General features: G+C 48.7%; 49 protein-coding genes and 1 pseudogene (2 of these 50 running past the window's edge). 21 read left to right on the top strand and 29 right to left on the bottom strand.

What is annotated here, in order from left to right; translation table 11 throughout:
• On the top strand, positions 1-106 hold the 3' end of the coding sequence (locus tag QGP82_RS23865) for a hypothetical protein (RefSeq protein ID WP_499061248.1). The gene continues 1,550 nt to the left of window position 1, outside the view; the window shows 106 of its 1,656 coding nt (coding positions 1,551-1,656); its start codon lies off the left edge, out of view; the stop codon is at positions 104-106.
• Between the two features lie 393 nt (positions 107-499).
• The gene (locus tag QGP82_RS23870; RefSeq protein WP_499061250.1) at positions 500-919 is read left to right on the top strand and encodes a hypothetical protein; all 420 of its coding nucleotides are present in this window, start codon (positions 500-502) and stop codon (positions 917-919) included.
• A 66-nt stretch (positions 920-985) separates the two neighbouring features.
• On the opposite strand, the gene QGP82_RS23875 is transcribed toward QGP82_RS23870, so the two are convergent.
• From QGP82_RS23875 to QGP82_RS23890, 4 genes are all read right to left on the bottom strand, one after another.
• On the bottom strand, positions 986-1,360 hold the full coding sequence (locus QGP82_RS23875; protein ID WP_499061251.1) for a hypothetical protein: 375 nt from the start codon (positions 1,358-1,360) through the stop codon (positions 986-988).
• Between the two features lie 208 nt (positions 1,361-1,568).
• On the bottom strand, positions 1,569-2,381 hold the full coding sequence (locus QGP82_RS23880) for a ParB N-terminal domain-containing protein (protein WP_499061252.1): 813 nt from the start codon (positions 2,379-2,381) through the stop codon (positions 1,569-1,571).
• A 77-nt stretch (positions 2,382-2,458) separates the two neighbouring features.
• Positions 2,459-2,926 (bottom strand): hypothetical protein, encoded by a 468-nt coding sequence (locus QGP82_RS23885; RefSeq protein ID WP_499061253.1) that lies wholly within the window; start codon positions 2,924-2,926, stop codon positions 2,459-2,461.
• Entirely contained in the window at positions 2,895-3,215 is a 321-nt protein-coding gene (locus QGP82_RS23890; RefSeq protein WP_499061254.1) for a hypothetical protein, read from the bottom strand. Before QGP82_RS23890 ends, QGP82_RS23885 begins: the two co-directional genes overlap by 32 nt.
• Positions 3,216-3,549: 334 nt before the next feature.
• Between QGP82_RS23890 and QGP82_RS23895 the strand changes: the two genes are divergently transcribed.
• On the top strand, positions 3,550-5,217 hold the full coding sequence (locus tag QGP82_RS23895; RefSeq protein ID WP_499061255.1) for a hypothetical protein: 1,668 nt from the start codon (positions 3,550-3,552) through the stop codon (positions 5,215-5,217).
• A 30-nt stretch (positions 5,218-5,247) separates the two neighbouring features.
• On the opposite strand, the gene QGP82_RS23900 is transcribed toward QGP82_RS23895, so the two are convergent.
• Positions 5,248-8,880 carry a M23 family metallopeptidase gene (locus QGP82_RS23900; protein ID WP_499061256.1) on the bottom strand — a complete coding sequence of 1,211 codons (3,633 nt, stop codon included), beginning with the start codon at positions 8,878-8,880 and terminating at the stop codon, positions 5,248-5,250.
• A 57-nt stretch (positions 8,881-8,937) separates the two neighbouring features.
• A complete protein-coding gene (locus tag QGP82_RS23905) occupies positions 8,938-9,525 on the bottom strand; it encodes a tyrosine-type recombinase/integrase (protein ID WP_499061257.1) in 588 nt (195 codons plus the stop codon).
• A gap of 292 nt (positions 9,526-9,817) precedes the next feature.
• On the opposite strand from QGP82_RS23905, the gene QGP82_RS23910 reads away from it, so the two are divergent.
• Positions 9,818-10,129 (top strand): hypothetical protein, encoded by a 312-nt coding sequence (locus QGP82_RS23910; protein ID WP_499061258.1) that lies wholly within the window; start codon positions 9,818-9,820, stop codon positions 10,127-10,129.
• On the opposite strand, the gene QGP82_RS23915 is transcribed toward QGP82_RS23910, so the two are convergent.
• The 3 genes from QGP82_RS23915 to QGP82_RS23925 all read right to left on the bottom strand — a co-directional run bounded on the left by QGP82_RS23915 (position 10,126) and on the right by QGP82_RS23925 (position 11,859).
• Positions 10,126-10,509 carry a helix-turn-helix domain-containing protein gene (locus QGP82_RS23915; RefSeq protein ID WP_499061259.1) on the bottom strand — a complete coding sequence of 128 codons (384 nt, stop codon included), beginning with the start codon at positions 10,507-10,509 and terminating at the stop codon, positions 10,126-10,128. The two genes, QGP82_RS23910 and QGP82_RS23915, sit on opposite strands and share 4 nt — an antisense overlap.
• A 216-nt stretch (positions 10,510-10,725) precedes the next feature.
• Complete coding sequence (locus tag QGP82_RS23920) at positions 10,726-11,547, bottom strand: formylglycine-generating enzyme family protein (protein WP_499061260.1); 822 nt, start codon at positions 11,545-11,547, stop codon at positions 10,726-10,728.
• Between the two features lie 42 nt (positions 11,548-11,589).
• Positions 11,590-11,859, bottom strand: a complete 270-nt coding sequence (locus QGP82_RS23925; protein ID WP_499061261.1) for an SUMF1/EgtB/PvdO family nonheme iron enzyme — start codon at positions 11,857-11,859, stop codon at positions 11,590-11,592.
• An 89-nt stretch (positions 11,860-11,948) separates the two neighbouring features.
• On the opposite strand from QGP82_RS23925, the gene avd reads away from it, so the two are divergent.
• Both avd and QGP82_RS23935 read left to right on the top strand, forming a co-directional pair.
• Entirely contained in the window at positions 11,949-12,338 is a 390-nt protein-coding gene (gene avd / locus QGP82_RS23930; protein WP_499061262.1) for a diversity-generating retroelement protein Avd, read from the top strand.
• A 29-nt stretch (positions 12,339-12,367) separates the two neighbouring features.
• A complete protein-coding gene (locus QGP82_RS23935; protein ID WP_499061263.1) occupies positions 12,368-13,438 on the top strand; it encodes an RNA-directed DNA polymerase in 1,071 nt (356 codons plus the stop codon).
• A 77-nt stretch (positions 13,439-13,515) separates the two neighbouring features.
• Here QGP82_RS23935 and QGP82_RS23940 read toward each other — a convergent pair whose 3' ends face one another.
• From QGP82_RS23940 to QGP82_RS23975, 8 genes are all read right to left on the bottom strand, one after another.
• The gene (locus QGP82_RS23940) at positions 13,516-14,364 is read right to left on the bottom strand and encodes a formylglycine-generating enzyme family protein (protein ID WP_499061310.1); all 849 of its coding nucleotides are present in this window, start codon (positions 14,362-14,364) and stop codon (positions 13,516-13,518) included.
• A 61-nt stretch (positions 14,365-14,425) separates the two neighbouring features.
• Positions 14,426-17,134: an SAV_2336 N-terminal domain-related protein gene (locus QGP82_RS23945; protein WP_499061311.1), complete on the bottom strand. Its 2,709-nt coding sequence runs from the start codon at positions 17,132-17,134 to the stop codon at positions 14,426-14,428.
• Positions 17,135-17,148: 14 nt separating this feature from the next.
• Positions 17,149-18,159 carry an AAA family ATPase gene (locus QGP82_RS23950; protein ID WP_499061264.1) on the bottom strand — a complete coding sequence of 337 codons (1,011 nt, stop codon included), beginning with the start codon at positions 18,157-18,159 and terminating at the stop codon, positions 17,149-17,151.
• Complete coding sequence (locus QGP82_RS23955) at positions 18,156-19,976, bottom strand: VMAP-C domain-containing protein (protein WP_499061265.1); 1,821 nt, start codon at positions 19,974-19,976, stop codon at positions 18,156-18,158. The genes QGP82_RS23950 and QGP82_RS23955 overlap by 4 nt, the downstream gene beginning before the upstream one ends.
• Before the next feature lie 8 nt (positions 19,977-19,984).
• The gene (locus QGP82_RS23960; RefSeq protein ID WP_499061266.1) at positions 19,985-20,320 is read right to left on the bottom strand and encodes a CU044_2847 family protein; all 336 of its coding nucleotides are present in this window, start codon (positions 20,318-20,320) and stop codon (positions 19,985-19,987) included.
• A 275-nt stretch (positions 20,321-20,595) separates the two neighbouring features.
• On the bottom strand, positions 20,596-20,871 hold the full coding sequence (locus QGP82_RS23965; RefSeq protein WP_499061267.1) for a GIY-YIG nuclease family protein: 276 nt from the start codon (positions 20,869-20,871) through the stop codon (positions 20,596-20,598).
• Positions 20,861-21,208, bottom strand: a complete 348-nt coding sequence (locus tag QGP82_RS23970; protein ID WP_499061268.1) for a hypothetical protein — start codon at positions 21,206-21,208, stop codon at positions 20,861-20,863. The genes QGP82_RS23965 and QGP82_RS23970 overlap by 11 nt, the downstream gene beginning before the upstream one ends.
• Entirely contained in the window at positions 21,201-21,749 is a 549-nt protein-coding gene (locus tag QGP82_RS23975; protein WP_499061269.1) for a hypothetical protein, read from the bottom strand. Before QGP82_RS23975 ends, QGP82_RS23970 begins: the two co-directional genes overlap by 8 nt.
• 464 nt (positions 21,750-22,213) lie before the next feature.
• On the opposite strand from QGP82_RS23975, the gene QGP82_RS23980 reads away from it, so the two are divergent.
• The 4 genes from QGP82_RS23980 (at position 22,214) to QGP82_RS23995 (ending at position 26,114) form a co-directional block, all read left to right on the top strand.
• On the top strand, positions 22,214-22,369 hold the full coding sequence (locus QGP82_RS23980) for a hypothetical protein (RefSeq protein ID WP_499061271.1): 156 nt from the start codon (positions 22,214-22,216) through the stop codon (positions 22,367-22,369).
• A gap of 162 nt (positions 22,370-22,531) precedes the next feature.
• Complete coding sequence (locus QGP82_RS23985) at positions 22,532-23,653, top strand: Fic family protein (RefSeq protein ID WP_499061272.1); 1,122 nt, start codon at positions 22,532-22,534, stop codon at positions 23,651-23,653.
• 1,281 nt (positions 23,654-24,934) lie between these two features.
• A complete protein-coding gene (locus QGP82_RS23990; protein ID WP_499061273.1) occupies positions 24,935-25,180 on the top strand; it encodes a hypothetical protein in 246 nt (81 codons plus the stop codon).
• 118 nt (positions 25,181-25,298) lie between these two features.
• Positions 25,299-26,114: a site-specific integrase gene (locus QGP82_RS23995; RefSeq protein ID WP_499061274.1), complete on the top strand. Its 816-nt coding sequence runs from the start codon at positions 25,299-25,301 to the stop codon at positions 26,112-26,114.
• A 472-nt stretch (positions 26,115-26,586) separates the two neighbouring features.
• On the opposite strand, the gene QGP82_RS24000 is transcribed toward QGP82_RS23995, so the two are convergent.
• On the bottom strand, positions 26,587-26,985 hold the full coding sequence (locus tag QGP82_RS24000; RefSeq protein ID WP_163702527.1) for a hypothetical protein: 399 nt from the start codon (positions 26,983-26,985) through the stop codon (positions 26,587-26,589).
• A gap of 52 nt (positions 26,986-27,037) precedes the next feature.
• Between QGP82_RS24000 and QGP82_RS24005 the strand changes: the two genes are divergently transcribed.
• Both QGP82_RS24005 and QGP82_RS24010 read left to right on the top strand, forming a co-directional pair.
• The gene (locus QGP82_RS24005) at positions 27,038-28,462 is read left to right on the top strand and encodes an L-lactate MFS transporter (RefSeq protein ID WP_499061275.1); all 1,425 of its coding nucleotides are present in this window, start codon (positions 27,038-27,040) and stop codon (positions 28,460-28,462) included.
• Entirely contained in the window at positions 28,452-30,467 is a 2,016-nt protein-coding gene (locus tag QGP82_RS24010) for an AMP-binding protein (RefSeq protein WP_250565964.1), read from the top strand. Before QGP82_RS24005 ends, QGP82_RS24010 begins: the two co-directional genes overlap by 11 nt.
• Positions 30,468-30,644: 177 nt before the next feature.
• Here the strand turns inward: QGP82_RS24010 and QGP82_RS24015 are convergent, their stop codons facing one another.
• Positions 30,645-31,145, bottom strand: coding sequence for a hypothetical protein (locus QGP82_RS24015; RefSeq protein ID WP_499061276.1), 501 nt, complete (start codon positions 31,143-31,145; stop codon positions 30,645-30,647).
• A gap of 110 nt (positions 31,146-31,255) precedes the next feature.
• On the bottom strand, positions 31,256-32,776 hold the full coding sequence (locus QGP82_RS24020; RefSeq protein WP_499061277.1) for a serine/threonine protein kinase: 1,521 nt from the start codon (positions 32,774-32,776) through the stop codon (positions 31,256-31,258).
• A gap of 142 nt (positions 32,777-32,918) precedes the next feature.
• On the opposite strand from QGP82_RS24020, the gene argC reads away from it, so the two are divergent.
• The 5 genes from argC (at position 32,919) to QGP82_RS24045 (ending at position 45,873) form a co-directional block, all read left to right on the top strand.
• On the top strand, positions 32,919-33,890 hold the full coding sequence (gene argC, locus QGP82_RS24025) for an N-acetyl-gamma-glutamyl-phosphate reductase (RefSeq protein WP_499061278.1): 972 nt from the start codon (positions 32,919-32,921) through the stop codon (positions 33,888-33,890).
• Positions 33,891-34,458: 568 nt separating this feature from the next.
• Positions 34,459-35,484, top strand: coding sequence for a DUF1350 family protein (locus tag QGP82_RS24030; RefSeq protein ID WP_163662030.1), 1,026 nt, complete (start codon positions 34,459-34,461; stop codon positions 35,482-35,484).
• A gap of 121 nt (positions 35,485-35,605) precedes the next feature.
• A complete protein-coding gene (locus tag QGP82_RS24035) occupies positions 35,606-39,805 on the top strand; it encodes a DEAD/DEAH box helicase (RefSeq protein ID WP_499061279.1) in 4,200 nt (1,399 codons plus the stop codon).
• A 483-nt stretch (positions 39,806-40,288) separates the two neighbouring features.
• A complete protein-coding gene (locus QGP82_RS24040) occupies positions 40,289-43,723 on the top strand; it encodes an EAL domain-containing protein (protein ID WP_499061280.1) in 3,435 nt (1,144 codons plus the stop codon).
• Between the two features lie 401 nt (positions 43,724-44,124).
• A complete protein-coding gene (locus QGP82_RS24045; RefSeq protein WP_499061281.1) occupies positions 44,125-45,873 on the top strand; it encodes a DUF3747 domain-containing protein in 1,749 nt (582 codons plus the stop codon).
• Positions 45,874-45,903: 30 nt separating this feature from the next.
• Here the strand turns inward: QGP82_RS24045 and QGP82_RS24050 are convergent, their stop codons facing one another.
• The 6 genes from QGP82_RS24050 to def form a co-directional block, all read right to left on the bottom strand.
• Positions 45,904-46,386 carry a hypothetical protein gene (locus tag QGP82_RS24050; protein WP_163662022.1) on the bottom strand — a complete coding sequence of 161 codons (483 nt, stop codon included), beginning with the start codon at positions 46,384-46,386 and terminating at the stop codon, positions 45,904-45,906.
• A 216-nt stretch (positions 46,387-46,602) separates the two neighbouring features.
• Complete coding sequence (locus tag QGP82_RS24055) at positions 46,603-47,835, bottom strand: FAD-dependent monooxygenase (protein ID WP_499061282.1); 1,233 nt, start codon at positions 47,833-47,835, stop codon at positions 46,603-46,605.
• A gap of 48 nt (positions 47,836-47,883) precedes the next feature.
• Positions 47,884-48,327 carry a DUF29 domain-containing protein gene (locus QGP82_RS24060; RefSeq protein WP_163662018.1) on the bottom strand — a complete coding sequence of 148 codons (444 nt, stop codon included), beginning with the start codon at positions 48,325-48,327 and terminating at the stop codon, positions 47,884-47,886.
• Positions 48,328-48,380: 53 nt separating this feature from the next.
• Positions 48,381-49,370: a methyltransferase domain-containing protein gene (locus QGP82_RS24065; protein WP_163662017.1), complete on the bottom strand. Its 990-nt coding sequence runs from the start codon at positions 49,368-49,370 to the stop codon at positions 48,381-48,383.
• 146 nt (positions 49,371-49,516) lie between these two features.
• Positions 49,517-49,717 carry a hypothetical protein gene (locus QGP82_RS24070; RefSeq protein WP_006515953.1) on the bottom strand — a complete coding sequence of 67 codons (201 nt, stop codon included), beginning with the start codon at positions 49,715-49,717 and terminating at the stop codon, positions 49,517-49,519.
• A gap of 80 nt (positions 49,718-49,797) precedes the next feature.
• Positions 49,798-50,355: a peptide deformylase gene (def, locus tag QGP82_RS24075; protein ID WP_348917902.1), complete on the bottom strand. Its 558-nt coding sequence runs from the start codon at positions 50,353-50,355 to the stop codon at positions 49,798-49,800.
• Positions 50,356-50,545: 190 nt separating this feature from the next.
• Here def and QGP82_RS24080 point away from each other — a divergent pair, with 190 nt between their 5' ends.
• The gene (locus QGP82_RS24080) at positions 50,546-51,451 is read left to right on the top strand and encodes a cell division protein FtsX (RefSeq protein WP_163662015.1); all 906 of its coding nucleotides are present in this window, start codon (positions 50,546-50,548) and stop codon (positions 51,449-51,451) included.
• A gap of 92 nt (positions 51,452-51,543) precedes the next feature.
• Here QGP82_RS24080 and psaC read toward each other — a convergent pair whose 3' ends face one another.
• A complete protein-coding gene (gene psaC / locus QGP82_RS24085) occupies positions 51,544-51,789 on the bottom strand; it encodes a photosystem I iron-sulfur center protein PsaC (RefSeq protein WP_006515950.1) in 246 nt (81 codons plus the stop codon).
• Positions 51,790-52,212: 423 nt separating this feature from the next.
• Between psaC and acpP the strand changes: the two genes are divergently transcribed.
• From acpP to tkt, 3 genes are all read left to right on the top strand, one after another.
• Positions 52,213-52,455: an acyl carrier protein gene (acpP, locus tag QGP82_RS24090; protein WP_006515949.1), complete on the top strand. Its 243-nt coding sequence runs from the start codon at positions 52,213-52,215 to the stop codon at positions 52,453-52,455.
• 66 nt (positions 52,456-52,521) lie between these two features.
• Positions 52,522-53,775 carry a beta-ketoacyl-ACP synthase II gene (gene fabF, locus QGP82_RS24095; RefSeq protein ID WP_163662013.1) on the top strand — a complete coding sequence of 418 codons (1,254 nt, stop codon included), beginning with the start codon at positions 52,522-52,524 and terminating at the stop codon, positions 53,773-53,775.
• A gap of 507 nt (positions 53,776-54,282) precedes the next feature.
• Complete coding sequence (gene tkt, locus QGP82_RS24100) at positions 54,283-56,280, top strand: transketolase (protein WP_163662011.1); 1,998 nt, start codon at positions 54,283-54,285, stop codon at positions 56,278-56,280.
• 359 nt (positions 56,281-56,639) lie between these two features.
• Here tkt and secG read toward each other — a convergent pair.
• Both secG and gpmI read right to left on the bottom strand, forming a co-directional pair.
• A pseudogene (secG, locus tag QGP82_RS24105) lies at positions 56,640-56,861 on the bottom strand (preprotein translocase subunit SecG); the annotation flags it as partial.
• A 167-nt stretch (positions 56,862-57,028) separates the two neighbouring features.
• Positions 57,029-57,671 carry the 3' end of a 2,3-bisphosphoglycerate-independent phosphoglycerate mutase gene (gene gpmI, locus QGP82_RS24110; RefSeq protein ID WP_499061283.1) on the bottom strand. Its footprint extends 956 nt past the window's final position, so only the last 643 of its 1,599 coding nucleotides appear in the window; its start codon lies beyond the right edge, outside the window; its stop codon occupies positions 57,029-57,031.

A 57,671-nucleotide genomic window follows, 5' to 3' on the forward strand; every position in this document is an offset into this window, starting at 1 on the left:
TGGACTTGATGGAGATAGTCCTAGGGCAAAGATTGAATGGGCAATTCAAGTGCTGCTTAAACGTGAGCTACTTATCTATTCTGATAGCCGCTATAAACAGATTTAAGGATGTCTTGGGTCAGTGGGTTGGGTCTGGGTTGGGTCAAAAATAGTTGCCTGGGTCAACGCTGGGTCAAGCGACCCAGTGACCCAACCCAGAAACCCAGCGACCCAACCCAGCGATCGACCCAGCGTTGACCCAGCAAAATAAAATGCTATAAAACCGTTTGATTCTTAATAGGGAATACTGGAAAAATCTGGACAATTAAAAGTTCAAAATCTGCCAAAAATACTCACCAATTAAGATGAGATCGATCTAGCCGCTAGTACCTAACCTTTCGTGGCTCTGGGCACGCTTCCAATACTGCCCGGTGCATCACTCAGGAACAGCAAAGCCTCAGGGTTGCCGTCGAACTCACCCCTGAGGCCTCTATCCAAAAAGGAATAACCAACTATAACAATGAATACATCACCAGACGAAGCTAAACCACCTGTCGTTATCGAGTATCACCCTAATGTGCCTGGCTGGACATGGGAAGTTCAGACTCCAGATGGCCCGGCAAAATCAATGGACTATTTTCCATCTAGCAGCGAAGCCATGATAGATGGACTAGACGCCTATCGACTAGCCCAACATCAGCATCAGGCAATGTTAATTCTCTCTAGTGCTGTCTCGATCGCAAGGCAGCAAGGGATAAGCAACTATGACTTGATTCAAGGATTCGCTTCACTTACGTTTGCCAGTGACGATAAAGATTTTAAGAAAGCGACTGGCCACCTAGAACGCGCAGCTTATGCAACTATTGGTGAAACATCATTTCTGGATGATCCAGAAGCTCTGTATAGCCTGATGGAGAGGATAAACGAACAGAGGAGCTAGTTAAAAAGACAGAGTGCTATATCACAGCACTCGTTGTCGCGGGCAAGTTGCGTTTGCCCGCGACAACTAACTATTAGGTAGCTGGTTTGTTGCTTTCAACCATCGGTGAATGTAGTCCTGATGGGTTTTATGATCATGACGATAAGTAAACCAATGATCCACAATGGCATGGTTATAGCCAACTCTGGATTTCCAATGGACGCCTTTAAGCCAGCAATATGAGCCATCCGTCCATTCCTTATATCTATACTTTCTTAAAGTGCTCTCACTAAGATTCCACTCGATTGCAGCATCCTTGGGCTTCAGCCACTGTATAAGCATTGGACCGTCTGATTGATGTCCGGCTAAGAGCTGTGTCTGTAGCTGATGTATTGCATCTAATTTTTTCTCCATTCGCTGCTGCACCTGCAAAATGTGCTGCAGTAAGTGTTTGTCAATCATGGGAATTTGAGAAAGACCATCTCTTCTCAGACTCTCATGACATTAGTTTCCAGTATTTGAAGATAATGCTGTTTAGTCACATGCAAGCTGGACGTACACACGACAATTAACTCAACTGTAGTGTAGAAGTCCTTACGCACCAGCCTAGAAACGACAGATGCCGCACAATCTGCTTCATCCTTATGACTATCCACCAAAGCATTACCACTCACCTTTGTGGTGGGTCAGTCAGCAGTAAATCATACGGTTTCTGTTCCTTAAGCCATGCGATCGCATCACAGCATTCCACAACTGGTCGTGTCTCAGCTGTCGTTACCTGGGCTGAGATCGCATGCTCACGCTGTTCTTGCTTAATCTGTTTGACAGCTTTATTGACGGTCATCTTGCCATCGCGAATCGCGTCAATTAGCTCAGGCTTTTCTTGCTGAACCTTTTTTACCTTTTGCACTATTTCTTGACCAACACCGACAACGGATGCAGCTTGCTTTCGCGAAATCGCGGGCGTTTTCTGACCTATAGCAGCCTTGCTAGTGCGTGGTTTGGTTGCTACTGCAATTGGCTTTTCTGACACATTTTCGCGATCGTTTGTGTCGGGCGTAACCTGTATAGCTGGCGAAGTCTCTGGGCGCTGCGTGGCTAGATTATGTCGGGCGTAATCCGTTTCTTCTTGTTGTGACGAATTCGTCACAACAAGGCTTTTAGCCTTAGCCCTGTTTTCCGCTGTTCTTAACTGCCGCTCCTTCGCCAGCTTTTCAAACTCTGGCATGACCTCCAAGGCCAGCACCGCCCGCTGACTCGTTGTTAGATGACGTCGCTCCAGGTTCCAAGACATGACTGCCTGCAACGCTTGCTCAGGAGTGCCCCTGAACTCACGAAACTGAGGCATAACATCCGCCTCTTGACAGGCTAGATAGCGATTGCGGCCATCAAGGATCTGTTCCTCATAAAGCCAGATCTTGTCTCGTAATCCATGTTCTGAAATGTCTGTTACCAATGAGGCAAACTCTTCTTTTTGCATCATTGGACAAAAGTTTGCATATCGATGAAAACTGTATTTCACGATTGACTACCAAAGATGTCAATGAAGAGCATTAAAAGCTATCTCCTCCGACCTTTATTCCGCTTTTGCAGGTGTGCTGGTAGCTCATTACTAGCTTTGAGCCACTGGTGAATGTAGTCCTGATGCGTTTGGTGATCGTATCGATAGGTAAACCAGTGGTCAATAATCGCAAGATTGTAACCGCTACGTTTTTTCCAATGAACACCTTCAATCCATTGAAATGATCCATCGTCCCATCGCTTAACTCGATACTTCCTGAGAGTGCTAGTGCTTACATTCCACCGCTTGGCAGCATCTTTAGATCGTAACCATTGGCTAGGGATGGGGCATTCTGGCTGTCTTTGAGAAAGGATTTGTTGCTGTTGGAGTTCAATGCGTATGAACTGTCGCTCCATCCGTTCCAGCAATTCCAGAATTTGCTGCAATACCTGCGTTTTAACCATGAGGACCTGGGGAATGACTTTCCTAAGGGTCTCATGGTTGTAGCTGCCAGATTGGAGGTGCATCTATCAGCTGTTGCATTACTGCGGTCCGTCGCCTTAACTCTTGCAAAGCATTGCGTCGTTGAATACGTTTCTGCCAATCCCTATGGTTGTGGCTGCCGGTTCTTCCCAGACTCATGGTTCTTTTCCCATTGGCTAGGACCCGATCGCAACGTAACCGGGCATAGACAGTAGCTCTACTATTGGGACTGTAAGTATCTATCCAACAATTTGCTGGGGCCACGGGGCCATCGTCACGGATCGTTTGTTCCAGATTGCTCAATTCGGAAAGCACAGCGTATAAAGATTTCATGGTGGCGTGAGGTCTTCAGGTTTACCTCCATTCTCTCTAATGTCGTGAGGTAATACCAAATATCTCACGACATATATACGTACTATTCACATATGCCAAAAGCCTGCGATCGTTTGGATCGTGTACATTTCTGATTTGTACACGATCATCAGCTGCAACTCTACTCACCAGGAGGTTTCAACTGATTTCAGTTAGAGCCAGACTCCATTTTTATTCAAACTTATCAACCGCTGTAGCGACTTCTTCGTAAGCTTCTTATCGAAATTAAGAGACTTAGCTTTCAACAGATCGTGCATTAAGATTGTTTATTGCTTTTTTCACTGCCTTGGAACCAATGGTCAAAACAGTCCCTCGCTACAATCCACCGACTGAACTTAACCGTGAACAGCGCTCAGCCTCGATCCGATTTGACATCCGGGTCATGACTCGGACTGGTGAGGTGCTAATCGATTTTGGTGAATTCGGGGATCTTATCTCCTACAACGATGCTCTTAGCGTGGAATCGCCTGCAGGTTCTTTCAACCTTAAGATGCGGGCAACGCTGGCTAATGAGGCGTTGTTGAAAAAACTTCATCCTGGAATGTTGATTGAGGTTTACTGCGCCCGTAACGCAGACCCACTAACCAATGTAGAAGCGTTTGTGCCATCTCTTGGAACACCGCGTGTATTTCAGATACAAGAGGATGGTTCAGGGCTGGCTGATGAATTTAAGCCGGTAGAAGGCGCAGTGCAACCTCCACCAGAACCAGAGGAAGCTGATTATCTCGACAATGCACCATACCTGCTGATGCGTGGGGTGACTACAGCCTATGGCCGATCTACGACCGTGGCATCTGGATCGGGTGCAGAAACACTGCTTACGTTGTCCGGCGAGAGCTATGGCAAGGTATATAGAGATGCCCAAATCTTGGTGGATGAGAAAGCACCAACGGCATTGGGCAAAGCTCTGGAGGTGCGCAACAGCACTCAAGCACCCTGGACTGTAGTACCCCTTTATTACGGGATTTTGCGCCATTGGATAGAAGACTTTTGGGAAGAACCAACCGGATGGGAAGCACGCACCAGACCTATCCCAGTTCCACCAGACATCATGGCAAGAATTTCGGAAGGGTCTGCCTGGTCTGCACTGAAATATCTCAGTGTCCAGGGTTTGTTCCATATGTTTGTGGATCACACTGGTGCAATCTGTTGGGAAAAGCTACCGTATTCGGCTAAATGTGATGCGCTGATTGATGAACCGCTAAAAGCTTTGGGTTCCGGTGAATTGCGTAACTGGGAAGATTTACCTCTGATCGAAGTGCCCAGCTGGATGATTACGACCTGGGCTGATCGCATTAGCGCAGATAGATTAGCTAATTACATTCGCGTCAAACTAAATGAGTATGGCGGTGCAGCGGTCGGTGGGTCTACCTTGCACGCTGGCCAGGTTCATAACATGGGCTCTATTCGGCAGTATGGCGGCCCTCGCAAAATGGAGATTCTCTATCCTGCCAGTCGAGGCACTATCCCCCTGGAACAAGTCACCGGTCTAACTGATAGAGATGTTCGCATGCGGTCATTTATGGACCGCTGCGCCCTAGAGGTTGTTCGATGGTATGACCGGCCCGTTCAACGGTGCATCCTGGGATTGAGAGGAGATGCGGTCTGGCGGATTAATACAAAAATCTCACTAAAAGAAGATTGGGCCAGTCGTGATGCCCGCCCTGGCGAGTATTACATCATTTCTCGTGCTCACAACATCAACCTGAAATCCGGTCAGTGGACCACCCAGTTGGAATGCTTACGAGATCGCAGGACTCGATATTTAGGAATTGGCCTAAAGCCAGTCGAGCCAGATGAGATGGGGACTGCGGCAGATGGATTGGAATTACCAACAGAATCAGATGAGTACTGGTGGTTTGATGTCAATGCCCAGGGTGGCAGCAATATTGTGAAAATTGAAGACTGGCAAGCTTTGGTAGGACCGCTCAGACCCGTGTGCGAAGTCATGGAAACAGCGTGATCGTGTACCTTTCCGACTTGTACACGATCATCAGCTGTAACTATAGTCATCAGACGAATCTGGCTGACTGCGATCGGTGCCAAAACGCCATTGCCGTTCAAACTCATCAACAGCTGCTACGGTTCCTTCATACGCCTCTTGTCGCGCATTTCCGCTAGCCCCATTCACATTAACCGTGATATTGAGAGTCAAGGGACCACCAGTGGCAGATGAGCCCCTTCTGCCAGAGCTAGCACCGTCGCTTCTTTCCCAGGGTGGAACATAGGGGGTTACGTTGTTACGAGCTGCACTGCTAGTGGCGTAAGGTGTTCCAAGATATCCGGTGTTGATCCCAGAAAACGCCTGCATCAAGTTTTGCGCTTCTTGGACCCATCTTCTTGGGGCATCAGGATGAGCGCTGCGTTGGGTGAGATGGGACTGAATATAGACATCGCCCGCAGCCCGTGATCGATTGTCCAGCATGCCAGGGTTTGAGCCACGTCCATGGAAGAACGATTCGATCGCAAAGTCTAAATCCTGGATCTGCCCTCTTGAGCCCCATTCCATCGATGGCCGTTGCTGGAAAATCCCTAAACTATCTCGATCTCCACCACTCAGGTTAGTTAAAACACTTTCCTGAATAGCGGTAGCGATCGCAGCCTGAATCTCATCGTCGGTGGCTCCAAATTCATTGCCACGCTGATAGATACGTTGAGCGATCGCGAATTGCTCTGGGGTGATGGCCTGCCCTTTAACCGTTAAGCCCTCTGGCATTACACCATTTGGCATGGGTCTTGGTGCAGTGCCACCAGCCGGTAAACCGCTCAGCATGGTTGTGGGATTCACCCATTCACCATCCACCCGCACTCGATAGTCTAAGTGGTCTCCAGTGGATATCTCAGCAGCTTTGGCCCTGGCGCTAGTATGGGCAACCTCAGCAATCTTCTGACCTGCCGTTACCCGGTCCCCTACTTCGACCAACGCATCAGACGTGTGGATGTACCATTCTTCAATCTGTTGGCCTCTTTCATTAACCGACTGAATAGCAATCTGTAACTGATCCGCCAGTGGCTTAATCTGAGATACCGTTCCACTTCTGGCAGCAAGGACGTCAGTTCCCCCGCGAACTCCAATATCAATACCCTCGTGAAAGTCACGTCCCCAGGGAAGAGTGCGCCACCCAAATCCGGATGTGATGCTGGCATCGTCCAGGGTTAGACCGCGAATCGGGAACTGGGCCACCCCTGATCCACCGCCCATGGCACTGCCCCCCATGGTCCCACCGCCCAAGTTCTGTAGTGTATTCACCATCGTGGCAATATCTACCGTTACTCCGATCAAATCCCGAAGCGATTGATCAACGGCTGGCATTAAACTGGCTGCATCTGCGATCGCACCGAGATGGGCTTCCATGAGTGGAAATATCTTTTCAGTTTGTTCGGCTTGATATTCGGTTATTTGAGCGTGATATTCAGCCGATAGGGCGAGTACATCAAACTGTTCTGTGGCCAGGGTTTGTTTTTCTTCGTGAAGTTCTTTGGTGAGTTCTGTGTACTCGGCGCTAAACCCGATGAGATTTTCTAACGCTTGGAGTAAATCGCCTAGAGTGTTGCCACCTCCCTGGATAGCAAAGACCTGATCACCTTCGGCAAACTGAAATGTGTTGTATCCCGGTTGGGCGGTGACCCCATCACCAGGGGTATCGTTAAATCGACCATGGATAGCCCTACCTAATTTCCGAGTGACATTGAAAGCACCGATTGGGCCACCAATAAAATCGAGGGGACCCAGATTAGCATCCTGAAGAACTTGGCCAACAGCACTATTTCGTATGCCGTCAATCATGCCACCGGCAGCACCCCCAATTGCGCCAAGCCGTTCAGCAAAGTTGTTGTCCTTCGCCCATTGCGCGAGAGACTTCGCCGTTTCTAGTCCTTGTTCTACAAACGGAATCGCCTGATCCGTGATGAATGGAATGGCTGTTTCATTAATGAACGTGCCAAATCGGTTCATCACAGACAGGATGGTCTCTTCTATTGCCGCCAAGTCTAAATTCTCAGATATCCATCCATAGATATCGGCCATCCATTCATCCGTCTTGGTCATTAAGTTCTGGAAGTTGGCCATGACTTCCATTTGCTTATTGTGTCGGTCTGCCTCAGCCTGTCGCGCCTGGTCCGCAGGCGACATATTCAATTGCCCCAATAACTCTGCAACTCGCCCAGAGCCATCCGCTGTTCCCGTCGGTAATTGCCCACCGTTTGCGATCTCAAGGTTAGATAGTTGTTCGAATGCCCGCATATCCTGAGCAGTGGCATCTCGACCGATGAGACCGGGTAGGAGCTGGGTACCCATCAACCGCTGAAGGTTGACATTGCCAGCCATCTGAGAGCGAACAAAATTCGGATCGGCAGCTGCCGCCGCTTGAAACTGCTCGCGACTCATGCCGGAATACTGCATCATCTGATCACCCAAGAAATCCATGGCCAAACCAGCGTTTGCCATTTGGGTTTCTTGGTTAGTAAACCGTCGGTCAATTTGATGTTCGGCTACGCCAGCTAGCCGTAAATATCCCGCTTGAGTGGAGTATGGATCACCCGCCCCACCCATCGACAAATACGTATTCATCCCAGCCTGAGCAAACTGGGGATTCTCTCTAAAAAACCGGGATGCTCGTGCATCGGTTCCGGTCAGATTCGCCAAAATGCCTTGGAGCTGACCAAAGGCGCGATCGCTCATCAGTGAGCCAGACTGAGCCACTGACTGTGTACGAGCCGAGTTCATCAACTCGCCATACATCTGGATATTGCTCTCAAATCCAGCTGAGATAGCACCGCCCACCACCTGCGCCATGTAGTCGCGGAATTCTGAGCCACCGCGATCGCCACCGGTTTGGACATAGCCCTGGTACAGGTCGATGGTCGCTTCAGCATTCAGACCTAGTGCCCGAGTCAGTTGTTGGATCGAAGGGACCAGTTCAGCCGCTTCACCTGCACTCCCTGCAATGCGAGATGCCTGTAATCGGCCCATCTGCGATAGGGTTTCTTCTGCTTTAAATCCTTGCTCAGTACCTAGGCCATAGTCTAATAGTGGCGATAGTTGGTCTATCCCACCAAAGCGCCTGGCCAGATCTGTTGCATCGGCTGTGTAAGCACGGGCACCACCGGCACCAGTCGATAACCCCTGCAAGAAATTACCAGCCATCCCGCCAATGCTGGCACCGGCAGCCATCCCACCAAGGCCAAACGGCAAGCCGAGTACCCCACCGATCGCACCACCGGCAGCCCCAAAAAAGTTACCCTGAGCAACTTGATTGACAGTTTGATTGCCTAGATTTAGTAGTGCATTGGCTTGTTGCCAGGCAAGATTACGCTGAGCCGTTTCATTTGCCTTGCGAGAGGTTTCAGCACTCTGTGAGGTAATCTCTGTGAGCGATCTCACTGCGGTGATCAATTCTTGCCACGGCACATTGTCACCCGGAGTCCCCAAAGCACCCTGCAATGCATCATGACTGGCTGATGGTGATGGCATCGGTGGAAAAACACCGCTCATGCTAGTGCCGACATCGATGCCAGCCTGCATTCTTTGCAGAGTATCTTGATGCCGTCTTTCTAATTCCTGGCGATCCGCATCATAGGAATCGAGATCGATACCAAAAATTAATTCGACTTTACGTTTATCCATGGGGTAGTACACAAGACCTATCCCATTATGAAGCCGATACAAATGTATTGATAAAAATTAGGCAGCGTCTTTCTTAAACGGGTCCTCAATGCCACTAAAGCGATTTGCGTCTAACTCTGTATATGTAACGGTGTTTTGAATATTCTTATGGCCCAGGTATCCTTGAATCACTCGGATATCATGCCCCTCATTCACCAACCAAAACCCGCAGCTGTGCCGCAACATATGGGCATGGATGCCACCTGGTAACCCACGAGAGAACGCTTCATCCCTCAGCCGCTCTACCATCCTGCTAAAGGTAACCGGAGTCATGCGTTTTCCTGATTCAGTAACAAACACATACACATTGGTCCGTAGCATCAGGTTCAATAGCTCTAGCTCACCTTGGTACAACATGTGAGTTGCGCTAACGCTTCCTTTAGATCGTCGTACATAAATAGAACCCTGAACCAGATCTAAGTCATCCCAACGCATACTGACCAGCTCATTGGCTCGCAAGCCATGATAAAAGGTCATCAAAATAGCGAGCTTATTTCTAATTTTGTTCTGACCGCGAGAACAGTGTTCAGCGATCTCGGCTAAGGTAATCACCTCATCCAACTTTAAATACTCTCGACTGCGGTAATAGCTGTTCTCTTTTCTCATGGCGTGAGACTGCCTTAAACTGTGCCGACATCTCTAGTGTGCATAAAATAATTGAAAAATGCACACTAACCCAAGCAAGTTTAACGAGATTTCAGGGGTTTCAGCGAACAGCCTTCAATTCTGTCCGTAGGATGCTACTTCTTGGGCAACTGTCACACTCAAAAGATGCTGTTTACACGTTATTTTAAGTATTTTTAGTCTTACTTCAAGACTGGGTGAGACAAGCCATGTCTACTTGTAAACCAGTTGGTTTCGTCATAATGGAGCAGGTAATAGCACATCGGTACTATCCATGGCCTATACGAAGCATCTATTTAAATCTGAGCAGCCCAGGGGAAATCCGATATCGTTTCGATTGCCGGTCAGCATCGATGCCCAGATCAGAAGCGCTGCTGCTGGCGATTTATCTGGCTGGCTGTGCCAAGCTGCGATCGCATACTTGCATCGCTCCATAGAACTCGATGCTGTGGCAGCTGAACTGGAACGCCCATGGACCAGTAACGAATTTCGTTTAGAGTTGCGACGTTTTCTGATTGCCAACGGTACCCAGATGGATCATGGGACAGCTCTATGGCAAATTTGTCAGGAAGAAGCTCAGCCTTAAGAATTTTGAGTACCACCCCACTCTTCTATTAAGAGCTGAGCAAACTTCTCAGGCTGAAAACCTGGTAACGTTACCACCCATCGTGCTGCCTCACGCATTGTCTGTGGATATAGCGCTCGTAACGCTTTCAGTGCAGCTATTCCTGTGTTAGCAGCTTCACCAGCAGACCGAAATGGCTGTTTTCGCGCCTCTATTAAGGCTATATAGGCTGTCTGTTGCAGCATATGGCTATAATCGCGTGCCAGTCCTTTTGTGTAGCGTCGGACTGTCGGTTCTGAAACACCATATTCCTTTGCTAATGCTGCCTGAGTTTCTCCACCAATGTAACGTTGACGCAACTCGGCTAGTTGTTCATCATCCAGCTTTCGGGATGGAGCCATGACCTATTTGATCCATATGACACAGTAATCAGATCGATCATATCGGCTAAACCCCTATGTAGCAAGGTTTTTAACCGTTCTGCACCGCCGTTTATAGAGAAAGTGAGATCGCATCACGACGCTCACAGTTCCTAAAATTCGGTCTATTATCGCTGCCGTTTTAGGGTGATAGGGTAAAGTTCCCAGGCAAAGCCTGAGAACCAGAAGGGTAAGAGGCTACGGAAGAGAGCCTGGGGGTGCGCTTACAACTCGAAAACCGACATCGTAGTTGCGGTAGCCGGGTCGATCGTCGTCGCGACAGGCAGAGCGGCAATTCTCTGGATTGAGGAACCAGGAGCCGCCGCGCAAGATACGTCCGGCCTCATTCCCCTCAATCATCCAGGCCCTGCCATCCGCGGGTGCGCCTGCATAATGGTCATGCCAAATATCCTGACACCATTCCCAAACATTGCCATGCATATCAGATAGACCAAAGTCATTAGCAATATCAAAATGAGCCACAGGTGTCGTTTCTTGTTGGTATTCTCCTTCGGGACCATTGCCATAGGTGCGCGTTCCACGATAGTTGGCCACTTCAGTAGTCAGAGTTTTGCCAAAGTGAAACTGCGTCGTTGTGCCTGCACGACAGGCATATTCCCACTCCGCCTCACTGGGCAGTCGATAGGGTCGTTCTGTATGAGCCGATAGCCTCGCACAGAACTCCACAACGTCATACCAGGTCACACGCTCTACAGGTCGATCAGTCCCTTTGAACTTGGATGGATCAGCCTCTAACTCTCGTTCCACTATGGGCATCTCCGCTACCGCTTTCCACTGAGCCTGAGTTACTGGATAACGGCCCATGAAAAACTTAGATACCGTCACCTCATGCTGGGGACCTTCACTGTCTTGTCGCTCCGGTTCATCTTCTGGAGAACCCATCGTAAACGTACCACCAGGGATTAGTAGCATCTGCAATGGTATGGCATCACCCAGGCCCTCTAGAGGCTCAGTGTAATAACTCGTCGTCGCCGTTGTCCGCCGCAGGGTAAGGGCCATTGCATAGAATTCTGGGTAGGGCCAGTTAAGTCGTCGGTTTCCCTACCAAAGTAACTGACCCAGGTTGATTTTTGGATACCTCAATGGGTATCGCCGGAGTAGGCTCTGGACTCTTCTGGGGCACACCCGACAGATTCCCATCTGCCAGTTCTGGCCAGCCTTTCGGCAATAGAAGAGTGCTGGGGGCGCACTCACAACTCGAAAACCGATATTGTTGTTGCGGTTGCCGGGCTGATTGTTGTTGCGACGGGCGGAGCGGCAAAACTCTGGATTGTTGATCCAGGAGCCGCCGCTACGCGGCCTACCCCACATTCAGCATACACAGAACCCTGGTGTGGCACACAAACCTACAAAGCTAGCTGGGCATTCTGCAATGGGGTATCACTGCAATCTAGACCGCCATGGCCATTGAGCTGCCTATCATTCAAAAAACCTACGATCTGATCAAGTGGTACATACCAATACTCAATAAGCTACCTCGTGATCATCGGTTTTTATTGGGCGATCGCATTATCACCACCCTCTACGAAATCCTGGAAGAGCTGATACTCGCTCGCTATCAGCGCCATAAGCTTCCCCAACTCCAGCAACTTAACAGCAAGCTAGAAATCCTGCGCTATCAAACCCGACTGCTGCTGGATTTTGACCTGCTTTCCCACCGACGCTATCAATACGCTAGCCAACTCATCAATGCCATTGGCACAGACCTCGGTGGCTGGATACGTCAGCAAGAGCAGAAACCAAGGCCAAGGGGCAGAAACTCAGACACCAGAAGCCCTCATCACGCCTAACGTCTGACTCCCGTACCTGACCCCTGATTATGAAACGTCACGGCAATCTTTGGCCCCAGGTCATCGCCTTTGACAACCTGCTGCTGGCCTCACGACTGGCCCAGAAAGGCAAACGATACCGGCCCAATGTACTCGCCTTTAATGACCGGCTAGAGGCAGAACTGTTAAAGCTCCAGACTGAACTCACCCACTTCACCTATCGACCAGGTAACTACCGCACCTTTAGAATCCGCGATCCAAAACCGCGCATGATTTCGGCAGCTCCCTACCGGGACCGGGTTGTCCACCATGTCCTCTGCAATGTGATTGTGCCATTGCTGGACCGCACATTGATTCACCATACCTATGCCAATCGCCTGGGCTATGGCACCCATCGGGCGCTAAAACTATGTACCGACTGGGCACGACGCTATAGCTACTGCCTTCAATGCGATATCCAGACGTACTTTCCATCAATCGATCATGAAATTCTCAAGTCCATTATTCGGCAACGGATCAAGTGCCCATCCACCCTATGGCTGATTGACACCATCATCGATGCTAGTAATGAGCAGATACCCGTCATTGAATACTTTCCAGGGGATGATCTGCTCACCCCGATAGAGCGACGGCGGGGGCTGCCCATCGGCAACCTGACCAGCCAATTCTTTGCAAATCTGTACCTTAGCCCCTTCGATCACTTTGTTAAACGCCAGCTCAAGCTTAAACACTACCTGCGTTATGTAGACGACTTTGCCGCCTTCTCAGATGACTGTCAGGAGCTGGCTGATGCTCGATTAGCTATGGAAGAGTACCTGACCACCCTACGGCTAAAAATGCACCCTATTAAAAGCCAGTTGTTTGAACCTCGCTATGGTGCCAATTTTGTCGGCTTTAGGATTCTGCCTGATCGCATCCGGGTTCGTAATGATAATGTGCGCCGTGCCCGGCGACGGTTGAAATACTTGCAAAAGCAGTATGCCGCTGGGGCAATTGAACTAGAGCCACTGGTACAGCGCCTGCAGAGCTGGGAAGCCCACCTTAAGCATGGCAATACCTATCGCCTGCGGCAAAAGGTATTTGAACGCCACACATTTATTAGACATGCAGAAGAAACGTGATGCTCTAATACCCAGTCTCCGGCTAGGTAAGAGGGTAATGGTTCCAGGCAAAGCCTAGGAACCAGAAGGGTAAAGGGCTATGGAAGAGAGCCTGGGGGCGCACTAACTACTCGAAAACCGAGATTGTCGTTGCGGGCGTCGGGCTGATTGAGGTCGCGACGGGCGGAGCGGCAATACTCTGGATCGAAGGCCCAGGAGCCGCCGCGCAGGATGCGATATTCGTCATTACCATTAGTCATCCAGGCACTGCCATCTGTGGGTGCATTGTTGTAATTGTCATGCCAAATATCCTGACACCACTCCCACACATTGCCATGCATATCACATAGGCCAAAGGCGTTGGCTATACCAAAGTGATCGACCGGAGTGGTTTCTTTTCGATATTCACCTTTGGGACCAGCATCGTAAGAACCTGACCAGCCAACCTCTTCGTTGTCAGTACCCCGGTAGTTTGCAAAATCAGTCGTAATCGTTTCACCAAAGTGAAAAGGCGTCATTGTCCCAGCACGGCAGGCGTACTCCCACTCTGCCTCACTGGGGAGTCGATAAGGGCGGTCTGTATGGGCTGAGAGTCTTGCACAAAACTCCACAGCATCTTCCCAAGACACCTGCTCCACAGGCCGATCAGTTCCCTTGACCTTGGATGGGTCAGCCTCTAATTCCCTTTCCACCGGGGTCATCTCCGCCACAGCTCGCCACTGGGCCTGGGTCACCGGATACCTGGCCATAAAAAACTGGGATACCCTCACCTCATGCTGAGGGCCTTCCCTATCCATACGCTTTAGCTCATTCTCCGGAGACCCCATTAAAAACTTCCCCGCCGGGATGCGCATCATCTCCAAGGGACGCACACCAGCAGCAATCGGCTCTTCGTAATACTGATTTTGCCCCTGACGTTTGTTAACGGTGACAGCTTGAGCCTGCATAGTTGCAAAGGGTAAGAGGGCAATGGTTCCAGGCAAAGCCTGGGACCAGAAGGGTAAAGGGTTACGGAAGAGAACCTGGGGGCGCACTCACAACTCGAAAACCGATAAAGTAGTTGCGGTAGCCGGGCTGATTGAGGTCGCGACGGGCGGAGCGGCAATACTCTGGACCGTTGATCCAGGAGCCGCCGCGCAGGATGCGATATTCGTCATTACCATTAGTCATCCAGGCACTGCCATCTGTGGGTGCATTGTTGTAATTGTCATGCCAAATATCCTGACACCACTCCCACACATTGCCATGCATGTCACATAGGCCAAATGCATTGGCAATCTTGAATTCCGTTACTGAAGTCGTTTGATTCCGGTCTTTTCCCTTAGGACCATTGCCATAGGTGTTGCCATTGTAGTTAGCAACTTCAGTCGTTAGGGTTTCGCCAAAGTGAAAAGGCGTTGTTGTCCCTGCCCGACAGACATATTCCCACTCAGCTTCGCTAGGCAAACGATACAGACGGCCCGTCTGGCTCGATAACCGTTTACAGAACTCCAAAGCGTCTTCCCAAGACACCTGCTCCACAGGCCGATCAGCCCCTTTAAAGTTAGATGGATCAGCGTTTAGCTCACGGTCCACCTGGGACATCGCCGCGACTGCCCGCCACTGGGCCTGGGTTACCGGATAGCGCCCCATCAAAAAGCCTGCAACCGTTACTTCACGTTGTGGACCTTCAATATTAAGGCGTTTAAGCTCATGCTCTGGAGACCCCATCAAAAAACTACCACTGGGAATCGCCACCATCTCCAGTGAGATATCTGCTCCCAATTCCTCCACAAACCGATAGGCCTGGCCACGGGTCTTGGTCACCACCCAGCGCTGCCGCCGTAGAAAACCTGTACGTTTACGCTCTAACGTCGCCACCTGAAACTCAAACAGCTCCAGCCCATCATCAGGCAAACTAACTGTGACAATCTCAAAGTTAGCAGTCTGCAACGGTGGGTACTCCACACCCAGCTCATCGTCAGAATCCACCAGTTTACCCTTAGTAAACTCCAACACCTCCAAGGGCGGATACTCCACTGCATCCACCTGAGTGGCAGGCCGCACCTCCTCCTCTTCTGTCTCTACCGCCTCCACCAGCTCTGCATATTGCCCTCCCAAACGGCGCAGGGCCTGCTTTGTCACATTGGCAAATTCCACAAACTCGCTGCCTGCAGTCTCCAACTCATCCTTCAACCGCAGCAGCGCCATAAAGCTGTAGATCGACCTACCTAACTTGTTGCCAATGTAGGCTGATACTTCATTCAGCACCTCTTCAGCCGAGTCCGTCCTCACCGTATCCACCAACAGCTCTCGCACACCAGCCACAAACTGATAATGCCGCTGCTGGTCAAACAAACTCCCCTGAGATGGTTGTCTTGCCCTTTCGCCGCCATCACCATCAGGCTTTACCCGCTCAATCAGACCACTTAAAAACACCTCCGCCACATGCAACGGTGACGACTCTGGCAGCAGCTTCGCCTGGATGATATACACCAGTGACAGCTCCACTGGCACCAACGCCATTAACGAGGCCAACTCTCTGGCCGTTTGCGATGCCGTTTGACTAAATTGGTTAACTAATTGCTCTGCATAGTCTGGTTCAGTCTGGTTAGCCACGGGGGCATCGGCTATCGATTCTGGCTCGTCTAACTCATCCAACAGCTCATCTAACGGATACCAAATGCCCGCCGTTTGAGTATCACCAAACCCAGCTAAAACCCTGGCCCACTGAGCCATTGATGATGGGTCTAACGTGATTACCGGCAGCTTTAGCCCAGATCCATACTCCCCATGAAAGTCCTGCGGCAGTGGGTCCACTAGCTGGGCGTTGGTCCTCCCTGGCCCACGAGCTGAAAATGTGGTTTGTAATCCAGCCTCCAGAGCCGTACGTGACCACATGCGCGACGGCAGCATTTGCAAAATCGCCAGTGGGCCATGTTTAGCCCACTGATTCAGATAGTCAGTCTGTAACCGCCCCTGCCGCCATGCCGGAGAAATGCAATCGCTGATTACCAATATCAGCCGTCTCCCAGAAGCATCGATCAGTCCCTTTGGATTTCGGGGTCGAGGCATGGCCTCTGGAACAGGACGCTTGGCATACAACGCCATAGAGCCACCAGCAGAGGTTTGCAAGTACCACACCGTCACGGTACGAAACGCCCCTTGCCGTTCTAATACCTGCTGAAAATCTCGAATCGTATCGCGCCACAAAAAACTAGAGGCAGAATCTTCAATAACCAGGGCCAGCTCCAGCCATCTTTCTCGGGCAGGCTGCACCATGGTCATACAAAACTGACGCTCGGCAGTTTGTTCCGCCGTCGCCTCTTCGTCCAACTCCGTTTGGGTGTAAGAGTCCACTCGCCGCATCAAGGGTCGTAGTGAACGCCCCAACGCTAACGTTCTACGCAGGGCCGGAGACGTTGGTGTTGGAAATGGGATGCCCTTATTGGGGGCTTTAGTTTTCTTAGTCTGAGTCTGCTGGGTTGTTTGACTGTAGAGAGAAAACTCAGCAGCTGAGGAGGGCGGAGCTGGCGGCGCATTATCGATCTCAATTTCCACAGTATCGCCAGGCTCTGGCTCTGGCTCTGATTCCTGACTTTCACCCGACTCTGGTGCATCAATGTAGCTCGTCAACCACAATAAATCGGCAATATTCTCCCCATCCCAATCAATACCCGCATTTTTCACACAGGCAATCAACGTGGCTAAGTTATTAGAAGAGAATTTCTGCTGCACCAATGGTTTGACTCCTAAGCCCCTAGACCCGATAAAGGCTTCAGAATCTTTTTGAGTAGGTCACTATTAGTAGATAGGTCCGGAGTCCCCTCTTGCAGTAATAGATAAACGGCATTGAGCAACTGATCTGTCGCCAACGATTCTTGATCCTGATCACGCTTCTCCACAAAGGCCTTTATCACTGGCTCTGCCTTCGTCAGCACTTCAGGATCTAACGCCTCCAAGTGACGCTTCACAATATCCGCCAGCTCATCCTTTGTAGGCTCACCCATATCCAACCGAATACAGCGCCGCAAAAACGGTGGTGGAAAATCCCGCTCACCATTACTAGTCAAAATCACAAACGGGAAAGCATTACACTGCACCTGCCCCTTCTCGATAGTGGCCGTGACATCTTCTTCGGCATAGGACGTCCCCACATTCACCGTAGGCAGCACTTCTTTAATCCGCTCCAGCTCATCAATACGAAAGCGACCTTCCTCAAAGGTGTGGAGCAAATCATTGGGCAAATCAATGTCGCTCTTATCAATTTCATCAATCAGCAATACCCGAGGCCGCTGACTCCCCTCAGGCACAGGTAACAGCGCCGTCCCCAATGGACCCAAGCGAATGTACTTACCAATGGCCTTGAGTGCATCAGCCCGATCTCTGGGTGGATCATTGGCCTGCTCAAACTGAGAATCTTGCAAGCGACCAATGGCATCATAACTATATAGTCCTTGCTTCAGAGTGGTACGTGTCGTAATCGGCCAGTACAGCACTTCCCCCAGCTTTAGCTCATGGGCCACTGCATAAGCTAACGACGTCTTACCCGTCCCTGGTTTACCCGTAATCAGCAACGGTCGCCGCAAATAAAGTGCCGCATTCACCAGCTCAATCTGATCCTCACGCGCCTTAAACGTGGTTCCCTTTTGCTCCTGATACTGACCCACATCTTGAAACGCTCGCCACCCTGGTGGAGGCGGCAAACGGTCTAGATCATCATGAGGCTCTCCAGTCCCCTGATAGATTTTCCAAGAGGTCATAGGCTGGCAGCAGATAAAGGGGCATTTGTCGTCGGAGGCACTCGATTGGGATCATCCCACAAGATTGCTAAATGATGCCCCAGCTCTGGCGATTGAGCATATTCCGCCTCAGAATCTAAAGTATCTGTATTACGACGTATCTCTAACACCTGCTTAGGCACATTTTTGAGCGGAGAAGAAAGCACTTGATCAAGCAGCACTGGAGCCCAATCCTTATCAATCTGGTTATCCCGCACCCAAACGGCTAAAGGAATACCTTGCTTAGCCAGTAGTTGAGGATCGCTCTGAGGATTCAATGACGTTAACTTTTGGAATCCTATAACCCCAGCCTCCTTAAGTCCTTGACCATCAGCAAACACATCATGGGCTGGCACATTGGCTTGAACGTCTTTAAATTTCCATGCTTTTTTCCAGCGAGAATTGGCCCTGAATCCGCCCAGACCAGAACGGTTTTGCAACGCCAACATCACCTGTGGACAATCCTCATATCCAATCCCTATAGGATCTTCTTCTTCTCCCGGTATTAAGCGCTCCCAAGACTGATTCAACAACGATGGCGGCAATACAAAATACAGCGTTAAGTCACTAGGGTCACATTCATACTCAGACCCACCACACAGCTGCATTAGATAGCTTTCAATCAAAATCGGTAAGTCCCTATAGGAAATAGATTGCTCTGAGAGATGGGCACAGTCTTCGTCTTCTGGAGAGAACAAAAGTCTACGGGACCCCTGAAAAGTTTTGGAGTTGTACTTTTCAGGATCTAATACGATCCATGCTTCAATCGATAGGCTTTCCCGACTAACATCCTCTTGAATATTGACTAACAGCATCGGATGATTGGGCGCAATCCTCTGCTCTTGATGCTTTATTTTTAATGCCTGCATCATTGCCTTAGCGACTTCAAAGTCCTTTGCAAAACGAGCACCCCATTTTTCTAAGGATTCTCTGGGTGCCGTTATCATTTGACTATCTAGCTCAAGCCATAGAGCAGCTACAAACTGTACTAGTTTGTCTTCATCCTGTTGAGCACCAGCCGTTGCATTTGCTAACTCATCAATAATAGCTGGAATACTTTTCTGCACTGGAGTAACGGCATTTTGAGACCGGCACAAACCATAGGCAAATTGGATCACATTGCCAGGGATAGACTCATAGTCTTGGAAGATATCCAAAAGCGTTTGCTGACGAATATAGTTCAAAGGTCGTCGCAGCAGTTCCTGCGGAATCATATAAGCGGAGTTCACCGACTCGCGTCGCTTTTCAGCGGCTACAGCCATCCCAACCACAGCTTTTAGCGCCTGATCCCAAATTGGAGCACCACTAAAGCCTTTTTCCACCGGACGGTCCTCACTCATGAGTGAGTCAAACTGTATCCAGCCTTTATCATTAGGACCACGAAAAACACCAGTCGCCCAGATACCTCGGTCATGGCCCTGGGGAAATCCAAATATTACTAATGAATGCTCCCAGTAGGATGGGGCTGGATGTAATGACGTACATTTTGCCTCTGTAGGAGTTGCTGCCGCTAACCTCAAAACCGCCATATCTTCCACAGCTTTTACATGGGAAACCGGCAACCAAAAAACGACGGACGCCTCCAGCTTTTGCCCAGGATCCAGCAACGGAAAATCAACCTGTACCGACTGCTCAGGCGCAACTTCTGTATTCTCAGGCAAGGTCAGTGCTGCTGCCACCACATGGGCACAGGTGAGCACATAGCGATCAGCCACTAAAAACCCAGCACCCACTACATTGCCATTAGCATGATAAAACCGAACAACGGAAGACTTTAGCGGTTCGACAGGATCGGACATCAGTCAGTCTACGACTGCCCTCCCCACTTAAGCTTCACCTCAAAGGTGACCTCACTACCCACCGAGCTAAATACTACACCGGCCTCCGCACTCAACTTGAGACCAAAGGTAACCTCCACCTCATCAGCAGGCGTCGTTAAACCCGACTTCAGTTTTGAGACCACTGTTGAGGCAACGGGCTTAATCGCATCCAGGGCCTCATCCAGGTTTTTCTTGGCCTTGTAGACCATTTCGCTAGTTTCGGTCAACGCTACGCGCTCAATAGCATTGGAATTAGGCTCATCAATCTCAACCAGAAAAGGAGTACCGTCTTCTAAGGTGAACTGAGCTAACGCTTTATCCATGAAGATCCAAGATTTTGAGTAGCAATACTAAATTAGCAACAATCCTGAGTGCATAAATTCGGGAAACTTGATGTTTTATTAAAAATCGGATATTAATACCCCATTATCAATACCTGATTCTTTATCCATAGCCTATTAAAACCGGATGGATGGATGGGGTGTCATAGTCAGTGTTGATGTCTGAGAGTAAGAAAAGCTAGCTAATCCTGGCATAGTTAGACACCAATTCATACCAAAGACAATGAGTTGAAAGTTGACACATCAAATGTCCACCTTCAAGCACCTAATCGTTCTGATGGGTTCCTTTGATTTAGCTCTGGTGCAAAACAACGATAGGCAAACGCTTCGGCCCGATTCAAATAGTGCGGCTCCACCTCTACCCAGTCAATGGTCCAATCTAAACCATACTGAGAGACGAGTGTTGGAAAGAGATGGTGCTGCTGCCAGCGTTTTTTAAGGTTGATAGCCTGACCAACATAAATAACGCGATCGCAATGCCATACCCGATAGATCGCACTTACCTTAGGTAAACTGCCTATATCAATCATCATTATCAGCAGCTTGATCCATAGCAACACGCTCAGGATGAAAGACTAATGAGCTCCGATTTGGCTTATTCGCACTACATTCCCTAGTAGCACGCTCCTCAATATCAGAAATACTCAGCCCTATCCAATCCCCATCCTGTCGTAATTTCTTGAGAACGTATTCCCACGTTTTACGGCGGCGGAAATCACGACCCTGACATAAAGTTTTGTACTTTCGCTTCAACTCTTTAGTAGTAGCTGCTCCAGAAATGGCATAGCATTCCTGCTTAATAGCTACTAACTTCATGCCTTGAAGACCAGACCGCTTCTTATTCTGAGTCCGAGCAGTACTCTTAGCCATCAAAAAGCAACTCCTGAAGCTCATCGAGTTTTGCTTTTGAATTTGCGCCGTAAATGGCCTCTACCTTACGACGAATTTCAGGATCGGCAAATTGAACTACCTTCAAAACCATTTCCTTCTGACGACGATATCGTTCATTCCAAGACCTATACATTGTCTGAGATTTCTTGAGGGTCTTGGTTGCGTCATGAATAGCCTGCAAATCCACACCATCATTTAAACCCAGAATTCGAGAGATTGACCGTGCAAATTTAGCAAAGAGGGTATTGGATTTGCCACTTAGCAAATCGATATTTTCAGCTCGAAAAGCATTAATAATTACATCTGCAGCCCCTTGCGTCAAAGCTTTTTGCTCAGCCGGAGCAACATTGCCATATTTTTTTCTATGCTCCTCAAGCAAAAACTCATAGTTAGTCGCTCGATGACGTAGGTAGTTGAAAGTTTGCCGAGAATTATAGTCATCAGGAACTTTAGCCAACAACTCAGGTTTTATTAGTTTTACTGACGCCCGCAGCTGTTGGGCAATAGTTAGTTGAGTCATCGACTAAATCTCAAGAATCAGAATACGCAAAGCAAAAAAGCGCTCACTACTTTATTAATACGCATCAGTACCAGAAAGATTCACTACAAGTAAATGTTCTTCATTAAGGCAATATTCATATCTAGCAAAGCTTACAAGGCCTTTGTATAAGCATCCGAAAATTGTTCTAATGTATTACGCTAACCCCGGCTCATTCATCAAAACTCGAATCAATCATCTAGATAAGCTTCTATCAAAAGCATTGACTTATATAGGGAATCATTCATGAATTCTCTATATAAGTCAAAGGGACTTGATGACGAGGTTTTCTAGCAGGTCGCTCAGGCTGAGCTAAAAGTATGGACATGACGGACCCGTGTTGAGTGCCTAGACATGTACTACAGACTATAGGCGTTCCTATCGCCCCATGGGTATCGCCCGCTAATGTGGCCACTATTCTAAACAACAACAGCAGAACAACAATAATGTCCGAAATTGAGCGTGCTGAAAATGCACGCATCTCTAATACGTCTACCGACCTCAAGTGGGGTAAACACTATCGCAAAAGTGGTACATATTGGCAAGTCAACGCGATGGATCTGGAAAAAGTTATTTTTCTCCCTCCAGAATATCGTCCGTAGACCGCTCTGCCATCCTGATTGGCTGAGCAATACTGAATCTAAGAAGCAATAAAAGCATTGCTGATGCAAGTCAATGTGATGTATGTATGACTTTGTCAGCAGCATAGACCCGTTGAAGGAGTAGGGCTCAACTATGATCCAAACTGAGGAGGTACTGAGCTAATGGTTTTTCAATATCATTACGACAAATTTCCTCCTACCAACCTTGACTGGGCCAAACTCGTTCCCTTTATCGGCCCTGCCCAAGCTGCATTAGCCCGATATGACGGCATCCTAAAGGCCGTACCCAATGCCCAGGTTTTACTATCGCCCCTTATCTTTCAAGAAGCCGTTCTGTCCTCACGGATCGAAGGTACCCAGGCAACACTTGGTGAAGTCCTGCGGGTAGAAGCTGGAGACGACGAGCCAGACCTCACACCAGACAAACGTGATGATGTGCAAGAAGTGCTCAACTACCGCTCTGCCATGTGGCAATCGGTACAAGACCTTGAAAATTTGCCCCTTTCCTCACGGCTTCTGTGCAATGCCCATAAAATACTGCTCCAGGGGGTACGTGGACGCAATCGCAGCCCTGGTGAATTTCGCCGTATCCAGAATTGGATTGGCCCCAGCGGCTGCCCCCAAGAGCAAGCTCGCTTTATCCCCATTGCCCCTCAACAGTTAGCCGAAGGTATGGGCAAGTGGAATGAATTTATCAACGATAAGGATTTTCCAGATCAGCTAGTGCAACTTGCCATCGTCCATGCCGAATTTGAGTCTCTGCATCCTTTCCTAGATGGTAATGGTCGCTTAGGACGGCTAATTGTTCCACTATTTTTGTTTGAAAAAAAGCTGCTCTCATCCCCATCTTTCTATATGAGTGCCTATCTAGAGGCCAATCGTGACACCTATTACAATCAGCTGCTAAACATCTCTGCAACGGGTGAATGGACCAACTGGTGTAATTTCTTCTTAAATGCCCTGAGACTCCAGGCTGAAGAGAACGGCATTAAAGCAGAAGCTATCCTGGGTCTGTATGAGCAATTGAAAAAAGAAGTCCTAGAACAGCTTAATTCTCAATACGCCATCCAGGCTCTGGACTTTATATTCCAAATGCCCATTTTTAAGTCCACTGACTTTATTCAGAGAGCTAACATTCCCGATTCCTCCGCCAAACGCATACTTCGGCTGCTTCGCGATCGCCCTGAACTACTGCTGGTCCTAAGAGAAGGTTCTGGACGTAAGCCAGCTATTTTAGGATTTGGGCCACTGCTGAATATCGTTGAAGACGACTTCGTGGTTTAAAGCCATGGGTACCTACATCAACCCTTTAGAAAGAACACTTGTACTTTTTTTGTCGGTTATTTTTGACCCACAAATAAAATGGTCGGTCATGCTTTTGAATTTTTGACCCACAAACTTAAAAGCATTAGCACCAGCCACCTGTTTAGATTTCAACCCATTTTTCTAGGCTAATTTCCACAAACGTCTTACAGTTCAAGGGTTTTCTGCTTTAGATGCAGATTCCCGATCCATTTGTGGGTCACCTGTTAACCACAAACTCATTTGTCGGTCATTTTTTGAGATTTTTGACCTACAAATTCAGGAGTAGTTAATCTGAACCATAAAATCCTGTTTAGATACAAGCTGCTTTCTCTAGCCTAATTTTTGCAAAACTCTTGCCAAATAAAGGTTTCCTTCTTTAGACGCTAATTTCCGATCCATTTGCAGCTTTTCATAACAGAGACTGAGATGCCTTCTGCTCAGTTAGTTCAACCAGTAGCGGGCAAAAACGCCGCAACCACTCCAGTAATGTGATGGGCCGGAGACGTCCTAAGCTCTTGCGGCGAATGAACTTGCAGAACTCAAGAAATTTAGTAGGCAGAGTTGCGATCACATCATCAACTATCAGAGGCAGTTCCTGCACTTGATCGATTGACCCCTTTATTCACTGACCACTTTCCTGGCTTGGACCGCTCCTTCCACAGTCGATATAAGCCCATGAGCATACGGATCGCCATACTCACTCTGCGTTGGAGTCAAACCGAAACAAACACCAGCAGTTGGGGTCGAGTAAAGCAACGCTACCGATTTTCTAAGAGTGATTGAAGTTCCAACGCGCTCAAAATATCGTCCACGACTTTGAGTTTGAATCCTTCAAGATTAGTGGCTTTAGTTTTTGCTGCCATGTCAACGATGTCTCCACAGCTATGTATAGGGCTGAAACCTATATGGTGAAGGACTTTCAGAGATGTGGAGGACTTAAAAAAGAGTGTGTAGGACTACGTGTAGGACTGAAACCCATGTGGTGAAGGACTTTCAGAGATGTGTAGGACTTTCCTATATGCTAGGTTTGGTGGTGAAAAATAAAAAACGACTAACCTATATAGTTGCGGTTTGTCAACTCACTTTCAATGAATTCCCCTGTAATCACTGCTATTAAAGACTTTTAAGTACATAAGCTTACGCTTTTGGGTAGTAGGGGTCGTGGGTTCAAATCCCGCCGCTCCGATTAATGAAAACCGCTGGTATCAGCGGTTTTTGTGTTTTTAAAGCCAGGGTTCGTCAAGTATCAATTGGTCGACGGTGACGCCTGAAAGCGTCATTGTCACGTCACAATACGCCATAAACTGGTCGATAGTTGGTCGACGAAAACTGGTGATTGAGCCTAAGCAAAAGAAAGCCCGTAAGGGGCAAATCGCACTACATGTAGATAAAGGGTGGCTTCGACTGCGGTGGAACCACCAGGGAAAGCGTTACACCATGGCGGTGGGCTTGCTCAATACACCGGCAAACCGCAGCTTGGCAGAGGCTAAAGGGGGCCATCATTAGAGCAGACATCCTGTCTGGTCAATTTGATAAGTCTTTGGTCAAGTACAGATATGAGTCGGTCGATAGCCTGACAGTCGTTGACCTCTATCAGAAGTTCGTTGACTGGAAACGTCGATAGGTGACAAAACGCTCACTAGATAAGTATCTTGGGTTGAGATCGCAACTTGAAACTTACTTTGGTAGCCGCCAGGCGGAGCGGGTTATTGAGGACCATGCTTTAGACTTCCGTGATTGGCTGGTAAAACGCCTAGCCCCGTCAACAGCGAAGGAACGTATCGGCATGATTCGCAGTTGCTGGAGCTGGGCGATCGGCAAGAAGCTGGTAGCCGAAAACCCATGGGTCAATGTCAGGGTGAAGGTGCCTCCGAAGCAACGCCCCAGACCCTTTACTCAAGATGAATATGGCCGCATCCTCGACGAGTTTGAAGCTAACCATGCCCATTACTTGGACTTTGTTAAATTCCTGATGGGGGTTGGTTGCCGGACGGGTGAAGCTGCCGGTTTGAGGTGGAAGCACCTATCGGAAAATTGCGATCGCGTCTGGATTGGTGAGTCGTGGGGACGTGGTGAGCGGAAGCCGACTAAGACCAATCGGAGTAGAGCATTTAAACTATCGCCTGACCTGGTCGCTATGTTTCGAGCCAGGCGATCAGCCACGGTCCGTGACGATGATTTAGTGTTTACCAGTCCCAAGGGTAACCCCATCGATGACCATAATTTTAGAAAGCGACATTGGACACCGGCGCTGGCCGCTGCCAATGTGCCCTACCGCAAGCCGTACAATACGAGACACAGTTTTATCTCTCAGGCAATCGACCAAGGTTGGTCTATAAGCGAAATAGCCTCCATCACTGGCAATAGTGAGGAGACTATTTTGAGGCACTATACGGGCAGTGTGAGAGGTGAAGCGGAGCTTAAGTCTGTTTGGGGTTAATTGACTCTTGTCTGGAGTTTAACAAACTATCCAATACCCATGAGCATCAGCGTACTCGTCGAATATAAAGTCTGAAACTGCAGTGTCTACAACCAAGTAGTTAGCAACAGATTCATGTATTTCAAAACGGGATTCTGTCATATCTAAAACTAACCAGAGAAATTGGTGCTTAAGTCTGTTTGGAATCTAGTTAATCCTGAAGTGATTTTAAGATAGTAATAAATTCAACAATAAGATGATGCTGTGCTTGCAACAGCTTTCTTTGGGCAGGTTGAAAATTACTATCAAGTTCTACTTCTAATCTCGTCTTTCTACTTTCGTATCTCAGTAAGTATGAATCAATCATATTCAGAAGGTTTGCGGGAGGATGCAACTAGTCAACGTAGTTACGCCCGTTTCACTCATAGCCCCCAATGAAGGAATGGGGCTTGACCTGTGTGACAGTTAGCTACTTTAGGCCCGACTTAGTCCACTAGACTTTTAATCCAGATATTGCCTTGAGATATTGAAGATTTTCTAATCTCTTCAATACAGGCATCGGAGTTTTCAAACCAAGTTTGTTCATAAGTTGCTCTACTATAACAACGGCATAAACTGTTGTCTGCTGTAGCTCCAACAACGCCTGGTATAAATCTCTTTGGCCGGATGAGAGTGTGCCATCGTATTCAGACTCAACAAAAATGCAATAAATGTTTTCTTGTTTTTGTTGTTTCTCGCTACTGGATGCATTAAGGAAGGGCGTATCTAAACCTCCTAGCCAGTTCCATGAATGCGATGGGGTATTTGAAAATGATTTTCCAGCCGTATCCCAATACCAAACTCGCACACCTTGTTTTTGAGCTTCAATCTTGATTTCATCATAATGTCCCAAAATCCTGCTATCGTGCGTGAGAGCCAAATCGTTAATTATCAGTGCCTGTGACGTGAGAAAAGCTACTATAACCGAAGGCAAATTGCTCCCCACCTTCCCCTTCCCTGCCGAGGCTCGTTTGTTTGGCTTGCCGCCCGACCAGGGTCGCTGGCTGTTTATTCCGCTCGGCTTAATGGTATTGCTCTGTTTAGGTACGGTTTATTCCTGGAGCATTTTTAGCGGACCCTTTGAGGCAGAACTCAAAAGTCGTCCGGGTACGATTTTACTGCCATTTTTGGTTTTGGGAGTCACCTTTACCCTGGTGATGCCGATTGCCGGCCTGTACATGAATCGCTGTAGCCCACGCATTCTTGCCAGTTTGGGGGGAATCTTAGTGGGCCTGGGCTACCTGCTGGCCAGTCAAGCATCTAGCCTGCTCTGGCTGGTGCTGAGCTATGGCGTAGTGGCCGGTTTGGGGGTGGGCATGGCCTACGGCGTGCCCCTGGCAGTGGCAGCTCGCTGGTTTCCTGATCGCAAAGGATTGGCCGTGGGGTTGACGGTCGTGGGATTTGGCCTGTCGCCGCTGGTGACTGCACCGCTAGCCTTCAATCTGATTAACGGCAATCCCGCCTGGAATTTACCCGCCCTGGGAATACGCCAGACCTTTGTTTTGCTGGGCATTGTGTTTACGGTGCTAATTGTGGCGATCGCATCTGTCCTGCGAATGCCGCCGCCCCGCTGGACTCCCAGCAACTTTGCGCAGACGCTTAATCAATCGGTCGAAACGGATGCCAGTCTGCCCATGATGCAAACCCAGACTTTCTATGGGCTGATGTTTTGCTACACCGTCGGTACCTTTGTCGGGCTAACGGCGATCGCCACAACCGCCCAGGTCGGGAGCGAACTGGTCAACCTGGAGGCCGAGGAACTTGCTCTGACTGTGCCGCTATTTGCAGTCTTCAATGGGCTGGGGCGACCGCTGTTTGGATGGTTGAACGATCGCCTGCGCCCTAAGTTCACGATTATCATCATCAACAGTTTGACTTTGATTGCCTCAATTTTGATGATTCACACCAGCCCCAATGAACCCGGTCAATTTCTGGTGGCGTTTTCCATTTTCTGGTTTTGTCTAGGGGCGTGGCTGGCAGTCGCACCAGCGGCAACCTTGAGCTTTTTTGGGTTGCCCAACTACCCTAATAACTATGGTTTATTGTTCCTTGCCTTTGGCGGCGGTGGCCTTTCGGGAATTTTTATGGCGATCGCCCTGCGCGGCATCACGGGAAGTTTTGCGCCTTTTTTCTATGTCACGGCGACGCTGGCGATCGCGGCAATTTTAGTGGCCTACTTTGGCCTCAACGCACCCCGAAAAACGCGACTGGCGGATTGGCTATTTCGCTATTTGATTAGCCCGATTACGCCTCTGCTAATGACATTAGTAGAGGGTTGGCTGGCAGTGGTAAAACCAAAAGAAATCAGGGAAAAAGGGGATGGCAACTAATCCGCGTTCGACTCCAGCTATGCATCGTTTTGATAATCGTTTGGGAAATGATTCTGCCAGCTATTTTTCAACCAAAGAACGGTTTGAGCACACCGGGTTAATCGACTATAGCCAACTGCGATCGCTTCCACAGATGTGGGAGATTACAGAACAATACTTTGGCAATGTGGAGGCGCTGATTGACCCCCACAGTCGTCCGGCAGTATCGCTGACTTATCGGCAGGTATATCAGCAAATTCGACAGTTCGCGGCAGGGATACAAACGCTGTTGTCCCCTTCGTCGCGCTTACCGCAAAATCCACCCATCGTGGCGCTCTTTGCCGACAATAGCTGGCAGTGGCTGGTGGCAGATCAGGGCATCATGCTAGCGGGGGCAGCGGATGCGGTGCGATCGGCGACTGCAGATCCCGATGAACTGCTCTACATTTTGGAGCATAGCCAGAGCAGTGGGCTAGTGGTGGAAAACGCCAAAACGTTAGATCGGTTGGGTGATCGCATCTGGACATTGCCAGTGGAGTGGGTGGTGCTTCTGTCGAACGAACAGCCCGACTTACCCGGTCGCCCCTCCCACGTCAAACTACTCACGTTTGACCAACTGCTGGAACTGGGCAACCAGCAACCGCTACAATCCGTCAACACAACTCCAGACACCCTCGCCACGCTGATTTACACCTCTGGCACCACTGGCCAACCCAAAGGGGTAATGCTGAGCCACGCCAACTTTATCTATCAACTGGTAGCTTTAACGGCGATTATTCAACCCCTGGTTGGCGATCGTACCCTCAGCATCTTACCCACCTGGCACAGTTTTGGGCGGGTAGGCGAATACTACACGCTTTCCCAGGGCTGCACTCAGGTATATACCAATCGTCGTTATCTCAAGCAAGATCTGAAAACCTATCAGCCCGCCTATGTGGTGGGAGTGCCGCGATTGTGGGAGTCTATCTTCGAAGGTATTCAAAAGTCTTTTCGAGATCGCCCACCTCGAATGCAAGCATTCATTCAATCGTTTCTGGCGGTCAGCAGTCGCTACATTCAAGCGGTACGTACCTGGAAGCACCGCGATTTGCTCAATTTACACCCGACGCGCTCGGCAGTCCTGCGGGCCTGGGCGACCACGCTGTTGCTGGCTCCGCTGCACTACTTGGGGGAACTGTTGCTCTACAAGCGAATGCAGCAAGCCCTGGGTGGCAAGGTCAAGCAACTCATCTGTGGCGGCGGTTCCTTGGCTCAGCATTTAGAAGACTTTTTTGAAATGATTGGCATCGAAATTTTGGTCGGTTACGGTCTGACTGAAACCTCCCCCGTACTCAGTGCGCGACGCTATTGGAACAACGTGCGCAAGGCTTCTGGTCAACCATTAATCCAGACCGAATTTCGGGTTGTCGATCTAGAAACCCGACAAGCCTTGCCCGCCGGAAAACGCGGCTTAGTCCTGACAAGAGGTCCCCAAATCATGCAGGGCTATTATCGCAATCCCGAAGCCACCGCCAAGGCCATTGATCCCGAAGGCTGGTTTGATACAGGCGATATTGGCTGGCTAGCAGACGATGGCAGCATTATCCTGACCGGCAGAGCCAAGGATACGATCGTCCTCAGCAATGGCGAAAACATTGAGCCACAACCGATCGAAGATGCCTGCTTACGCAGTTCATTTATCGATCAAATTGTTCTGGTTGGGCAAGATCGAAAAGCACTGGGAGCATTGATTGTGCCTAATCTGGAAGCCCTGCAAGCCTGGGGATTAGCGCAATCACCTCCGTTGATGATTGGGGAGAATGAAGCGATCGCACCCGACAACCTCATTATTCACAATCTCCTGCGCCAGGAACTCAACCGAGAAGTGCGCGATCGCCCTGGCTACCGTTCCCAGGATGAGATTGCTGCATTTACGCTGTTACCGGAGCCAATGACGATCGAAAATGGTCTGCTCACCCAAACGCTCAAAATTCGCCGCAATGTGGTTGTGGAGCGTTACTCTGAGATGATTCAGGGGTTATTTTAGCGTTTTGCGCCGAGGCTTGGCGAAAAACTCAATGCCCCACTCTTTTAAGAGTTTGAGTGCCAGCTTTTTACCCACATAGCCTCGAACGTCCTAGACCCTTTACTCAGGATGAATATGTCCGCAGCCCCGAAGAGTTTAAAGCTAACCATGCCCATTACTTGGACTTCGTTAAATTCCTTAGGGGGTGGGCAAGGCTTGAAAAGTCTCTTCCACTAGCCGCTTAGCTTTTTTATCCAGGGCAATCCAATCCACATCACCCATTTCCAGGTCCAATAGACTTGTATCTATGGTGATGGGGCCAGTATGATTTTTTGTATCTGCTGTATCCGCTGCATTACAGAGCCGATAGCACAGCTGCCAAACATCGATTTCCTGCTGTTGATCTTGCTTTTTAAGGCATAGGGTATACCGATGGTCAGGAGATGGCAACTGGGCAAGCGTGGCCTGAATTTGATCATGCTCTTCAGGCGTTGCTTTTTCTAACATCTCTTGAAGCGCTAAGTATTGTTGTTTTTGTTCAGCCGTTGTCTCTGCTGGCCATCGCATATCGTCTCGATAAGACCCCTCCCAAGCAGAGACATCTAGCTGTTTACGAATATTGTCAATAATGCGAATTAACGCAGGCTGCATTAATGCTTGGGCGTAACGTTGATCTTGGGCAGTGGCAAATTGAGGCATAGAACGGCCAATGCGATATGGAGACTAAACTCTAGTGTATGGGAAAGTGCTCTGTTCTTCCCCATGGCTTTTCTGCCTGACCTGGTTTATGCCTCCGTAACGGTCACGAATTATGCTAGCCCTGTAGAAGATGGCTGCTTTAACCAAAGTTGTAAAATGTCATTCACCCAACTGATTTCTGACGGAGTTAATTCCAGCTCTTTGGCTGAAAGCGTATACTTCAGCTTGCCAACGATGGTGCGATTATTATGTAGGAAAAACTTGATGAGAGAGCTATCTTTTTGGAAATGAATATCTTCAATATCGCGTTTATAGGTATTGATTTTATAGTCAACTGGCCGACAGGGGAACCGATGCCCTAACAAAATAATTTCTGGCAATAGCTGAATGCTGATCTGTTGGAAAAGACTAGAACAGATAGATTGCAATCCTCGGTACCCAGAGCGTACGTTAAAATATGTCCATCCTAGCCCGATGATAATAATAGATAACTGTTGCCAAACGTTGACCAGCTGAGGCCAGAAGTATAAAAACCCTCTAAACGTCAGCCATACACTTGCTGCGCTCACGATTGTCTGGAGCATTGCCAGGCAGAATTTTCTGCTTTTCCAGCCCAATGGAGGAAACAAGACCTCCAACATTTGACTGTACTCAAGAATCTTTAGCTGGGTGTTGGCTGGGGCCATTGTTTCTAAAAACGTGCGTTGCAAACGATGGCTAAGACTGTTGAAGGATAGCCAGTGAGATGAGGAAAAAATCTCATCAGCTTGCTCTAATCCTTTCAGGGCAGATTTTGCGGATATGGGTCGTTTATGTTGCTTGGGTTGGGTGAGCCAGCGTAACCAAGATTTGAGGGGCCGACTCATATGCTCTAATTCTTGGCTAAACAACAGACGTAGGCCGCTCTGGGGCAACGTGTTGGGATGTTTTCCTGTAGCAAGATGGATGAGTGTGGCTCCCAGGCTGTATAAATCTGTGGCAGGCATGGCCCGATCTCCCAGTTGTTCGGGTGGGCGGTAGCCTGGAGTCCCTGAGATGAGAATGGGGGTATCTGTATCAGTTTGAGTTGTGCTAGCACATTGTACTAAGCCAAAGTCCACTAAATAGAGATCACCTGGCGTAGAATTAGCGAGGGTATTCAGCACAAAACTGCTAGGTTTGATATCACGATGAATGATCGGTGATTTTTTGGTGTGTAGATAATCAAGGATCGCTAAAATCTGTTGCGCCAGTTTACGAATCTCTTCTTCGGTAAAGACTCTTTGAGTGTTGATCAGGGTATATAGTGATTTACCCTCAATGTATTCTTGTACAAGCATGCAGCCGTGATAGCCATGGTCTTCGATCTCAAAGCTGTCGTAGTAAGCTGGAATAGCTTGATGCTTCAAATTTTTAAGGACTGTAACTTCTTGGTGAAAACGTTTGATATCGTTTGCTTGAAGTGGATCGTCAAAACATAAATATTTGATGATAACCCAGCTATGGCGGATGTGGTCGTAACCCAGCATCGTTCTACGACCAAGGCGAGCCCCTAAGTTTTGTTGAATACTGTAGCGATTGAGAAGTCGAGGAGTCGTCTTTAAAACGCTGGGGGAAACCATGAAACTATTGACGGGGTTGCAATTATTCATCAGAATTCCCGATTGCATCCCCAGGGTAGCGGCATAGATACTGAACAATGCTGTTTGATATTAAGCCAATGACCATGGTCCACCGAATCATGGCCCTATAAAATGACACAGACGGTTTAAGAGAGTAATCAGGAGTTGTCCCATGGTGCAGCCCAGGGTTTTTATTGATGGTGAAGCAGGTACAACCGGGCTGCAGATTTATGCCCGCTTAGCCCAGCGAGAAGATGTCACGGTTGTCAGTATTGATCCTGCTAAGCGAAAAGATGTGGCAGAGCGGGCAAAGCTGATTGATTCTGTGGATGTGGCGATTTTGTGTTTGCCTGATGCCGCCGCTCGTGAGGTGGTTGATCTGGTCTCAAGTCCCACGGTTAAAATTTTGGATGCTAGCACAGCCCATCGTACCCATCAGGATTGGGTGTATGGATTCCCAGAGTTAGCACCGGGGCAGCGGGATGCGATCGCAAAAGCCCATCGTGTTAGTAATCCAGGCTGTTACCCTACCGGATTTCTAGCAGCCATCAAGCCATTAATGACCTCTGGTCTAATTCCCGCTAGTTTCCCAGTCACCGTTAATGCGATTTCCGGCTATTCCGGTGGAGGCCGTAAGCTGATGGAGACCTATGCCGGGTATCGCGGTGAATCAGAACCACTTTATCCCTATGGTGTGTACGGTCTAGCCTTTGACCATAAGCATGTGCAAGAGATGCATCAATATTCTGGGTTGGCCCATGCGCCCTTATTTCTGCCAGCGGTAGGTACGTTTGAGCAGGGCATGCTGGTGCAAATTCCGCTGCCGCTGTGGACGTTGGATCATCCACCCACTGGTCAGCAACTGTGCGCTGCCCTCACGGATTACTACGCCGATGAACCCTTTGTGCAGGTGGCGGCTCTGGCGGATGAAGCGGGTCTGCGTGATGGCAAGTTTCTGGATACAAAAGCGGCTAACGGAACTAATCAGGTCCAACTGTTCGTCTTTGCTAACGACGATACCCACGAGGCATTGGTCGCAGCACGATTGGATAATTTAGGCAAAGGGGCTTCAGGGGCTGCTGTGCAAAATATGAACATCATGTTGGGGCTGCCGGAGCAGGCAGGGTTGAATCAGGGAGTCTAACCATGGAAACCTTTACATTTGGAGGGCTAGGGGGCTGAGTAATGGGTAGCGTCTTTTCTAGACACATCCTTATACCTAAGACAAAGGACCTCAGATAAAAAAGGAGCCGCTTACAACTAGCAACTCCTCACTTAGAGACTTATTCCCACTGTGGAAGACACGGATTCTTGCATGGCAAGAACCGCCAGGGGAGAACGATAACTCCCCAACCCTGATGCAAGTTTGAAAGATCAGTTAACTGACAGTGTCAGACCAGCCACACGCTGCTTCACTCTCAAGGCAAGCTGTTGTTACTTTGGCTTAAAACCTTTGAGTTTGGGTAGTACCCTTTTGTGTACTCCTGCAAAGGCATGACACAGCGGTATTAGTTTTCCAGGACTGTCCGGAATTATGAATATTGGCGGGGTAACAATTCAGAGGTGTCTAAGATCGGCGGTGCTGCTCCTCGGTATGGTTTCATCTCTCAAGTCTTGGTTGGTAACCTGTTGGGGTGATCGGTTTCTATACTCAGACAGTAACGGCTGAATATTTACAGCGGCTCTGGGAGTCTTTTCATACATTATTTTCTATGGTTTTATCGTCGCCTAGTAATGCCGCTCGGTTTCAATTTGAACCGTATTCCCACAGTTGGGTTGCCCTCCATCCCCAACCCAAAGGTGTGATTCAGTTTGTAGGGAGTGCTTTATGGGGGACATTTCCCATCCTCGTGTATCGTCATTTTCTCAAAAGTCTTTTTGCCGCTGGCTATACCGTTGTCGCTTTTCCGTTTCGGTTTACGTTGCACCATTGGTCCACAGCCATTGACCTTTTAGATGAGCACTACACGTTACGGGGCTCGATGGTCGAGGCGGCAATGGCTAAGGGGTATGAGTCAGCGGTGTACTTAAATGCGGCTAACTACACTTGGATCGGCCATGGCCTGGGCTGTAAGTATGTAGCCCTACTAGAACTTTTGTCCTCTACAGAGGTGTTAACAGAATGCTGGCAATCGTTGCCGCCGCACGCCCCTAGCACTCGGCAGCTAAAAGAGATTCAGCAGGGATTATCCTGCCTCAATGCGCGTCTACGTCTGATGGAACAGCGTATCCAACGGCTGACCGGGCAGACTGTTGATTACGGTCTACCGTCGATTATGCAACAGGCCTCTTTATGGTTGGCCCCTGCGATTAAAGTGCCTGTGCCTGCCAAATGGCTACGATGGGTTTTGAGTAAACTGCTGACGGCATCCCCTACCGTTGATCAAACCCATCAGCTGATTGCCCATAGTCGGCTATTTCATTTCACCGGGCTGATCCAATTTGCTCGCGATCGCAATACCGCCAATACCTGTCAACAGCTGATGCATGAACAGCCCCACATTCGGCGACGGTTTCTCAAAGGCAACCATTTAGAGCCAGTGGGGATTCAATTAGGCCAGTGTGTGGTTGACTTCAACCCACTGGATAAATTTATCCAGCCCCTCAGCTGTCGGGACTTAGAATTTAACGCCTTGGCCCTGGTCCATCGCCTCCGAAATACACCCGCTGTTGCCCAGCAGAGGTGTGATGAGACGTGTGATGCCAGTAGTACTACCAGGCATCGAATCGCCGCTTGAGAGCGGACTTAACCGCTCCTGATTCCTCAGCTTTCCCTAACGCTTCCAGCGATCGGCTATAGCCTGAACTATGTGCGCCAAGCTATAATCAACCATTTAGGCAAGCATACTGGGGATGTAGATGGATAGCTGGATAGATGAAGACGACGAGCTGCTCGATTTTGAGGAGCTGCGATCGCAACTTTTTACAACCTATCAGCAACAAACGTCTTTACGTAAAAGTATTGTCCAATTGCTCTCAATCTTTTACGGACCCACTAGCCTTGCAAATGCCACGACAGCCCTCAACTATGTGGGCATCACTACTAAAACGGGTAAAACCATTACCCCCAGCTCTCTAAAAACTCAGATTACGGGACTGATTAATGACCAACTGCTGATTTATGGTGCCGGACATTTACCCCAATGCCACCCCCTGATTGTGGAACAGGTCACTCGGGATGTGGTGCAATCAGGCCCGTTTGAGCCGATGCTTCAGGCCGTTAGAAATATCTTTCATCCACATCGCCAATATAGCGGTCGGGTCAATCGCATACGCCATATTTGCCGATCTAAAGACGAGCTATATCGTGAAGCGCGTTTGGCGCTTTACGAGCAGGACTATGACGCTTTGCCTCAGCTGTTTCTCGACTATAGCAACTATAACTACTACGCTACGCCCGTTGCCCTAGAAGATTTTCTCCTAGATGTCGTCAACAACCCCTTTGATGTGACCTGGTTGCAAAGACTGCCTGCTGAACATTACAGCATGGTTTTGAAAACTCTCCTGGTAGGGGCAACAGCTTCGTTAAAGCCCGCTGATCAGCTGTTGGACCTGTTGGAAAATCATCCCGCTGATTCCAGTGAGTTTAATGTATTGCTGGTGGAGCAATACCTGTTGCGCAATCGGCTGACTGAGGCTGAAGTCATCTTAGACAAAACCGTTGACGAACAGTCCCAGGTCTATGCCACCGCTTTAAGAGGCGCACTCGCATTGTTGCTAGGGGAGACCAAACTCTCCCTGGAGTACTATGCAACCGCTACCAAGCTAGCCCGTAAACAGCTCAACAAAAAAGCAGTGATTGGTGGTATCGCTGGCTTGTTTTATATGTTGGCTTTGCTGAAGTCCGGGGATGCCAAGCATCTAAAACAAGCGATTGCCATTAGCACCCCACTGATGCAAAACTCTGGCTATTTAAGTAATGCTTACGGCTTGCTGCATGAGATGACAGTGCTCCAACAAGGCAATCTCGCTGCTCGTCAGAGACTATTCGAGCTCATCGAATGTTATGGGGATGATGCAGAAGATAGCTTTGGCCGATTTTTTAGCAAGCTCTGCCTTTACTGGCTAGATTTGGATGAAGCTAGGGCAGAATCACCCCGTCCCCTCGGGATATTTGCCGAAGAGGCAAACGATGCAGGATTCTATTGGTTTGCCACCGAAGCGGCTGAGATTCTCAGTCGTTTAATTCCGGATAGTGACTATCGAGCATGGGCTGACCAGCGAGTGGGTGTTTCAATTGTTGATACCCTAGAACCCCAAAGCACCTGGGAAATCAGCTTAAAGGCATTGACAAAAGTGGCCGGTGTCAGTAGTAATGATGCCAAAACAGAACGGCGTTTGGCCTGGTTTTTGACCCTGTATACTAAGCACTGGTTGCTACAGCCTCGAGAACAAAAACTCAGCGCCAAGGGAACGTGGACTAAGGGCCGCGTTGTTGCCCTCAGTCGCCTGGCCAAGAATGCCTCAGAATTTGATTACCTAACAGCTCAGGATCTCAAGGCTTGCAACCATATCAAATATGACTACTATTCTGGTTCTCAATACGCCCTCAATCGAGACGCCATCAAGGCTTTAGTGGGTCACCCCCTCGTATTTTGGGAAGATTCTCCAACGGTGCGTGTGGAGATTGTTGCCGCAACACCAGAGTTGGTGATTGAACAGGCTGGTGATGGCACCCTCATACTTAAGATGGAGCCTGCCATTAGTCCAGGAGATGGCATTACCTTGTTGAAGGAAACCCCCACTCGGATCAAGGTTTTGGAGGTTACCTCCGAACACCAGCAGATTGCCGAAATTTTGGGTAAGCGTAATCAATTGACGGTGCCTGCTGCCGGGCATGAGCAGGTGCTGGCTGCCATTCAATCGGTGTCGAGCTTGGTAACGGTGCACTCCGACATCGACGGTGATATGGATGATGTGGAAGCAATTGAGGCAGACGCCAAACCCCATGTGCACCTGATGCCAGCCGGTGATGGTCTGAAGTTATCAATGTTGACGCGACCTTTCCCCAATTCTGGGGCTTACTATCCGCCGGGAACTGGTCGCAAGACAGTGATTGCCGAAATTGATGGCAAACGCTCCCAGGCAACTCGCGATTTAGCCATGGAAAAACGCCTGGCCCAGGATATTCAGCAGGCTTGTCCAGCGCTACAACTGGGGGAAGAAGCTGAAGGAGAATGGATTTTAGACGAGCCCGAAACCTGCCTGGAGCTGTTGTTGCAGCTTGAGGCCGTGGAAGAAGATATTGTTTTGGAGTGGCCTGAAGGAGAGAAACTAAAGATTCGCAATAAAGCCGGTATCGATGGCTGGCGGTTGCACATTAAGCAGGAACAGGATTGGTTCTCAGTCAGTGGCGAGCTAGAGCTAGATGATGGCAGTGTCATGGATATGCAGGCTTTACTATCCTTATTAGATCAAACCTCTAGTCGATTTATACCCATCGGGGATGGTCAGTTTTTGGCCTTGACTCAAGCCTTTCGTAAACGGCTGGATGAATTTCGAGCCTATTCAGAACGTCACGGTAAAGGGGCTCGCTTTCACCCATTAGCGGCCCTGGCTTTAGAAGAAACTCTCGATGAAGTGGGACAGTTAAAGGCGGATAAAACCTGGAAATCCCACATTAAAAGACTAAAAGAATCTAAAACTATCGCTCCAGAAGTTCCCTCCACACTGCAGGCTGAGCTAAGAGACTATCAGCAGGAGGGGTTTCAATGGTTGGCCCAGCTTGCCCACTGGCGGGTGGGTGCTTGCCTGGCTGATGATATGGGCTTGGGTAAAACTCTCCAAGCACTGGCGGTGATTCTGATGCGGGCTCCTGGGGGACCCACACTCGTTGTTGCCCCCACCAGTGTGGGGGCTAACTGGATTAGTGAAGCGCAGCGGTTTGCGCCCACACTCAATGTATTCCAGTTGGGTAGTGGTGATCGTCAAGCTGTGGTTGATCAACTGAGTGGGTTTGATTTACTGGTGTGCAGCTACGGTCTGCTACAGCAACCGGAGGTGGCGGTACTGCTGGCGGAAATTGAATGGCAAACCATTGTGCTAGATGAGGCTCAGGCCATTAAAAACAGTGCTACGAAGCGTTCCCAGGCGGCGATGAAGCTCAAAGCTGGGTTTAAGGTGGTGACCACTGGTACCCCCATTGAAAACCACCTGGGAGAACTGTGGAATCTGTTTCGATTTATCAACCCCGGCTTGTTAGGCTCGTCAGAGAAATTCAATGAACGATTTGCGATTCCCATTGAACGTCATCAAGACAAGCAGGCGCGTTTACGGCTTAAGAAACTAATTCAACCTTTTATGCTGCGGCGTACTAAGGCGCAGGTGTTGGATGAACTACCCTCTCGTACTGAGATTACTCTTCATGTAAAACTGAGCGGTGAGGAGAAAGCACTGTATGAGGCGCTGAGGCGGGATGCGATCGCAAAGCTTACGACAACTGATGCAAAAGCTGGAGCTAAACACCTACAGGTTCTGGCTGAGATTACTCGATTACGACGTATATGCTGCAATCCCAAGCTAGTGATGCCAGAGATGCCTCCCACCAGCGCCAAGCTACAGCTGTTTGGCGAAGTGTTAGAAGAATTGCTCAGTAACCGTCACAAAGCCTTGGTGTTTAGCCAGTTTGTCGATCACCTAACAATTTTACGAGAGTATCTGGATAAACGAAATATTACCTATCAGTATCTGGATGGCAGCACGCCAGTCAAACAGCGTAAACAGCGAGTCGATGCGTTTCAATCCGGTGAGGGTAATGTGTTCTTAATCAGCCTAAAAGCGGGTGGCACTGGCCTTAACCTGACAGCGGCTGACTATGTGATCCATATGGATCCATGGTGGAACCCAGCCGTGGAAGATCAAGCTTCAGACCGAGCCCACCGTATTGGCCAAACTCGCCCAGTGACCATTTATCGTCTGGTCACTGAAGGCACTATTGAGGAAAAAATTGTTGAACTACACAATAAAAAACGAGATCTAGCTGACAGCCTTTTAGAAGGCGCTGACATGAGTGGTAAGCTCTCTACTGATGCGTTATTGCAACTCATGAGCGAAGCATAAGATAGCCCGTTTATGGAGCCCTGAGGCTAAGGCAGAGCTCGCTAATATCCACTTAACAAAATACGAGGTTCTAGGTATCGGTCTATAAGCTAAAGCACCCAACACTTAATATCCAGGTAAAACGGGTATTTCATTTAGCGACAGTTCCCTACCCTCAAGAGGTTACTGTTGATTAGTCAGGCTCCTCCTATATCTTCCTTAAAATGATGTATCTTGAGTAAGGTATGCGAACTTTTAGGGCCTTTAATGCAGAAGAAAATTGCATCGCGATTTTAACCCTAGGTCGGGTGGTGTAGGTTGAGACTTTGTGTCAGCGAAATCAATCATGCTTTAGCTGTGACTTCAAAATTAGCGTGACTTTATAGTGAGTGAATCGATTCCAACAATAAGAGTCTCCTTTGCTGGTATGTGATTTAGAACATCCACTGTACGCTCACTTATTGATTTGGATATTTTTGCTTGCATATCTGATTGAGATAGCTGATGAGTATAGATCCTGATAATAGTGAGCTTGCCATCCCATCAACTGAGGGATTTAGTAATCGGATCGAATTTGATCAAACTCCTCTAATTGTGGAGCCCCAGGTTCCCTTAAGTCAGGTTTTATCATGGATGTCCCAAGGGGAAGATGGTCAGGCTGATGAGGCCGAGAGCCAGAGTCAAGATGCTGTTAGCGATAGGCCTCGCCCATCCAGTTACTGCCTTGTCATGTCTGGCGAGCAGCTACTCGGTATTTTCACTGAGCGTGATGTTGTTAAAATCATTGCCCAGGATATAGATTTGAGTGCTTTCACCATTGCTGAAGTGATGAGTCGTGGGCTGATTACAATTTCGCCTGGAGAATTGGAGCGACCATTTAATGTAGTTGCTCTTTTGAGGCGACATAATATTCGCCATTTACCTGTGTTAGATGACCAGCATCATCTTGTGGGAGTTGTTACGCATACCAACTTACGTCAAGCATTAAAGGCCGCTGATCTATTGCATTTAAGGCGGGTTCATGAAGCGATGTCTACCCATGTGGTAACGGCTCTTGCCGACGAGCGACTGCTAGGTGTGATTAGACTTATGGCTACCCATCAGGTTAGCTGTGTTGTCATTGTTGACGTCAATGATGGGAAAGGTGCTCAAGTGCCAATTGGCATTGTGACCGAGCGTGACATTGTTAAGCTACAGGCTCAAAACATAGATTTATCTGCTCTGGTGGTCGAGGCTGTAATGAGCACACCTTTGCAATGTGTTGCTCCTGAGGATAGTCTTTGGACTGTTCAGAAACAGATGCAAACCATGGGTGTACGTCGATTAGTCGTTGCTGATCAGGGTGCCTTGAGTGGGCTTGTCACCCAAACCAGCATCCTGTCAATGCTCGATCCATCAGAGATGTATTGTACTATTCAAGTTCTGAGGGAAGAGCTCAATCGATTGCAAGATCAGCGTTTAGATCTATTACAGGCCAAAGCATCTCAATTAGAGCAGCAAGTAAAAGTTAGTGAATCTCGATTTCGGGCAATTTTTGACCACACATTTCAGTTTATTGGTTTGCTAGAACCTGATGGAACTCTGATCGAAGCCAATCAGGCCGCACTGGATTTTGTTGGGCTAAGTCAAGAAGATGTCATCAATTTACCGTTTTGGCAGACACCTTGGTGGAGGTTATCGGCTGCTATTCAGGCCCAACTGCGTAAGAATATTGAGCGATCTGCTCAAGGTGAATTCATTCGATATGAGGTGGATGTCATCGGGGGGAATAATCAAGTTATTACAATTGATTTTTCACTGAGTCCGGTCAAAAATGACGCAGGTGAGGTGACTTTAATTATTCCAGAAGGACGAGATATTAGCGATCGCAAACGTATAGAAATTGAATTAGAGGAAAGTCAGAATCACTATGCTAGTCTGACGGCTGCCGCTCCTGTCGGGATCTTTCGTGCTGATCGATGGGGCGATTGCGTCTATGTAAATGAACGCTGGTGTAAGATTGCTGGCCTCTCGTTAGAAGACGCATTAGGCACAGGATGGGCTGAGGCAATTCATTGCGATGATCGTATGCGAGTATCGCAACAATGGCATCACGCTACCCAAACGAGTCAAACTTTTCAGGCTGAGTATCGCTTGCAAACCCCTGCTGGCAGTGTAACTTGGGTCTTTGGTCAGGCTGTTCCTCAGTACGACAATGACGGTGATTACATGGGCTACGTTGGTACTATTACTGATATTACTGAGCATAAACAATTAGAAGCAGCACTAGAGGCCGAAAAAGAAATGGCTCAAGTGACTTTGGACTCTATTGGTGATGCCGTAATTACTACCGATGCTGCTGGTAATGTGCGTCATCTCAATCCAATAGCTGAGACGATGACAGGATGGACTACCCAAACCGCCCGTGGACGCCCTTTAACCCAAGTCTTTCAAATCATCAATGAAACGACTCGAGAACCTGCCATTAATCCCGTAGAACAGGTGCTCTTAGTTGGTCTTATAACTGGGTTAGCGAATCACACTATTTTGATCCGACGGGATGGCCAGGAATTTAGCATTGAAGACTCAGCCGCACCAATTCGCAACAAAAGCGGTCAATTAATTGGGGTTGTCATGGTTTTTCATGATGTGACCCAGTCTCGTTCCATGGCACGCCAGCTCAGTTGGCAGGCAACCCACGACACATTAACAGAATTGTTTAACCGTCGCTACTTTGAGGCCGAACTCGAAGACATCGTGACAACAGCTGTGCAACAAAATCAGTCCCATGTGCTCTGTTATTTAGATCTAGATCAGTTTAAGGTGGTCAACGATACCAGCGGTCATTTAGCTGGAGATGAGTTGTTGCGCCAATTAGCTCGATTGCTCAAGCGACACATCCGAGCTGTAGATATCATAGCCCGTCTAGGCGGTGATGAGTTTGGCATTCTATTGGCTCAGTGTCCCCTTGATCGAGCCGTCAACATTGCAGAAGATTTACGTCAGGCAATAGCCGACTATCCATTTATCTGGCAAGAGAAGATTTTTCGTGTGGGTGTCAGTATTGGTTTAGTTGTTATAGACTCCAATAGTACTGATGCCATAGCTGTTATGAGTGCTGCCGATGCGGCCTGCTATGCAGCTAAATATCGGGGTCGTAATCGTATTCAGATTTATCAAAAAGATAATGCTGAACTTAATCAACAACGCCAAGAAAGACACTGGAGTGTTGTTATTCGTCAGGCCCTTGAAAATGATCGTTTCTGTCTCTATCGTCAACAAATTGCCCAAACGATAAACCCTCAGGGGACACCGATTGCTTTTTATGAAGTCCTGGTGCGGATGATCAGAGACTCTGGGGAAAATATCTCTCCAGGGGAGTTTATTCCAGCTGCTGAACGCTATGGCTTAATGCCAATGTTAGACCGTTGGATTATACGAAACTGTTTAGCCAATCTAGAACAGGTACTGCAAGACGGTATTGAAAACGTCCTCTACAGTATTAATTTATCCGGTATGAGCCTGAATGATGAGCACTTTCTTGAGTATGTGAGTGCTCAGTTTGAGAGATTTAATGTTCCGCCTGAATGTATTTGTTTTGAGATTACAGAAACAGCAGCGATTGCTGACTTTGAGTGTGCAATTTCATTTATTCGAGCGTTAAATCGTTTAGGATGCCGCTTTGCCTTAGATGATTTTGGTAGCGGCATGTCTTCCTTTGCTTATCTCAAAGCACTACCAGTTGATTTTCTCAAAATCGATGGTGACTTTATTCAAGGTGTTATTACTGACTCTACAACGGAGGCCATCATCGAATCTATTCATCGCATCGGCCATGTTATGGGTTTACAGACCATTGCCGAATCGGTGGAAAACGAGGCCATTCTAACTAAAATGCAAACAATTGGTGTTGATTATGTCCAAGGCTATGGCATTAGCTACCCATCTTTTTGGTGCTAAGGCGCTTGTGCTTCAATAATTACCCCATTACCCCATCACTCATCCACCCATCTACAAATCTGATTTCCCGCCAGTCAATTTGATACCCAGGCGGTTATAGTCAACTGCTGACTGCATATCCCCAAAGGAAAGGCTGCGCCCAGCTATATTTAATCGGTAGTGTTTAGCTGTGCCAACCCTGAAAGCTCCACATCTCAGTGTTTACAAAGACATGCCCATGTGGGGTTTTTAATCACTTACAATCAAATCTCATTGCGGACAGCTGATGAACTGATATAGTTTCTTACCGAATGGGCAAACTTTCCCGGAAAACTACATAGACACCTGTTAGACGCTAACCTTGTGTTTCCTGTAGCCGCACTTTTAGACACGCTATCTCCTACCCGCGACCCCTTAGGGATATGAAATCACTTCTTCGCCAACTCACCACACTGTCAGTTGTTGCTGCTACTGCTTGTAGTGCAGTGCTCACTTTGCCCTCTAACGCATTGGCAGCTCAATTTGGTCAGCAGCCTATTTCAGACGAGCGTGTCGTCGCTGTCGCCGAACCCATAAGCAATGGTCGGTTTTATAAATTGTTGATTATTGAGCAATTGAGCTCTGTCAGACGTTGTTGGCAAGAGGAAGGCAGCAATCCGACGACAATTAATCCCCTGTTGCTAAACTTTGATTTCTCAGGGATTTGTGGACGTAGTTCTGACAGCAATGGATATTCTGTACGTATTGGCGGAGAAGATTTAGGGTCTCGCTATCGTCTGCAAGTGGAGAAGCAAGGGGATAGTTTGGTGCTGGTCGCCTCCCCGAGTCCGTTACAACGAGGGTTGCCACGGCTAGAGTTGGGGCGCTCTAATGGGAGTGCGAATGATTTTGTCAAAATTGAGTTAGATCCAGGGTGGACGATGACCCGACGGGTCTATAACGGCCAGCTTCTCGGTCACACTTACATCACCAATAATCAATCCTTAGATGCTGTGATTGCAGCGGTAGGGGCTGAGCCCCCTGCTCCTCGGCCCTCCACGCCTGCGCCTAGACCGCTGCCGACGCCCCCCGTTAATCGACCATTACCCCGACCCGGTACGCCTGCCCCCGGCAATGGGTCTAATGTTGATTACCAGGTGATTGTGCCAGGCGGTTCTGCGATTTTGCGATCGCGTGTAAATTCCGTTGAGCCTGGTGCATTTCGCACTACGGTGGATGGCCGAGCGGTGATTCAGGCTGGCCGTTTTCGTGAGCGGGCGCGGGCTAATGAGTTACGTCAACGGTTGGTGCAAGCCGGTCTGTCAGCACAAATTGTAGAAGCCGGTCGCTCAGATGGTCCCAGCACGCCTGCGCCCACCACCCCTGCTGGCAATGTGGTTTACCAGGTAATTGTGCCGGGGGGCTCTACAGTTTTGCGAACGCGCGTAAACTCCGTTGAGCCTGGTGCGTTTCGCACGACGGTAAATGGTCAGACGGTGATTCAGGCCGGTCGTTTTCGTGAACAACGCCGGGCGAATCAGCTACTGCAGCGTCTGCAAGATTCAGGGTTGGATGCTCGCATTGTGCAAACAACGGGAACTGTGGCAACTCCTCCTAGCCGACCCTCTCCAGGACCCGCCACGCCATCTGCAGGGCGCGGAGAAGTACTGATCATGATCGATCCAGGGCACGGTGGCCGTGATCCTGGTGCCGTCGGTCGAAATGGTCTATTAGAAAAAGAAATTAATACCTTTATTGCGCGTCGTCTTCAACGTACCTTAGAACAGCGAGGCTATCGTGCTGCGTTAACCCGTACCCAAGATGTAGAACTCGACCTGCAGCCACGGGTGGATATCGCTGAGCGGGCCAATGCAACGATATTTGTCAGCATTCACGCCAACGCCATTAGTCTCAGTCGTCCCGAGGTGAATGGTCTAGAGACTTACTATTATTCGTCAGGTCGTAACCTGGCGCGGGCAATCCACAGCAGTGTTCTACGCAGTACCGATCTTCGCGATCGCGGTGTCCGCCAGGCCCGCTTCTATGTGTTGCGCAATACCTCCATGCCTGCGGTACTGGTGGAAACTGGGTTTGTTACCGGCAGTGAGGATGCAGCTCGTTTTCAAAGTACTGCCGCCCGCGAACAGATTGCCGATGCGATCGCCCAGGGGATTATTGATTACTTACGCTGATATTGCCAGTGCCAGGGTAGTGAGGGCAGTTTAAAATGTGGGGTCATGGGTGTGATCTACACATTCTTCTCGGGTCCAGACTCCTCCATTTTTTTCGCAGGTATTTTGCCCTTTGCGGAAGGGTAAAACCGTTGGGTGAACTGACGCTTTCTCGATGGGCAGAGTGGCCTTGGTGTAGGCGGCAATTTGATAGTCATAGCGAAATTTCATTAAGCCGACCATACTACCCATACCGATCATGCTAGCCATCAGGCAGAGTGCCGGTGCCAGCAAGCTTTGATTGAGCCGTTTTTTACTCCGCTTGCGACCGGCTGTGAGCGATAGACAAAAAGGCCCCAATGCCGTTCTAAAAATCGTTTTTTGTTGCCGTTCTCGCAGTACGCTTTGGATCGCTACCATTTGTTGTGGCGTAATGCTGTGACGATGCTCTGCCGGAATTCGATGGAGAATCTTAAGGGCTAAATCACAGGGTACTTGTCCAGGCAGACTAGGGTTTTGCTGGGAGGTTGGCATGGGTGATATTACAAAAAGTATGCAGTACTTATGTGCTGTCTGTACATATTTATACATAAGTTTTCTCCGTGGTCTCCTCACTAAAACTACCGAAGTTTCCATGAGGTTTATGTGAACCCTGCATATGTTCTGCTAGTGGCCTGATATCTACATCTGAAACACCACAAAAGTCCAAGGTCACGGGGTTAGGTGTAACAAAATGCACGATGCACCGTCCTACTCCACTGTGTGAGCTTGATGCCCTATGAGCTGAACCGATTGAGAGCCATAGCGTAAGTCATGCTGGCGATTTAACCAGGTTTGTTGCACCCACGACAGCTTGCCAATGATAGGTAAAATCTGTTGAGCAATGGCTAACTTCCAAGGAGAAGATCGCACCACTTTGAGGCCATTGGCTTCGCGAAGCTGTAAGGTTTGCGATCGCACCACTTCTGGCAATCGTTCTTGCTGAATTGTTGCCAAGGCTTCATCTACTTTTTCATCACTTTTGTGGAGAGCTGGCACCAGATGGTTCGTCGCCACAATGGCATCCCGCAGCGCTAAATTAATCCCTTGAGCTCGCACTGGAGACATGGGATGGGCCGCATCTCCCAATAGCAAAGCCCCCGGCACCCACCACTGTGGACATTTGCCCACCACCACGTTCAGTCTTACCGGTTCGCTGACAGAATCGCGGTGGGCGAGTACATGCTCAGCCAACCAATCGGGAGCAGAGGCAGCGGCCAGACTGAGCCAATCTGCATCCCCTAATTGTTGCAATCCCCCCTTGGGCAAAATTAACCCGTACTGTAGTTGACCGTCCCAGGAGGTGTAACAACTGGCCGGATGCTGCTGAGATTTCGCCATCAAATAAAACTGGCAGGTATGTTGCAATCGCTCCGGGGGCGGTAGCTTAAACCACAGGACGTCGTACTGATCAGGCTGTAGGTCAATGGTTAATCCAGCTTTACGGCGCACCAATGAACCGCGACCGTCACAGCCAATGACTAAATCAGCTCTAATGTCTGAGGACGTATTATTTGTTTTAATCCGCACCCCAACAACGAGATTCTCTTCCCACAGTAAATCCTGTACCTGGCAGCCCGCTTTAAACTCAAAGCCCTCATGCCCAGCAGCTTCATCCACAATGCCCTGTAATAAAGCAGGTTGAGAAACAATACTCAGGGACTGTTCTCCTAAGTCAGGCTCAGGAATCACAAAAACCTCGTTACCACCCAGATGAATATGCCAAGATTCAAGCCGACGATGGGGCACCTTAGTGAGCATTGTTGTGAGCCCCATCTGTTTCAGTGCGTCCATGCCTATAGGCATCAACCCTTCACCTCGAAAAACTCGTTCGAAGCTGGTGTCTTTTTCCAACAATGTGACATGAATGCCATTGCGAACCAGCAACAGCGCTAAACTGGTACCCGCTGGCCCTGCACCAACAATAATGACGCGTTTAGTCATAACTTTGATATCAGTTTGGTTGTGGTACTGCGCTTATAAAATCGAACTTTATTCGGGTAACCAGTCGGAAGACACAAGTTGCTCAAGTAGATAGGGGCATTTTTCTGGAAATGAAGTTAATGCCTTGTTAGTTTCCTGGGCTGCATCTCGGCGTGCTCGTCGGTAATACTTCTGACGCCATTCAGCATTATTGACAAACTGCTGCAAACTCGGTGCGTCTTCTAGGCAATCTTGGATGCTATCCCGACAATTGGTGATTGTTATTTGCCAGCTGGCCGTGCGGCGTTCAGGTTGATACTGCCATTTCAGCAGATGCATCATGAGTACCCTAAGATAGCTACCCAGTTCCCGTTGTTCACTACGCCCCAAATCTTCCAGTTCCTCTATTAGATTTTCAATATCTAAGTCTGACCAACGACCATGACGCAAAGAGTCAATCTGTTCTTGGGTCCATTGCAGAAAATCTTGACTATGGAGTGTTGATTTGCCCATGGCGTTTTACCCAAAAACGTTCGAGTTCTGATCTCTTATTTTATGGGTAGTCATTAATGATTTGCAGTCAGTGTCTTGGGTTCTACATCTGTAGAAAATGCCTGTACCTCGGCTCTAACAGCCCGAAACATGCCAAAACGACACAGGCCCGCTCCAAAAGCCAAACGCATTAACAAGATAGTGGGCACCTCGCGTAGAGATTTAATCAGCCCTGAAAACCCAAAGCGGATAAGACCTTGGGGACGAACAATACCTTGCCAAACTGAAGCCAACCAGGAGGGCAAGGTTTCCTGGGTCCAATCTGCGGTTACAACAGTGTCTTGCACCATGCCGGTTGCTTCTAAGTTTTCGGCAAAGCCTTCAATGCTGGCAAAAGCAGGATGAGACCACTGGTCTAGTAACTGTCGCATCACTGGTTTTTCCCAGACATTTAACGGCACCTGACGATCGTCTCGCTGGTTCCAGTCTGCCAAGACTAAAATACCGCCGGGTTTTAGTACCCGCATCAATTCTCGGGCAAACATCGCTTTATCGGGCATATGGGGGCCTGCTTCCACTGACCACACCACATCAAAGCTGGCATCTGGAAACGATAGCGCCATGGCATCATCAATTTTGAACTGGGCAGTGACGCCTGCGGGTGTCAGCTGTTGAGCTCGCATCACCTGTTGAGGGCTAATCGTGACACCCGTAACATCAAACTGATATTCCTTGGCCAAAATCCGACTACTGCCACCGATACCGCAGCCCACATCCAACAATGTAGTCCCAGGGGCTAGTCGATCCAAACCTCCCCAGGCCACCATTTCATGCACAAAATCTGCCTTGGCCTTTAGAAAATCCTTAGACCGCGCTGGTGAACCGTAATGCCCCAGATGAATATGCTCACCCCAGTAAAACTCTAAGATGCCGTCTTCAGTCCACTGGTCATAGGAGTTTGCTACAGAATCTGAGGACTGATAACGCCGGGCAGTCAAAAGATAGGCAACCACACCAAGCACTGATAGGGCCAACAGCAGCTTGATTAAAAACAGTAGATTCATGGGTGAAAGCGGAGATGTAAATAGCTGTAGTTAGGTTTGATTTTGCGATTCCAGACAATCAATCAAACCTTAGAAACGATACATTCCTTTACATCTTACTCCGTAGAGTTCTCCTGTGCTGCGTTGGACCGTAGAATCACAATCGCCTACCACTGTTGATTTTCCCGAGTATCCTTAACGGCAGCCATAAAGAAAATAACGGTAATGGGGATGCTTAAGGCCAACACGATACTGGTTGGAACCACACCCAAGTCAGGTTCACCATAGGCAAGCTCAAATACAGACCCGACGCCGGCAATGGCAGTGATACATGTGCCGGCTAGAAACAAACCACTTTTAGGGGTCACAGTTTTCTCCTGATAATGAAAAATGAGGCTTTAAAGGATATTGCTCTTAGTGGCGTTGTATGAAACGCCTCTACATATTCCTAGGCAACCTTCCTAACATCATTAGCAGAAAATCCGCCCTTCTGAAGTTCCTGGGCTAAGGCAATGGCATTATCAACCCGGTCAACAAACATGACTCCGTTGAGGTGATCCATCTCGTGTTGAATCACACGAGCTAAGAGATCATCAGCTTTAATCTTTTGAGGACGACCGTTTTCGTCTTTGTAACTCACTTCAATGGCCGCTGGACGAATGACATCTAGAAAAACGCCGGGAATGCTGAGACAGCCTTCCTGACCACAGGCCATTTCCTTGCTGTTGCGAGTGATCTTAGGGTTGATCAATATTAGCGGTTTGTTAGCGGCCTCTTCAGGGTCCGTATCAACCACTAAAATCTGCTTATGAATGCCAACTTGAGGGGCGGCTAGACCAATGCCATCTTCGCTATACATGGTCTGTAGCATCTGGTGGGCTAAATCACGAATGCCGTCATCTACTTTAGCAACGCGTTTGGTTGCTTTTCTGAGCACCCGATCTCCCAAATAGTGCAGCTCAAGAGGCGGATTTTTTAACTTTTCTTTGCTGACTGAAATACCCACGATTAAATTGATTAGGCTGATGGATCTAACCCTATCCTAGCAAGTAGGACTTCACCTCGTGTATGTGTACGGGGCTATGAACGCAAAAGCCTTTGAGATAATGGTTTAATCAGGCTGTTTGTGTCTTTGCATTGTGTTCCCAAAATCGTTATTAACTGTGATTAACTGCGCTCTCAGCGTGTAAGCCAGCATGGGGAAGTTTTTTACTAAAGCAAGCTATTTGTTGCGGGAAACCTTTTTGGGCCTGCAGCGCGGTGGTTGGATGAACTGGGCCGCGGTGAGCACCATTATGGTGTTGTTATTCCTGTTTGGGATTAGTTTGCAGGCAACCTGGCAAGTGGAAAGCTTACTCAATCAATTTGGTAGCCAGCTAGAAATAGCAGTTTATTTGGAAAGCGGTGTTACTGCGGATAGTTTGAGCCCTCGCGTTAGCAGCTTAGCCGAGGTGGCTGAGGTCGTAACGGTTACTAAGGAAGAGGCCTGGACGCAGCTGAGTCAGGAACTCGGAATTACTGATATCTCCGGCGCAACTGAACAGCTGAAAGGTAATCCGCTGGTTGATGAAATCAAGGTGAAGGTACGGTCATCTGAGGCGGTACCTGCTGTGGCCGCTCAGTTAGAAAGTCTGGCTGGGGTGGATGAAGTGCTGTATATCACGGAAGCTGTGCAGCGGCTGACGGAACTGAACCAGGGATTGCAGTATGTCAGTCTCGGTGTGTTGGCAATTTTAAGCTTGACTGCGATCGCAGTTATCACCACCACAATTCGCTTAATTGTCATGGCCCGACGGCGAGAAATCGAAGTAATGCAGCTGGTGGGAGCCACGTCCGTATGGATCTATATGCCCTTCATTTTGCAGGGTATTACTTTTGGTCTGATGGGGGCGTTTATTGCCTGGGCACTCTTGGTCGGTACCCATCAGTCACTACAGCGACTGTCAGCCCAGCAACCTGAATTCCTACAATTTTTAGCTGTTGGACTACAGTTTACGCCGAAACAGTTGCTGCTATTGCCAGCATCCCTCTTTGCCCTAGGTAGCTTGGTGGGATTGCTGGGCAGTTTAGTGGCTGTGCGCAAGTTTGCTGTGCGCGCCTAGTCGGCGGTGCATATTTCCATAAAAAAACTCCTAGCCCATACAGACCAGGAGATGTAAACGTTTCGAGTGAAAGCTGTTATCGAATCTGAAGTCTAGTAAGCCAGACCCATACTCCGAGTAGTCTCAGCACCCAGGTATACACGAATGCTCAAGAAGTCAGTTGGGCAGGCAGTTTCACAGCGCTTGCAGCCAACACAATCTTCAGTGCGAGGGGAAGAGGCGATTTGACCAGCTTTGCAGCCATCCCAGGGCACCATTTCAAGTACATCTGTTGGGCAAGCCCGAACACACTGAGTGCAACCAATGCAGGTATCGTAAATCTTGACCGAATGAGACATCGAAGGAATGCTCCAAATATTATTAAATGGTTTCAGCTATATAGCAGTTTGGCTATGACCTTGAATGCAAACAATCGCCTAAAAAGCGTTCAAAAAGATAGATAAATCACAATTCAGCGACGTTTGTTTACATTAGTCCAAACTAGCCAGAAGAGTTCTCCAATCAAGTTTCAGTCTATCAGTGCCATTTTTAGCGAACGGGGCAACATGTCAAAAGTTTATGGATTGTAATATTGTTAGGCTTCTGTCTTTGCCAGCCATAGGTTACCTAAAATGCGACCACTGTATGCCCATGTAGGGCGCACGCTTTCCTATAAGATGAAAAAATGCCTAAATCTGGACGGACGGTTTGCCATTGTGGCAAGGTCCGGTCTGGGGCTAGGGTATGTTCTTTGCTGCCGCTGAAAAGGAAATTTGGAGATTATGGCTGACGACATTTTAGGAAAGGTTCAGAAGATTGTATCTGAGCAGCTAGGTGTAGATGTAGCTGAGGTCAAGCCTGAGGCCAGTTTCGCCAACGATCTAGGTGCTGATTCCTTAGACACCGTGGAGCTTGTAATGGCTCTCGAAGAAGAGTTTGATATTGAGATCCCAGATGAGGCTGCTGAGGGCATTGGCACAGTTCAGGCCGCTGTCGACTTCATTCAAGAAAAGTCGCCTGCATGAGCGCCCCTGTCTGTTTGAAAATCTGTTTTTTAATGCCTTGGGACCGTCCCCCTTGTGTCGATGACCATGACAAGTACTGAAAAAAAACGCGTTGTGATTACAGGGATGGGGGCTATTACTCCCATCGGTAATACTCTAGAGGCCTATTGGCAAGGATTGCTGGCTGGCAAAAGCGGCATTGGGCCGATCACATTATTTGATGCATCGAAGCACAAATGCCGCATTGCAGGTGAGGTTAAAGGGTTTGATCCACTAGAGTATCTGGATGCTAAGGATGCTAAGCGGACTGATCGATTTGCCCAGTTTGCGATCTCAGCTAGCAAGCAGGCCTTAGCCAATGCCGATCTCACCATTACTGATCTCAACGCCGAGCAAGTGGGTGTCATGATTGGGACTGGGGTGGGCGGCCTCAAGGTTATGGAAGAACAACAGGCTGTTTACCTAAATAAAGGGCCCAATCGTTGCAGTCCGTTTATGGTGCCTATGATGATTGCCAACATGGCAGCAGGCTTAACAGCTATTCATACCGGTGCAAAAGGCCCCAATTCTTGTGCTGTGACTGCCTGTGCAGCTGGCTCTAATGCCATTGGCGATGCGTTTCGTATTGTCCAAAATGGCTATGCCCAAGCCATGATCTGCGGCGGCACTGAAGCTGCCATTACGCCCTTGTCGTTTGCTGGGTTTGCCTCAGCTCGGGCGTTATCTACACGCAACGACGATCCGGATCATGCTAGTCGCCCGTTTGACAAAGGTCGTGATGGTTTTGTGATGGGTGAGGGGGCTGGCATTTTAATTTTAGAGGAGCTAGACCATGCCCTCAGTCGAGGTGCTCGCATTTATGCTGAAATGGTGGGCTACGGCATGACCTGTGATGCCTACCACATGACTGCGCCAGTCCCCGGTGGTGCTGGTGCTGCCCGTTCTATGGAACTAGCCCTGAAGGATGCAGAAATTTCTCCTTCAGACGTAAGCTACGTTAACGCCCATGGGACAAGTACTCCTGCTAACGATCCCACTGAAACGGCAGCTATTAAGACTGCGTTGGGCGATCATGCAAAACAAATACTGGTGAGTTCTACGAAATCAATGACCGGGCATTTGTTAGGGGGGTCTGGCGGTATTGAGGGTGTGGCAGCTTGTATGGCTGTGGCCAACGACCACGTTCCTCCCACCATTAATCTGCAAGATCCAGATGATGAGTGTGATTTAGACTACGTGCCCAATCAGAGCCGTGCCCATACGGTAGATGTGGCGATGTCTAATTCATTTGGCTTTGGCGGTCACAACGTTACTCTGGTTTTTCGCAAGTATCGTAGCTAGTGCTACAGCTTGGTAGGTATAATGACCTAACAGGAAACATTAATTAAAACGAAAGGTTTGCTTATTTCATATAAGCTGCCACTCGTATCTGAGCATATTTAACTTAACCAATGGATATGCTCAATATTACGGTATAGGCTTAGGCCAGTGGCTCTCCTTGGACCAGGTTGAGGTAGTTAGCTCGTATGCTTAGTCAGCTGCAGCGAGCTTCTGTCACAATCAGCGTTTCAGGTGAGCGGCTAAGTGTCTGCTCCAGCCTGTTGTCTGTGAAAATGTTTTTGCCCCGTGGTTATGTGCTCAGGGGTGAAGGCTTGAGCTATTGCGTTCAGCTTTCTTCCGCTGTGGTGCACAGCTGCGTAGATTACGTACCTATCCGTTTTTAGCACATGCTTTGGCGTGTTGGGGTTACCCATCTGAGAGCTCCGAATCTCTATCACCATCAGCAAAGGTGCGTTCGTCTGCTTTGTTCACACCTGGACTGTACCGTCGTTAACTACTTGGAAGACTATGGCTGTCGCAACCCAATCTCTTGAAACGCAGTGTATAAATGCCATTCGGTTCTTGGCCATTGATGCCGTTGAAAAGGCAAAATCTGGTCATCCTGGTTTGCCCATGGGAGCTGCGCCAATGGCGTTTGTTCTTTGGGATCAGTTTATGCGCTTTAATCCCAAAAACCCCCAGTGGTTCAACCGCGATCGCTTCGTGCTGTCTGCAGGACATGGTTGCATGCTGCAGTATGCTCTGTTGCATCTCACAGGTTACGACAGTGTCAAGATTGAGGACATTAAGAATTTCCGGCAGTGGGGCGCAACCACTCCTGGGCACCCTGAGAATTTTGAGACCCCCGGTGTTGAAGTTACCACGGGGCCTCTAGGGCAAGGTATTTGTAATGGCGTGGGTCTGGCCATGGCGGAGGCTCACCTGGCAGCTCGCTTTAACAAGCCTGACTCCACATTGGTTGACCATTATACCTATGTAATTTTGGGCGATGGCTGCAACATGGAGGGTGTCTCCGGTGAAGCCTGCTCTTTAGCCGGTCACCTAGGTTTGGGTAAACTCATCGCTTTTTATGACGACAATCATATTTCCATTGATGGTTCTACCGATATCGCTTTCACTGAAGATGTGAGCAAGCGTTTCGAGGCCTACGGCTGGCACGTATTGCATGTGGAAGATGGCAATACTGATTTAGAAGCCATTGCCAAAGCGATTGAAGAAGCCAAGAAGGTAACTGACAAGCCCACCATGATCAAGGTGACTACCACCATTGGTTATGGTTCTCCTAACAAGGCTGATACATCTGGAGTCCATGGTGCTGCTTTGGGTGGTGACGAGATTGCGCTAACTCGTGAAAACTTGGGTTGGGACCACGCTCCTTTTGAGATTCCTGAGGATGTGTTAGGCCGTTTTCGTCAGGCAGTTGAGAAAGGCGCTAGTGCAGAAGCTGAGTGGAATCAGACATTGGCAACTTACCGTACTAAGTACGCTACAGAAGCTGCTGAGTTTGAGCGCATGCTCAAGGGTGAACTACCTGCAAACTGGGCTGATGCACTGCCTACTTACGCCCCCGGTGATAAGGCTATTGCCACCCGTAAGACCTCTGAAGCGACATTGAATGCGTTAGCACCTGCTGTGCCTGAGCTAGTGGGGGGGTCTGCTGACCTGGCTAAGTCCAACAATACCCTGATGAAGATCTCCGGTGATTTTCAGAAGGGAGCCTATGAAAACCGCAACCTACGTTTCGGTGTACGTGAGCATGGTATGGGCGCTATCTGTAATGGTATTGCGCTGCACAACTCGGGTCTGATTCCCTACTGTGCAACATTCCTGGTATTTGCTGATTACATGCGCGCGGCTATCCGTTTATCGGCTTTAGCTGAAGCGGGTGTTCTGTATGTGATGACCCACGATTCCATCGCATTGGGTGAAGATGGTCCCACCCACCAGCCAGTGGAAACGGTTGCTTCCCTGCGGGCAATTCCTAACCTTTATGTGATTCGTCCTGCGGATGGTAATGAGACATCCGGTGCTTACAAGGTTGCGATCGCTAGTCGTAAGACTCCCACACTGATGGCCTTCTCTCGTCAGAATCTACCTCAGCTAGAAGGTAGTTCCATCGATGGTGTAGCCAAGGGTGCCTATGTCCTTTCCGATGACGAGGGTGCTGACCTACTGTTAATCGGAACCGGTAGTGAAGTTTCCCTCTGTTTAGAGGCCGCTAAGCAACTACGTTCCGAAGGCAAGAAAGTCCGCGTTGTTTCCATGCCCTGCTGGGAACTTTTTGAAGCTCAAGATGCAGCCTATAAGGAGTCCGTTCTACCCAAGGCAATCACCAAGCGCCTGGTTGTAGAAGCTGGTATCGAAATGGGTTGGGGTAAGTACTACGGTGCTGAAGGTGACATGATCAGTGTTGATCGCTTTGGTGCATCTGCTCCCGGTGGACGCATTATGCAAGAGTTCGGCTACACGGTTGAGAATGTCATTGCTCGTGCCAAGGCTCTTTAATCTGTAGAAGATTTCCTGGGGGCATCCTGTCCTGGGTGCTGCATCCTGGACAGACTGACTCACCCAGGAACCTCAAAGGGCGCTTAACTGACTCCTTTAAACAAGAAATGCCTTAGAAACCAAGGTTTCTAAGGCATTTCTTGTTTAGTCTAAGAAATATAGCTTGGCGCACATAGTTCACAATATGAGTGTACGTGAGCGCTGACAGCTATAAAAAATAGCCCCTATTCTGTAGCTGCATCGGCAGGGGCTTCAGGAGAACCTAGTTCAGATGGAATGGTCTCAGCTGCGGGAGCTGGGGCTGTTTCTTCAATGGGAAGACTGTCTACGGAGGGAGATAGTTCAGATACCGTACTACCTAGCCAGCCAGCACTCAAAATTACCGTAATTCCCATAAACAAGATTGTCAGGAGCCAGGTAGCACGATTTAGAGCTGTTTCAGCACTCTTAGTACTCGTAAACATCTGAGCTTGTCCCCCTAAAGCCCCAAGGCCATCACCTTTGGGGCTGTGAAACAGCACCAAAATGATCAATCCAATGGCAGACACTAGCCATACCACCTGTAAAACCGATAATACCATTTCAATTTTCTAGCCTGACTGTTCCGTAAATTCATATTTGTTGAGTTTAAGAATACACTCTTAAACCCCAGCATCAAACCATCGTACCGCAGGTAATGGCACCATGACGAACCATCTAATCCACCCCAAAAGTTCAGGTTGATGATAGATTGTATCTGGAAATACAGTTAACGAGATACTTTGACCGGTGTGCGGTTACGCTTCACATCAACACGAGCCGGTTCAAGCATAGACTTACCTGTCATTTCCTCAGGTTGGGTTAGTTGCAGAATTTCCAAGATAGTTGGTGCAACATCCGCCAGGCAACCATTTTCTCGCAACTCTACTTCGCAACCGCGACCTGGAATCTTCAAACGCTCACCTTCGACCAAAATAAACGGAACTGGATTAGTTGTGTGGGCTGTCCAAGGTCTGCCCTCGTCATCCCACATATATTCAGCATTACCATGGTCGGCAATGATAATAGTTGTTCCTCCAGCTTGACCTACGGCATCGAGCAATCGACCTAGCTGTACATCAACTGACTCAAGGGCCTGAATAGTGGCTTCCATATTGCCAGTATGGCCAACCATATCTGGGTTAGCGTAGTTGATCACTACCAGACCATACTTATTTTTGTTGATCGCTGTGATTGCTGTATCAGTAACGGCCTTCGCTGACATGGCTGGAGCCTTGTCATAGGTTGCGACCTGGGGACTGGCGACTAGCTCACGGTCTTCTCCCTCAAAGGGATCTTCACGACCCCCATTAAAGAAGTAAGTGACATGGGCATATTTCTCAGTTTCAGCGGTGCGGAACTGCTTGATCCCA

Origin of the sequence: Leptothoe sp. LEGE 181152 (genome assembly GCF_032906605.1) — a bacterium.
Taxonomy (GTDB): domain Bacteria; phylum Cyanobacteriota; class Cyanobacteriia; order Phormidesmidales; family Phormidesmidaceae; genus Leptothoe; species Leptothoe turfae.

Excerpts from the sequence above, each read along its gene's own strand:
- QGP82_RS23870 (WP_499061250.1), top strand. The coding sequence starts at position 500 with ATGAATACATCACCAGACGAAGCTAAACCACCTGTCGTTATCGAGTAT.
- QGP82_RS23875 (WP_499061251.1), bottom strand. The coding sequence starts at position 1,360 with ATGATTGACAAACACTTACTGCAGCACATTTTGCAGGTGCAGCAGCGA.
- QGP82_RS23880 (WP_499061252.1), bottom strand. The coding sequence starts at position 2,381 with ATGATGCAAAAAGAAGAGTTTGCCTCATTGGTAACAGACATTTCAGAA.
- QGP82_RS23885 (WP_499061253.1), bottom strand. The coding sequence starts at position 2,926 with ATGCACCTCCAATCTGGCAGCTACAACCATGAGACCCTTAGGAAAGTC.
- QGP82_RS23890 (WP_499061254.1), bottom strand. The coding sequence starts at position 3,215 with ATGAAATCTTTATACGCTGTGCTTTCCGAATTGAGCAATCTGGAACAA.
- QGP82_RS23895 (WP_499061255.1), top strand. The coding sequence starts at position 3,550 with ATGGTCAAAACAGTCCCTCGCTACAATCCACCGACTGAACTTAACCGT.
- QGP82_RS23900 (WP_499061256.1), bottom strand. The coding sequence starts at position 8,880 with ATGGATAAACGTAAAGTCGAATTAATTTTTGGTATCGATCTCGATTCC.
- QGP82_RS23905 (WP_499061257.1), bottom strand. The coding sequence starts at position 9,525 with ATGAGAAAAGAGAACAGCTATTACCGCAGTCGAGAGTATTTAAAGTTG.
- QGP82_RS23910 (WP_499061258.1), top strand. The coding sequence starts at position 9,818 with ATGGCCTATACGAAGCATCTATTTAAATCTGAGCAGCCCAGGGGAAAT.
- QGP82_RS23915 (WP_499061259.1), bottom strand. The coding sequence starts at position 10,509 with ATGGCTCCATCCCGAAAGCTGGATGATGAACAACTAGCCGAGTTGCGT.
- QGP82_RS23920 (WP_499061260.1), bottom strand. The coding sequence starts at position 11,547 with ATGGCCCTTACCCTGCGGCGGACAACGGCGACGACGAGTTATTACACT.
- QGP82_RS23925 (WP_499061261.1), bottom strand. The coding sequence starts at position 11,859 with ATGTGGGGTAGGCCGCGTAGCGGCGGCTCCTGGATCAACAATCCAGAG.
- avd (WP_499061262.1), top strand. The coding sequence starts at position 11,949 with ATGGCCATTGAGCTGCCTATCATTCAAAAAACCTACGATCTGATCAAG.
- QGP82_RS23935 (WP_499061263.1), top strand. The coding sequence starts at position 12,368 with ATGAAACGTCACGGCAATCTTTGGCCCCAGGTCATCGCCTTTGACAAC.
- QGP82_RS23940 (WP_499061310.1), bottom strand. The coding sequence starts at position 14,364 with ATGCAGGCTCAAGCTGTCACCGTTAACAAACGTCAGGGGCAAAATCAG.
- QGP82_RS23950 (WP_499061264.1), bottom strand. The coding sequence starts at position 18,159 with ATGACCTCTTGGAAAATCTATCAGGGGACTGGAGAGCCTCATGATGAT.
- QGP82_RS23955 (WP_499061265.1), bottom strand. The coding sequence starts at position 19,976 with ATGTCCGATCCTGTCGAACCGCTAAAGTCTTCCGTTGTTCGGTTTTAT.
- QGP82_RS23960 (WP_499061266.1), bottom strand. The coding sequence starts at position 20,320 with ATGGATAAAGCGTTAGCTCAGTTCACCTTAGAAGACGGTACTCCTTTT.
- QGP82_RS23965 (WP_499061267.1), bottom strand. The coding sequence starts at position 20,871 with ATGATGATTGATATAGGCAGTTTACCTAAGGTAAGTGCGATCTATCGG.
- QGP82_RS23970 (WP_499061268.1), bottom strand. The coding sequence starts at position 21,208 with ATGGCTAAGAGTACTGCTCGGACTCAGAATAAGAAGCGGTCTGGTCTT.
- QGP82_RS23975 (WP_499061269.1), bottom strand. The coding sequence starts at position 21,749 with ATGACTCAACTAACTATTGCCCAACAGCTGCGGGCGTCAGTAAAACTA.
- QGP82_RS23980 (WP_499061271.1), top strand. The coding sequence starts at position 22,214 with ATGTCCGAAATTGAGCGTGCTGAAAATGCACGCATCTCTAATACGTCT.
- QGP82_RS23985 (WP_499061272.1), top strand. The coding sequence starts at position 22,532 with ATGGTTTTTCAATATCATTACGACAAATTTCCTCCTACCAACCTTGAC.
- QGP82_RS24010 (WP_250565964.1), top strand. The coding sequence starts at position 28,452 with ATGGCAACTAATCCGCGTTCGACTCCAGCTATGCATCGTTTTGATAAT.
- QGP82_RS24015 (WP_499061276.1), bottom strand. The coding sequence starts at position 31,145 with ATGCCTCAATTTGCCACTGCCCAAGATCAACGTTACGCCCAAGCATTA.
- QGP82_RS24020 (WP_499061277.1), bottom strand. The coding sequence starts at position 32,776 with ATGAATAATTGCAACCCCGTCAATAGTTTCATGGTTTCCCCCAGCGTT.
- argC (WP_499061278.1), top strand. The coding sequence starts at position 32,919 with ATGGTGCAGCCCAGGGTTTTTATTGATGGTGAAGCAGGTACAACCGGG.
- QGP82_RS24030 (WP_163662030.1), top strand. The coding sequence starts at position 34,459 with ATGGTTTTATCGTCGCCTAGTAATGCCGCTCGGTTTCAATTTGAACCG.
- QGP82_RS24035 (WP_499061279.1), top strand. The coding sequence starts at position 35,606 with ATGGATAGCTGGATAGATGAAGACGACGAGCTGCTCGATTTTGAGGAG.
- QGP82_RS24040 (WP_499061280.1), top strand. The coding sequence starts at position 40,289 with ATGAGTATAGATCCTGATAATAGTGAGCTTGCCATCCCATCAACTGAG.
- QGP82_RS24045 (WP_499061281.1), top strand. The coding sequence starts at position 44,125 with ATGAAATCACTTCTTCGCCAACTCACCACACTGTCAGTTGTTGCTGCT.
- QGP82_RS24050 (WP_163662022.1), bottom strand. The coding sequence starts at position 46,386 with ATGCCAACCTCCCAGCAAAACCCTAGTCTGCCTGGACAAGTACCCTGT.
- QGP82_RS24055 (WP_499061282.1), bottom strand. The coding sequence starts at position 47,835 with ATGACTAAACGCGTCATTATTGTTGGTGCAGGGCCAGCGGGTACCAGT.
- QGP82_RS24060 (WP_163662018.1), bottom strand. The coding sequence starts at position 48,327 with ATGGGCAAATCAACACTCCATAGTCAAGATTTTCTGCAATGGACCCAA.
- QGP82_RS24065 (WP_163662017.1), bottom strand. The coding sequence starts at position 49,370 with ATGAATCTACTGTTTTTAATCAAGCTGCTGTTGGCCCTATCAGTGCTT.
- QGP82_RS24080 (WP_163662015.1), top strand. The coding sequence starts at position 50,546 with ATGGGGAAGTTTTTTACTAAAGCAAGCTATTTGTTGCGGGAAACCTTT.
- psaC (WP_006515950.1), bottom strand. The coding sequence starts at position 51,789 with ATGTCTCATTCGGTCAAGATTTACGATACCTGCATTGGTTGCACTCAG.
- acpP (WP_006515949.1), top strand. The coding sequence starts at position 52,213 with ATGGCTGACGACATTTTAGGAAAGGTTCAGAAGATTGTATCTGAGCAG.
- fabF (WP_163662013.1), top strand. The coding sequence starts at position 52,522 with ATGACAAGTACTGAAAAAAAACGCGTTGTGATTACAGGGATGGGGGCT.
- tkt (WP_163662011.1), top strand. The coding sequence starts at position 54,283 with ATGGCTGTCGCAACCCAATCTCTTGAAACGCAGTGTATAAATGCCATT.